This is a genomic window from Arthrobacter sp. 24S4-2 (assembly GCF_005280255.1).
Lineage (GTDB): Bacteria > Actinomycetota > Actinomycetes > Actinomycetales > Micrococcaceae > Arthrobacter.
Map to the genome: position 1 here is coordinate 4,292,937 of NZ_CP040018.1, position 56,858 is coordinate 4,349,794.

General features: G+C 64.1%; 52 protein-coding genes and 3 pseudogenes (2 of these 55 cut by a window edge). 20 read left to right on the forward strand and 35 right to left on the reverse strand.

Annotated elements, in window-relative coordinates; genetic code table 11:
- The 4 genes in view from FCN77_RS19915 to FCN77_RS19930 are tightly spaced (at most 8 nt apart) and all read right to left on the reverse strand, a layout consistent with a single transcriptional unit that may run on beyond the window.
- Nucleotides 1–595, reverse strand: partial view of an ABC transporter permease gene (locus tag FCN77_RS19915; RefSeq protein ID WP_137323655.1) — the beginning only. 647 nt of this gene lie to the left of the window's left edge; 595 of the gene's 1,242 nt are visible here — the first part of the coding sequence; the start codon lies at nucleotides 593–595; the stop codon falls past the left edge of the window.
- Entirely contained in the window at nucleotides 592–1,311 is a 720-nt protein-coding gene (locus FCN77_RS19920; RefSeq protein ID WP_137323656.1) for an ABC transporter ATP-binding protein, read from the reverse strand. The genes FCN77_RS19915 and FCN77_RS19920 overlap by 4 nt, the downstream gene beginning before the upstream one ends.
- Before the next feature lie 3 nt (nucleotides 1,312–1,314).
- Entirely contained in the window at nucleotides 1,315–2,031 is a 717-nt protein-coding gene (locus FCN77_RS19925; protein ID WP_137323657.1) for an efflux RND transporter periplasmic adaptor subunit, read from the reverse strand.
- Between the two features lie 8 nt (nucleotides 2,032–2,039).
- Nucleotides 2,040–2,825 (reverse strand): biotin/lipoyl-binding protein, encoded by a 786-nt coding sequence (locus FCN77_RS19930; RefSeq protein ID WP_175417323.1) that lies wholly within the window; start codon nucleotides 2,823–2,825, stop codon nucleotides 2,040–2,042.
- Between the two features lie 396 nt (nucleotides 2,826–3,221).
- On the opposite strand from FCN77_RS19930, the gene FCN77_RS19935 reads away from it, so the two are divergent.
- The 4 genes from FCN77_RS19935 to FCN77_RS19950 all read left to right on the forward strand — a co-directional run bounded on the left by FCN77_RS19935 (nucleotide 3,222) and on the right by FCN77_RS19950 (nucleotide 7,871).
- On the forward strand, nucleotides 3,222–4,526 hold the full coding sequence (locus FCN77_RS19935; protein WP_137323659.1) for an esterase family protein: 1,305 nt from the start codon (nucleotides 3,222–3,224) through the stop codon (nucleotides 4,524–4,526).
- 147 nt (nucleotides 4,527–4,673) lie between these two features.
- Entirely contained in the window at nucleotides 4,674–5,147 is a 474-nt protein-coding gene (locus FCN77_RS26055) for a hypothetical protein (RefSeq protein WP_175417324.1), read from the forward strand.
- Between the two features lie 101 nt (nucleotides 5,148–5,248).
- Nucleotides 5,249–6,685, forward strand: a complete 1,437-nt coding sequence (locus FCN77_RS19945; RefSeq protein ID WP_137323660.1) for a hypothetical protein — start codon at nucleotides 5,249–5,251, stop codon at nucleotides 6,683–6,685.
- 154 nt (nucleotides 6,686–6,839) lie between these two features.
- Nucleotides 6,840–7,871, forward strand: coding sequence for a YncE family protein (locus FCN77_RS19950; protein WP_137323661.1), 1,032 nt, complete (start codon nucleotides 6,840–6,842; stop codon nucleotides 7,869–7,871).
- Nucleotides 7,872–8,064: 193 nt separating this feature from the next.
- Here FCN77_RS19950 and FCN77_RS19955 read toward each other — a convergent pair whose 3' ends face one another.
- Together FCN77_RS19955 and FCN77_RS19960 are read right to left on the reverse strand one after the other, a co-directional pair.
- Entirely contained in the window at nucleotides 8,065–8,442 is a 378-nt protein-coding gene (locus FCN77_RS19955; RefSeq protein WP_137323662.1) for a helix-turn-helix transcriptional regulator, read from the reverse strand.
- Entirely contained in the window at nucleotides 8,402–9,688 is a 1,287-nt protein-coding gene (locus FCN77_RS19960) for an MFS transporter (RefSeq protein ID WP_137323663.1), read from the reverse strand. The genes FCN77_RS19955 and FCN77_RS19960 overlap by 41 nt, the downstream gene beginning before the upstream one ends.
- A 160-nt stretch (nucleotides 9,689–9,848) precedes the next feature.
- On the opposite strand from FCN77_RS19960, the gene FCN77_RS19965 reads away from it, so the two are divergent.
- The 3 genes from FCN77_RS19965 (at nucleotide 9,849) to FCN77_RS19975 (ending at nucleotide 11,863) form a co-directional block, all read left to right on the forward strand.
- Entirely contained in the window at nucleotides 9,849–10,175 is a 327-nt protein-coding gene (locus tag FCN77_RS19965; protein ID WP_137323664.1) for a helix-turn-helix transcriptional regulator, read from the forward strand.
- Nucleotides 10,172–10,900, forward strand: coding sequence for a cation diffusion facilitator family transporter (locus FCN77_RS19970; protein WP_137323665.1), 729 nt, complete (start codon nucleotides 10,172–10,174; stop codon nucleotides 10,898–10,900). The genes FCN77_RS19965 and FCN77_RS19970 overlap by 4 nt, the downstream gene beginning before the upstream one ends.
- Before the next feature lie 543 nt (nucleotides 10,901–11,443).
- Nucleotides 11,444–11,863 carry a hypothetical protein gene (locus FCN77_RS19975; RefSeq protein ID WP_217496162.1) on the forward strand — a complete coding sequence of 140 codons (420 nt, stop codon included), beginning with the start codon at nucleotides 11,444–11,446 and terminating at the stop codon, nucleotides 11,861–11,863.
- Here FCN77_RS19975 and FCN77_RS19980 read toward each other — a convergent pair.
- The 7 genes from FCN77_RS19980 to FCN77_RS19995 all read right to left on the reverse strand — a co-directional run bounded on the left by FCN77_RS19980 (nucleotide 11,822) and on the right by FCN77_RS19995 (nucleotide 18,254).
- A complete protein-coding gene (locus FCN77_RS19980; protein WP_175417325.1) occupies nucleotides 11,822–12,763 on the reverse strand; it encodes a polysaccharide deacetylase family protein in 942 nt (313 codons plus the stop codon). The genes FCN77_RS19975 and FCN77_RS19980 overlap by 42 nt on opposite strands.
- Before the next feature lie 327 nt (nucleotides 12,764–13,090).
- A complete protein-coding gene (locus FCN77_RS26060; protein ID WP_175417326.1) occupies nucleotides 13,091–13,228 on the reverse strand; it encodes a hypothetical protein in 138 nt (45 codons plus the stop codon).
- A 203-nt stretch (nucleotides 13,229–13,431) separates the two neighbouring features.
- Nucleotides 13,432–13,575, reverse strand: a complete 144-nt coding sequence (locus tag FCN77_RS26410; RefSeq protein ID WP_217496163.1) for a hypothetical protein — start codon at nucleotides 13,573–13,575, stop codon at nucleotides 13,432–13,434.
- Between the two features lie 62 nt (nucleotides 13,576–13,637).
- The gene (locus tag FCN77_RS26065; RefSeq protein ID WP_175417327.1) at nucleotides 13,638–13,802 is read right to left on the reverse strand and encodes a hypothetical protein; all 165 of its coding nucleotides are present in this window, start codon (nucleotides 13,800–13,802) and stop codon (nucleotides 13,638–13,640) included.
- 127 nt (nucleotides 13,803–13,929) lie between these two features.
- On the reverse strand, nucleotides 13,930–15,291 hold the full coding sequence (locus tag FCN77_RS19985; protein WP_137323667.1) for a phenylacetate--CoA ligase family protein: 1,362 nt from the start codon (nucleotides 15,289–15,291) through the stop codon (nucleotides 13,930–13,932).
- 10 nt (nucleotides 15,292–15,301) lie between these two features.
- The gene (locus FCN77_RS19990; protein ID WP_217496164.1) at nucleotides 15,302–17,710 is read right to left on the reverse strand and encodes a cation-translocating P-type ATPase; all 2,409 of its coding nucleotides are present in this window, start codon (nucleotides 17,708–17,710) and stop codon (nucleotides 15,302–15,304) included.
- 283 nt (nucleotides 17,711–17,993) lie between these two features.
- The gene (locus tag FCN77_RS19995; protein ID WP_175417328.1) at nucleotides 17,994–18,254 is read right to left on the reverse strand and encodes an SHOCT domain-containing protein; all 261 of its coding nucleotides are present in this window, start codon (nucleotides 18,252–18,254) and stop codon (nucleotides 17,994–17,996) included.
- Between the two features lie 199 nt (nucleotides 18,255–18,453).
- Here FCN77_RS19995 and FCN77_RS20000 point away from each other — a divergent pair, with 199 nt between their 5' ends.
- From FCN77_RS20000 to FCN77_RS20025, 6 genes and pseudogenes are all read left to right on the forward strand, one after another.
- A complete protein-coding gene (locus tag FCN77_RS20000) occupies nucleotides 18,454–18,948 on the forward strand; it encodes a hypothetical protein (protein WP_137323668.1) in 495 nt (164 codons plus the stop codon).
- Nucleotides 18,949–19,081: 133 nt separating this feature from the next.
- Nucleotides 19,082–19,714, forward strand: a complete 633-nt coding sequence (locus FCN77_RS20005; protein ID WP_137323669.1) for a DUF305 domain-containing protein — start codon at nucleotides 19,082–19,084, stop codon at nucleotides 19,712–19,714.
- A 76-nt stretch (nucleotides 19,715–19,790) separates the two neighbouring features.
- On the forward strand, nucleotides 19,791–20,666 hold the full coding sequence (locus FCN77_RS20010) for a F510_1955 family glycosylhydrolase (protein WP_137323670.1): 876 nt from the start codon (nucleotides 19,791–19,793) through the stop codon (nucleotides 20,664–20,666).
- Between the two features lie 31 nt (nucleotides 20,667–20,697).
- A pseudogene (locus FCN77_RS20015) lies at nucleotides 20,698–21,018 on the forward strand (four-helix bundle copper-binding protein); the annotation flags it as partial.
- A gap of 137 nt (nucleotides 21,019–21,155) precedes the next feature.
- A pseudogene (locus tag FCN77_RS27095) lies at nucleotides 21,156–21,413 on the forward strand (SHOCT domain-containing protein); the annotation flags it as partial.
- Nucleotides 21,414–21,417: 4 nt separating this feature from the next.
- Entirely contained in the window at nucleotides 21,418–22,884 is a 1,467-nt protein-coding gene (locus FCN77_RS20025) for a multicopper oxidase family protein (protein WP_137323671.1), read from the forward strand.
- 60 nt (nucleotides 22,885–22,944) lie between these two features.
- On the opposite strand, the gene FCN77_RS20030 is transcribed toward FCN77_RS20025, so the two are convergent.
- From FCN77_RS20030 to FCN77_RS20080, 11 genes are all read right to left on the reverse strand, one after another.
- Complete coding sequence (locus FCN77_RS20030) at nucleotides 22,945–23,514, reverse strand: hypothetical protein (RefSeq protein WP_137323672.1); 570 nt, start codon at nucleotides 23,512–23,514, stop codon at nucleotides 22,945–22,947.
- Nucleotides 23,515–23,673: 159 nt separating this feature from the next.
- The gene (locus FCN77_RS20035) at nucleotides 23,674–26,472 is read right to left on the reverse strand and encodes a S8 family serine peptidase (protein WP_137323673.1); all 2,799 of its coding nucleotides are present in this window, start codon (nucleotides 26,470–26,472) and stop codon (nucleotides 23,674–23,676) included.
- Nucleotides 26,473–26,602: 130 nt separating this feature from the next.
- Complete coding sequence (locus FCN77_RS20040) at nucleotides 26,603–27,418, reverse strand: MBL fold metallo-hydrolase (protein ID WP_175417330.1); 816 nt, start codon at nucleotides 27,416–27,418, stop codon at nucleotides 26,603–26,605.
- Between the two features lie 160 nt (nucleotides 27,419–27,578).
- Nucleotides 27,579–27,953 (reverse strand): cupin domain-containing protein, encoded by a 375-nt coding sequence (locus FCN77_RS20045; protein WP_137323675.1) that lies wholly within the window; start codon nucleotides 27,951–27,953, stop codon nucleotides 27,579–27,581.
- 453 nt (nucleotides 27,954–28,406) lie between these two features.
- The gene (locus FCN77_RS27805) at nucleotides 28,407–28,706 is read right to left on the reverse strand and encodes a TetR/AcrR family transcriptional regulator C-terminal domain-containing protein (RefSeq protein WP_137324879.1); all 300 of its coding nucleotides are present in this window, start codon (nucleotides 28,704–28,706) and stop codon (nucleotides 28,407–28,409) included.
- 99 nt (nucleotides 28,707–28,805) lie between these two features.
- The gene (locus FCN77_RS20055) at nucleotides 28,806–30,467 is read right to left on the reverse strand and encodes a S8 family serine peptidase (RefSeq protein ID WP_137323676.1); all 1,662 of its coding nucleotides are present in this window, start codon (nucleotides 30,465–30,467) and stop codon (nucleotides 28,806–28,808) included.
- Between the two features lie 711 nt (nucleotides 30,468–31,178).
- Nucleotides 31,179–33,368 (reverse strand): acyltransferase family protein, encoded by a 2,190-nt coding sequence (locus FCN77_RS20060; RefSeq protein WP_137323677.1) that lies wholly within the window; start codon nucleotides 33,366–33,368, stop codon nucleotides 31,179–31,181.
- Nucleotides 33,369–33,528: 160 nt separating this feature from the next.
- The gene (locus FCN77_RS20065) at nucleotides 33,529–33,870 is read right to left on the reverse strand and encodes a hypothetical protein (protein WP_217496165.1); all 342 of its coding nucleotides are present in this window, start codon (nucleotides 33,868–33,870) and stop codon (nucleotides 33,529–33,531) included.
- Nucleotides 33,871–34,308: 438 nt separating this feature from the next.
- Complete coding sequence (locus FCN77_RS20070) at nucleotides 34,309–35,124, reverse strand: MBL fold metallo-hydrolase (protein WP_175417331.1); 816 nt, start codon at nucleotides 35,122–35,124, stop codon at nucleotides 34,309–34,311.
- 189 nt (nucleotides 35,125–35,313) lie between these two features.
- Nucleotides 35,314–35,688 carry a cupin domain-containing protein gene (locus tag FCN77_RS20075; protein WP_137323680.1) on the reverse strand — a complete coding sequence of 125 codons (375 nt, stop codon included), beginning with the start codon at nucleotides 35,686–35,688 and terminating at the stop codon, nucleotides 35,314–35,316.
- A 472-nt stretch (nucleotides 35,689–36,160) separates the two neighbouring features.
- On the reverse strand, nucleotides 36,161–36,586 hold the full coding sequence (locus FCN77_RS20080; RefSeq protein WP_137323681.1) for a TetR/AcrR family transcriptional regulator C-terminal domain-containing protein: 426 nt from the start codon (nucleotides 36,584–36,586) through the stop codon (nucleotides 36,161–36,163).
- Nucleotides 36,587–36,999: 413 nt separating this feature from the next.
- Between FCN77_RS20080 and FCN77_RS27810 the strand changes: the two genes are divergently transcribed.
- Both FCN77_RS27810 and FCN77_RS20090 read left to right on the forward strand, forming a co-directional pair.
- Nucleotides 37,000–37,653 carry a glycosyl hydrolase family 28-related protein gene (locus FCN77_RS27810; RefSeq protein ID WP_137323682.1) on the forward strand — a complete coding sequence of 218 codons (654 nt, stop codon included), beginning with the start codon at nucleotides 37,000–37,002 and terminating at the stop codon, nucleotides 37,651–37,653.
- The gene (locus FCN77_RS20090; protein ID WP_137323683.1) at nucleotides 37,653–39,146 is read left to right on the forward strand and encodes a right-handed parallel beta-helix repeat-containing protein; all 1,494 of its coding nucleotides are present in this window, start codon (nucleotides 37,653–37,655) and stop codon (nucleotides 39,144–39,146) included. Before FCN77_RS27810 ends, FCN77_RS20090 begins: the two co-directional genes overlap by 1 nt.
- Before the next feature lie 930 nt (nucleotides 39,147–40,076).
- Here FCN77_RS20090 and FCN77_RS20095 read toward each other — a convergent pair.
- Genes FCN77_RS20095 through pdhA form a run of 3 tightly spaced genes read right to left on the reverse strand, consistent with a single transcriptional unit; the run spans nucleotide 40,077 to nucleotide 43,937 of the window.
- The gene (locus FCN77_RS20095) at nucleotides 40,077–41,573 is read right to left on the reverse strand and encodes a dihydrolipoamide acetyltransferase family protein (protein WP_137323684.1); all 1,497 of its coding nucleotides are present in this window, start codon (nucleotides 41,571–41,573) and stop codon (nucleotides 40,077–40,079) included.
- Between the two features lie 4 nt (nucleotides 41,574–41,577).
- Nucleotides 41,578–42,690, reverse strand: a complete 1,113-nt coding sequence (locus FCN77_RS20100; RefSeq protein ID WP_137323685.1) for an alpha-ketoacid dehydrogenase subunit beta — start codon at nucleotides 42,688–42,690, stop codon at nucleotides 41,578–41,580.
- A complete protein-coding gene (gene pdhA / locus FCN77_RS20105) occupies nucleotides 42,687–43,937 on the reverse strand; it encodes a pyruvate dehydrogenase (acetyl-transferring) E1 component subunit alpha (protein WP_137323686.1) in 1,251 nt (416 codons plus the stop codon). The genes FCN77_RS20100 and pdhA overlap by 4 nt, the downstream gene beginning before the upstream one ends.
- Before the next feature lie 159 nt (nucleotides 43,938–44,096).
- Between pdhA and FCN77_RS20110 the strand changes: the two genes are divergently transcribed.
- The 5 genes from FCN77_RS20110 to FCN77_RS20130 all read left to right on the forward strand — a co-directional run bounded on the left by FCN77_RS20110 (nucleotide 44,097) and on the right by FCN77_RS20130 (nucleotide 50,253).
- Nucleotides 44,097–44,561, forward strand: coding sequence for an Lrp/AsnC family transcriptional regulator (locus tag FCN77_RS20110; protein WP_137323687.1), 465 nt, complete (start codon nucleotides 44,097–44,099; stop codon nucleotides 44,559–44,561).
- Between the two features lie 240 nt (nucleotides 44,562–44,801).
- Nucleotides 44,802–46,328 carry a polysaccharide biosynthesis tyrosine autokinase gene (locus tag FCN77_RS20115; protein ID WP_137323688.1) on the forward strand — a complete coding sequence of 509 codons (1,527 nt, stop codon included), beginning with the start codon at nucleotides 44,802–44,804 and terminating at the stop codon, nucleotides 46,326–46,328.
- 80 nt (nucleotides 46,329–46,408) lie between these two features.
- Nucleotides 46,409–47,353, forward strand: coding sequence for an NAD-dependent epimerase/dehydratase family protein (locus tag FCN77_RS20120; RefSeq protein WP_137323689.1), 945 nt, complete (start codon nucleotides 46,409–46,411; stop codon nucleotides 47,351–47,353).
- 600 nt (nucleotides 47,354–47,953) lie between these two features.
- Nucleotides 47,954–49,507, forward strand: coding sequence for an IS21 family transposase (gene istA / locus FCN77_RS20125; protein WP_137320910.1), 1,554 nt, complete (start codon nucleotides 47,954–47,956; stop codon nucleotides 49,505–49,507).
- Nucleotides 49,504–50,253: an ATP-binding protein gene (locus FCN77_RS20130; RefSeq protein WP_137320909.1), complete on the forward strand. Its 750-nt coding sequence runs from the start codon at nucleotides 49,504–49,506 to the stop codon at nucleotides 50,251–50,253. Before istA ends, FCN77_RS20130 begins: the two co-directional genes overlap by 4 nt.
- 290 nt (nucleotides 50,254–50,543) lie before the next feature.
- Here FCN77_RS20130 and FCN77_RS20135 read toward each other — a convergent pair.
- The 8 genes and pseudogenes from FCN77_RS20135 to FCN77_RS20170 all read right to left on the reverse strand — a co-directional run.
- A protein-coding gene (locus tag FCN77_RS20135) for an IS3 family transposase (RefSeq protein WP_137323690.1) occupies nucleotides 50,544–51,688 on the reverse strand; the annotation gives its coding sequence in 2 pieces (ribosomal slippage) (nucleotides 50,544–51,415 and nucleotides 51,415–51,688; 1,146 coding nt in all).
- Nucleotides 51,689–51,865: 177 nt separating this feature from the next.
- Nucleotides 51,866–51,988, reverse strand: a pseudogene (locus FCN77_RS20140) (ATP-binding protein); the annotation flags it as partial.
- A 109-nt stretch (nucleotides 51,989–52,097) separates the two neighbouring features.
- Nucleotides 52,098–53,087: a tyrosine-type recombinase/integrase gene (locus FCN77_RS20145; protein WP_137323691.1), complete on the reverse strand. Its 990-nt coding sequence runs from the start codon at nucleotides 53,085–53,087 to the stop codon at nucleotides 52,098–52,100.
- A complete protein-coding gene (locus tag FCN77_RS20150; protein WP_217496167.1) occupies nucleotides 53,084–53,227 on the reverse strand; it encodes a hypothetical protein in 144 nt (47 codons plus the stop codon). Before FCN77_RS20150 ends, FCN77_RS20145 begins: the two co-directional genes overlap by 4 nt.
- 192 nt (nucleotides 53,228–53,419) lie before the next feature.
- Entirely contained in the window at nucleotides 53,420–54,463 is a 1,044-nt protein-coding gene (locus FCN77_RS20155) for a tyrosine-type recombinase/integrase (RefSeq protein ID WP_137323692.1), read from the reverse strand.
- Nucleotides 54,460–55,416 (reverse strand): tyrosine-type recombinase/integrase, encoded by a 957-nt coding sequence (locus FCN77_RS20160; RefSeq protein ID WP_175417332.1) that lies wholly within the window; start codon nucleotides 55,414–55,416, stop codon nucleotides 54,460–54,462. The genes FCN77_RS20155 and FCN77_RS20160 overlap by 4 nt, the downstream gene beginning before the upstream one ends.
- Complete coding sequence (locus FCN77_RS20165) at nucleotides 55,409–56,680, reverse strand: site-specific integrase (RefSeq protein WP_137323694.1); 1,272 nt, start codon at nucleotides 56,678–56,680, stop codon at nucleotides 55,409–55,411. Before FCN77_RS20165 ends, FCN77_RS20160 begins: the two co-directional genes overlap by 8 nt.
- 77 nt (nucleotides 56,681–56,757) lie before the next feature.
- Nucleotides 56,758–56,858, reverse strand: the end of a protein-coding gene (locus FCN77_RS20170) for a tyrosine-type recombinase/integrase (RefSeq protein WP_137323695.1). It continues 793 nt past the right edge of the window; only the last 101 of its 894 coding nucleotides appear in the window; its start codon lies off the right edge, out of view; it ends in the stop codon at nucleotides 56,758–56,760.

Below are 56,858 nucleotides of genomic sequence, written 5' to 3' on the forward strand. Positions count from 1 at the left end.
CCCCTGCCACGGTGAAGTTCTGGCCGTTCAGTTGAATGCTCTGGCCGACGGCGGACCCGGCGGCCGGCCCGAACAGGTCCGTGGCCACCGTGTTCCCGATGACCGCCACCGGGTTGGCCGCCTGCTGATCGGCATCGGTGAAGAGCGCCCCTGAGGCGACCGTGCTGTTGCTGATGTCAAAATACGACGACGTGGTCCCCAGGAAGCTCGCCACGGAGTGTGTGGCACTGGTGTACGTTGCGGTGACGCCCTGGGCCTGGACGATCGGCGCTGTCCGGGCCACATCGGGAGCGAGCACAGGATCGGTGAGCGCGTGTTCGTCGTCGACCGTGAGGTTGGTGCTCCGGGTGCGGCTCGCGCCGCTCTGGCCGCCCGTGGCGCGTCCGCTGACGCTGGTGGACCGGCTCACCGTCAGGACGTTGGTTCCAAGCTTGCCGATCTGGGCCTTTATGTTGTTGCTGGTTCCTGCCCCGACCGCGAGCAGGATGATGACAGCGGCGATGCCAATGAGGATACCCAGGGTGGTCAGGATGGAGCGCATCTTGTTGGCGGCCACCCCGGAGAGGGCGAAGCGCGCGGATTCGAGGAGATTCACGGCGCCACCGCAAGGGTCCGGCCGTGAACGGGCTGCTGCCGATCATCGGAGATGATTCTGCCGTCCTGCATCCGCACGACGCGGCCGGCACGCTCTGCGACGTCCATTTCGTGGGTGATCATCACGATGCTCCGTCCCGAGGCGTGCAGACTCTCGAACAGGTCCAGGATTTCCGACGACGACCTCGAGTCGAGCGCCCCGGTTGGCTCATCTGCCAGCAACAGGACCGGGTTGGTCACCAATGCACGCGCGATGGCCACCCGCTGCTGCTGACCGCCCGAAAGCTGCGAGGGCCTGTGGCCTGCCCGGCTGGACAGCCCCACGGTGTCGAGCATCGCGAGAGCCCTGTCGCGCCGCTCGTGCCGGCCCACCTTGGCATAGGCCAGCGGCATGGCCACGTTATCCACGGCCTTGGTACGGGAAATGAGGTTGAAGTTCTGGAACACAAAACCGATCTTGCGGTTACGGATCTGCGCCTGCTGGTATTCGTCCAGTTCCCGCGTGTTGATTCCGTCCAGCCGGTAGCTACCGGCAGTTGGCGCGTCCAGGCAGCCGATGATGTTCATCATGGTTGACTTACCGGAGCCTGAGGCCCCGATGATCGCGACGAAATCGCCACGCTCAATGGTGATGTCCACCCCGTCAAGGGCCCGCACTTCCGCCTCACCCTTGCCATAGACCTTGCTGACTCCGGAAAGTTCGATCACCGCAGCCATCTTCTACTGACCGCCGTTCCGGGCGCCGCCGCCACGGGTGGTGCCGGTATCCAGGGTGCTGGCTCCGAAGCCGCCGCCGGTGGTGGTGCCGGTATCCAGGGTGCTGGAAATTGCCGGAAGCTCTATCTGGTCGCCGTCGGAAAGACCGGTCAAGACCTGGGTGCGCCCGTTGGCGCTGATCCCGGTGGTGACCGTCGCCGGCGTCGGCGTCCCGGTTTTCATCAAATTCACGGTCTGCCTGGAACCGTTGGTGGTGATAGCCAGGCTGGGCACCACCAGTGCGTTGGCAACAGTAGCCGTGGTGACGGAAATGTTGGCGCTCTGGCCAAGCCGCAGAGTGGCAGGCGGGTTGTCGATGGACACCGTGACAGGGTAGGTCACCACACCGTTGGTGGTGCTGGAGGTCTGCGCTATGGACACCACCTTGCCCGTGACGGGCGCGGCCGCGGGGTCCTGGGGCAGCGCGGGAAAGGTGAAGCGCGCTGTCTGGTTCGGTTTCATGTTGGTGATGTCAGATTCCGAGAATCCGGCCACGACCTGCAGGTGGGCGGTATCGCTGATGGTTACCAGGCCGGCGGATGCGGACGCTGCGGAAGAGGAGGACGCCGCTGAGGAAGAGGCGGAGCCGGCATTGCCGGCGGTGGAAGCGGATCCTGATCCGGAGGAGGTCCCCGCCAGGGCACCCACCGTCGCGCTGACCGCGGTGACGGTGCCGGCCACGGGGGACGTCAGGTTGCAGCCCGCAACGTTTGTCTTTGCAGTTTCGACGGCAAGTTGGGCGCTGGTGGCGTTGGTACCGCCGCTGAGCCCGCCGTGTTCTGGGCATTGCCCAGCGCAGTGGTGGCCGAGGCGACCTGTTGTTTGTCCTTGAGTTGCGTCGACGCGGCCTGGTTCTGCGCCTGGCTGAGCGAGGACTGGTCCTTGGCCAGCTGGTTCTGGGCTGCAAGCACCGGGTCTGCCCAGTTGGCAGGCTTCGGATTGGGCACGGCCAGTGCCTGTGCCGCCGCCACGGCAGCGTTGTCGGCGTCCACGGCCTTTTGCGCTGCTGCCACGGCGGAAGCCTGTTGGGATGCATCCAGGCCGGCGGTCTGCTGGGCGTTGACCAGGTTTTGGTTAGCCGAGGACACCTGCCCCGCGGCAGACACCTGTTGCTGGTTTGCCTGCGCCGTTACCGCGTCCAGCTGCGCCTGAGCGACATTGAGGGCGTTTTGGGCATTGGTGGGATCGATGGAGAGCAGCAGCTGGCCGGCCGTGACCTGCTGTCCCAGCACCGCCCCCACGGACAGGATTGCGCCTGTGCAGTTCTGGGCGTTCACCACAGTGGTGGACTGCGGGGCGACGTTGCCCGAAGCTGTGGCCACTGAGGAGACATCAGCTTTTCCCACCGTAACCGTCCGCGCGGCCGCCGCCGGGGTGTTGGAACCCGCGGCTGTGGCCGTCAGGTAGGTGCCCGCGCCGAGCGCCAAAATAGCGGCGCCCAGGCCCAGGTTGATAACAAGGGTTTTGGAGGTCATGGCTGCACCGTAAGAGGTGGACCTGAATGAATCCATTAAATGGTTGGGAGGGGGCCGATACCGTAGTTGGGCAGCAAAGCAGCGAGACATACGGAGCCCCCAGAGTCAGGCCGTCCCGGGGCTCTCCTGATTCGCATCAGTCGCCATGGGACGAGTGTTTCGCTCACCTGGGCACCACAGCACACCACCATGTGAGCCCCGCACCAGGACCCCATTCGCCGGGGCTTCCTGCCGTCCGGAACCGTTTGGTCATCCCGAGCAAGTATCATGTGCACGTAGCCGGACAGCCAGGCCGGACCATTCAGCAGCTGCCACATCAGATCCGCGGAAGCTACGGCTGTATCCGAGCCGGCCCGAACCGCGGCCGGTGCACGCACGACGCATTCACAAGGTGCCATGGACTCATCAATTCTGGCCCTCAACATCGTTGACGGGCCTCTGCTCTTCACGGTGTACGCGCTGAGTGCTGTCAGCGGCGTCCTCCTCCTGCTGCGCCGCCCGAGACGGCTGCTGTCGGCGTCGGTCCTCACGGCTGCCACCGGGGCACTGGTGGGAACCGCGACTTTGCTGGTCACGGAGATTTTGATGCACGCCTTTGGCGGCCCGCTGGGATGGCACGTGCGGGCCTGGGTGATCGCGTTCTTCGCAGGCCTAGGGCTCTGTGCCGTGGCCTTTCGGAAATCCGGACGACGTCGGAAGGCACTTGCGTGCGCTGCGGCCCTCAGTTTCGCGGCCACCGCTACACTCGGGATCAACGCCTATTACGGGCTGCACCCCACCGTCGCATCATTCCTGGGCATCTCCCTGGCCCCGAAAATTAATCTGGATCCCGTCCAGCCCCACACCCCGTCCCCGCATCAGGTGCCTCTGTGGCAAAGCTGGACGCCGCCGGATCAGCTGCCCGAAAAGGGGACCACCGCCCAGGTTGACATTCCACCCACCAGGTCCGGGTTTAGTTCGCGGCCGGCAGGGCTGTACCTCCCGCCGGCGGCGCAGGCTCCCAACCCGCCGGCGCTTCCCCTCGTGGTCATGATGATGGGACAACCCGGCGATCCGGACCCGCAGTACGTCGGATCCGTGCTGAACAACTACGCCGCACAACACCAGGGACTGGCTCCGATCGTCATCGTTGCAGACCAGCTCGGGGACCCCTACACGGACAACCTGTGCCTCGATTCCCCCGTCCACGGCAAGCCTGAGACCTTCATCAACCGCGACGTCGTGGACTGGGCCCGCAGCCACCTGAACATCATTGACGACAGGAAATCCTGGACCATCGCAGGCTATTCGCACGGCGGCCAGTGCGCCATTTCCTTCGCCGCCAAGTACCCGTCCATCTGGGGCAATGTCCTGGACATATCCGGGGAGGAATACCCGGGAGCGGAGGAGCCTGAAACCAACCTCCGCGAAATCTTCGGCGGCAACCAGGCGGCCTATGACGCCCAAAAACCGGTTAACATCATGAAACGGCAGCGGTATCGCGATATGGATGCCATCTTCACGGCAGCCACCGACGATCCCGCCTACCGTGACGCCGCCGGACGCGTCGCGGCCGCCGCCTCCGCCGCAGGCATGACCGTCACCTACTACGAGGTTCCCAACGGGGGCCACGTCATTGGTGCCCTGAACGGCGGCCTTAACAAGGGGTTCGCGGTGCTCTACCCGCGGCTCGGGCTGTCGCAACCGGATGGGACTGGATAGCTCTGGATGGCCCCGAAGTAACCTTGAGTGAATCTTGACCGTACCTTGGCAGCGACTTGAGGGTGCTCCGCGAGACTTTTTCCAACGGAGCCGGACAAGGCCCCGAAGGTCAGCGGCTACCGCCGCACTAGTCAAGGGGAAGTTCAAATGAGCAAAGTCACCGGACGCAAGAAGCGCATCATCATCACCACCGCCGCACTGCTGGCCGTCGGCGGCGGCGCAGCCTTCGCCTACTGGACCGCCACCGGCACCGGCAACACCACCACCACCGCCGGCAGCTCCACCAACTTCACCATCACCAGCACCGTCGCCGGCGATCCGCTCTCTCCCGGCGGCCCCACCCAAACGGTCACCTTCACGGTCACCAACCCGGGCACCGGCGTCCAGAAGCTCTCCACCGTTGCCGCCACCGTGGCCACCACCACCGGCGCGGCCTGGACCGCCGTCGCCGGCTGCTCCGCTGCTGACTTCGCCGTCGGCGACCCGACGTTCACCGTGACGGAGATCCCCGCCAACGGCACTGTCGTCGGCACCGTCACCCTCCAGATGATCGACCGCCCCGGCGTCAGCCAGGACGGCTGCAAGAACGCCACGGTTCCCCTGCACTTCGTCGCAAGCTGAAGGGGTAACGCGCTGACGTTCCTCCTCAGTACCGTCACCTTCATCCCCCAATGGTGAACGTGGCACCCCCAACCGCCCCCTGAGCCAACGAGAAGGTCCGTATGTCCGGCAGGCGCAACACCAGCTCCCCCGAAGCCCCCCGCGGCTTTCGGCGGGAGCTGGTGTTGTTTCGCCGCTCGTTCGGCCGCGGAACCGTCGCCGCTTTGGCACTGTTTGTGGTCGCCACCCTTTTCGGCGCCACGGCTGCTTCGGCCTACTGGCCGGCCATCGGAACGGGAAGCACGACGGCGGCAGTCGCCACTCTGGCCCCGCCCACCAACGTGACGGTCCCCGCAACCAGCGCCTCGAACGTCTCGGTCGCCTGGACGGCGTCCGCCGGAACGCCTGCACCGACGGGCTACTACGTCACCCGGGTCACCGGCGCCACCTCCATGCTGGCCTGTGGCAGCAGCCCCGCTGCGCCCATCACCGGCACTGCCTGCACGGATACGTCAGTCCCCGAGGGCACCCACAGTTACGTCGTCACCGCCGTCCACCGCTCCTGGACCGCCGTCAGTGCGGCCAGCGGAAACGTCACCGTGGACAACAGGGACACCATCAACTTCATCGTCCAGCCCGCGGCCATTGTCACCGCCGGCTCATCCCTGCAGTCCGTCACGGTGGAGCTGAGGACAGCCCTCGGGCTCAAGCTTCTGATGCCCGGAGTCCAGGTGACCATCAGCATCGGCAACAACCCCGCCGGGGGCACCCTCGCCGGGACACTCACGGCCACCACCAACATCTTCGGCGAGGCCACGTTCACCGGCCTGTCCATCACCAAAGCCGGCACCGGCTACACCCTGTTGGCATCCAGCCCCGGCTACTCCGGCGCTGTCAGCACTCCCTTCACGGTCACGGCTGCCGCCGCGAGCAAACTGGCCATCACCACCCCCACGAGCATTGCCGGCACCGCGTCAGCCACCGCCAACATCGGAGCCATCACGGTGGAACGCCAGGACACCTACGGAAACCCCGTCATCACGGGCAGCACCACCGTCACCCTGGCATCGAACTCTGCCGGTACCAAGGTCTTCGCCGCAACAGCTGGCGGCGCAACCATCACCACGGTGACCATCGCGGCAGGGTCCTCCTCGGCGTCGTTCTTCTACGGCGACACCAAAGCCGGAACACCGAACATAACCGCCACCACCGCGGGACTGACCGCCGTTTCGAAGCCTGCCACGATCACCGCGGCGGCAGCCTCCCAGCTCGTTTACGGCCAACAGCCCACCAGCACCACCAAGGGGACCATCATCGCCCCGCCGGTCACGGTTCTTATCCTCGATCAGTTCGGCAATCAGACGCTCAGCGCTGCGAGCGTCTCCATCGCCAAGACTGACCACGGCAACAACATGACCGGCTTGCTGACCAAGACAGCCGTCAACGGTGTAGCGACGTTCAGCGATCTCGCGATAACCGGCAAGAACCCGGGCATCACCCTGACGGCGAGCAGCACAGGACTTTCGTCAGTCGTCAGCACCCCGTTCGACATCAGCTGAACCGGCCACCTGGCCCCGGCGTGACAGGTATATACGGCACCACCTCGCACCGTTCCTGAACGAGGACTTTATGCCCGCCATCAGCGTGGGACGCGGAGTGCCTGGTCGCATTCATCGTCAACGTCGTCATCCTGTGGTCGAATTGGAGACAGCCATGGAACCGACACCATCACGCAGGCGGCCAGGGGCCGCGCGCATCGCCGCAGGGTTGCTGACGCTCCTGTCGGCGGCCGTGACCGCCTGCTCAGAGCCGGCCCCGGCGTCCTCGCTGCCGTTGACCCAGATCCAGGACATCACCCTGCCCGGGGCAGCGAGCAGGCTGGACTACCAGGCCATCGACTCGGGAGCGAAGCGGCTTTACATCGCCCACCTCGGCGACGGCACCATCCATGTGGTCGACCTGGACAACGGCACGGTAGCAGGGACCGTGCCCGGAACACCTTCGGTCCACGGGGTCACCCTCGTGGCCGACCGGCACATTCTCCTGGCCGCTGTCTCGGGAACGAACCAAGTCGCGGTCATCGACACCAATACCCTCACGGTGAGCGCCCGGGTGCCGGCTGGCACGACCCCGGACGGGATCGCCTACGACCCGGTCCACGGAAAGGCCTACGTCTCAAACGAACACGACCACGCCGAAACGGTGATCGACCTCTCCACGACCACGGCGAAGGCCCCGGTCGAGATCGGCGGGGAGGCCGGCAACAGCGTCTACGACCCAGCCAGCAGGACCATCCTGGTCAATGTCCAGGACCGCAATGAACTGGTCACCATCGATCCGGCCAACGACACGGTCACCGGCAGGATCCCGGTCCCGGACTGCGCCAGTAACCACGGCCTCTACGTCGACGGGGAAAGCAAGCTCGCCTTCATTGCCTGCGAGGACAGCGCGAAGCTCCTGGTCCTGGATCTGCAAACCAAACAGGTCACCGCACGGTTCGACACCGGCGAGGGCCCGGACGTGCTGGCCTTCGATCAGGGCTTGCACCGACTCTACGTCGCCTCGGAGTCAGGCGTCGTCAGTGTGTTCGACGAACAGAACCGCACCCTGACGCCCAAGGCATCCGGCAAACTCGCCGACAACGCCCACACGGTAGCCGTAGACCAAGCCACCCACCGGGTCTACTTCCCCCTGGAAGACATCGACGGGCACCCGGTACTTCGCATCATGGACGCCAAGCAATGACCTCCGGGGACGAACCAGCTCGGGACGACGCCTCCGTCGCCGGGCCGTTCCGTCGAAGCTTCGAGTGATTGCGAGCGCAGCCGGGTATGGAGCGGGACGGTTGGCCCCATACCCGGCGGCCCGCTAAGGGCTATCCCGTCATGTCAGGGGGCGCCGCGCCCCCTGGCAGAACGTCAGAAGGCATGCCCGGGTCTCAGCCGTGCGTGGGTTCGCCGGTGATGCGGTGGTCGGCGTGGTTGATGGTTTCGCGGATAAGCCGGACGAGGTGTCCGTCATGGAGGGAATAGATGACGTGGCGGCCGTCTTTGCGGGTGTCAACCAGCCCGCTGAGCCGGAGCTTCGCCAGATGCTGGCTCGCCACGGTCCGCGGCACACCGGCCGCGGCCGTGAGCTCCGTGACGGTCTTGGGGCCTTCGGCGAGCTGCCAGAGCAGGTGCAGACGCGTCGGTTCGGCGAGCATCCGCAACGTGCCGGCGGCGGTTTCCAGCAGCCGTGGTCCCGGGGTGACCGGGTGAACCAGGGACGGGTGCTCAGGGGCGCGATCCGGTGCGCTGCCGGGCTGACTGCTCAACGCTCTGCTCCCTCTCCGCCGGTTCCGTGGCAGCTGCGGCATCGTGCCGCGGCCAGGACAGGAATGCACCTGCACTACCTATCATCGCAATAATTGTCAGCGCCAGCGCAGCCCAGCCCAAACCGGCCACCGAACCGACCCACCCGGCCAACGGATAGGTCAGGATGTAGCAGGCGTGGGAGAAGGAGAACTGAGCCGTGAACACGTACGGGCGGGTCTCCTCCGTGGACGCATCCCGCAGCAGCCGCGAGGACGGTGTGAGGATTGTGGAGTTCGCGGCCCCGAGCAGGAACCACAGGCCCAGCAGCAGCCACCACCCCGTCCCGGGGACACCCAGCAACGTCAGCGCTGTCGCGCCGGCCAGGACCAGCGGAATGCTGGCGGCGCCCGTGAGCATCACTGCCCGGTCCCCGAACCGGTCCAGAATCCGGGGCGCGGAAAGCGCAACGATCACGGACCCGACCCCGAAGCAGGCCAGCGCCAGCGCCAGGTCGGTGTCCGGCCGGTGCAGGACGTCACGGACATAAACAACAGTGTTGACCAGCACCAGAGCCGTGGGGGCCGCGACCACCAAGTTCAGGGCCAGCAGCGACCGCAGCCGGCCGTTCCGCCAGAAAATCCTGGCACCCAGGGTGGTCCGGTGCCACAGCGAAGTCTGCGGGGCAGCGGAGGCTGTGACCCGCGGCAGGACGGTCATCGCGACCATGAAGGCCGAGAAGAGGAACCCGGCGACGGTGCCGAGAAAGAGGTTGTTGTAGCTGACTACGGTCAGCAGCAGCGCAGCGATGGCCGGGCTGACCAGTGCCTCCATGTCATAGGCCAGCCGCGACAGGGACAGGGCGCGGGTGTAGTCCCGCTCATCTTTGAGGATGGTCGGGATCAGGGACTGGAACGCCGGGGTGAACGTTGCCGACGCACTCTGCAGCAGGAATATCACGACATAGATCTGCCACACATCGGTGATGAACGGCAGACATAGCGCCATCGCGGCCCGGATGAGGTCCGCTCCGATCAGGACCCGCTTCCGCGGCCACCTCGCGACCAAGGCATTGATCACCGGGGCCAGACCCACATAGGCCAGCATCTTGATCGTCAATGCGGTGCCGAGCACCGCGCCGGCATTGCTGCCGGCCAGATCGTAGGCCAGTAGTCCCAGGGCAACGGTCAGCAGTCCGGTGCCGATCAGCGCCACGATCTGGGCGGCGAACAACCGCCGGTAGGTCACATTCAGCAGAACCGACAACATCAAGACCCCTTAAGTGCATATGTGCATGGCTATGCACTCATCATAGACCAGCGGATCGGGTCGGAGGTATTGGCAGTCCTCGCAGGGGTTGCAGTTTGGGCGCTGCCTTGTTCCTGAGTACACGTTTGTGTGAATACATCACCGGCTGTATTTTTGTGCCATGGAAACGCTCACTCAGGCGCCCGTGCTGGCCCGGTTCGGCTATGCGGTCTCGGACCCTACCCGCGCCCGGATTCTCCTGGCTCTCTCAGAGGCACCGTCTTATCCCTCAGATCTGGCAGATTCCCTTCAGGTGTCCCGGCAGAGCATGTCCAACCATCTGACATGCCTGCGGGGCTGTGGCCTCGTCGTTGCCGTTCCGGACGGACGGCGGAGCCGGTATGAACTCGCGGACGCCCGGCTGGGGCATGCGATCAAGGACCTGATCGGCGTGGTCCTCGCGGTGGATGCGGCCTGCTGCGCCCCGGATGGGGAGTGCTTCGCATGACGGCTCTGCTGCACGTACCAAGCCCGGAACGCCGGGCCGTGCTGAGCCTCAGGATCAGGATGTTTGCGGCCGCGACCATCACCTACAACCTCATTGAAGCCGTTGTGGCGCTCTGGGCTGGAGGGGTCGCTGATTCCTCGGCGCTGATCGGCTTCGGCCTGGACTCGGTCATTGAGGTGACTTCCGCGCTGGCCTTGTCCTGGCAGTTTTCCGCCAGAGACCCGGAACGGCGTGAGCAGCTGACCCTCCGGATCATTGCCGTCTCCTTCTTCGCCCTCGCCGCGTTTGTCACGGTTGATTCTGTCCGGTCTCTCACAGGAGGCGGAGAGGCGCAGCATTCGACGCCGGGCATCGTGATCGCGGGCCTCAGCCTGGCGATCATGCCCGTGCTGTCCTGGGCGCAACGCCGTGCCGGACGGGAACTCGGTTCCCGGACAGCTGTGGCCGATTCCAGGCAGACACTGCTGTGCACCTACCTTTCCGCCGTCCTGCTGGTGGGCCTGGTCCTGAACAGCACCCTGGGCTGGTGGTGGGCCGATGCCGGAGCCGCCTTGGTCATCGCCGGTATCGCCGTCCGGGAGGGCATCAATGCCTGGCGCGGCGAAGCCTGCTGCGCCATCCCGCACTCCGGCGACGGCCGTGCCGAAGAGGACGACGACTGCTGCGCCGGGTGCGAATCAGGGAGCAAAACCTTGCCTGTCGAGAAACTACACGGTGATACGTAAGAGGCCCCTGATACAAGTGGTGGCCGCTGAGCATGCGGGTAGCGGCCACTCGTGACGCTGCTGGCCGGCCTTCCTACAGTGGTGCCATGGGACCCGGCAGCAGCCACGGCGGCTGGCTGCCGGCCCCGCAAGGCACCGGGCTTCCGGCGGCAGAGGCTGAGCACCCTGCCTGCCGGAAGCCCGCGGCGCGCGGGCCCCGCGCAGGCACTTGTGAGTAGCCAGGCAGCCAACCAACCGCCAGAACAGCAAACCACCATGTAAGCCCCGGGCGAGGACCACCTTGCCCGGGGCTGCTGCTGTGTGGCCGGCTCCCCAGCCACACATCTGGCAGGGGCGACGGGTAGTGGCACGGACCCCGAGAGACGAGAACAGGTAGTTGACACTCAAGACGGGGGCTGGTTGGCGGCATATGGTCGTGTCGAGGGCTCGTCCTTCAGAGACTGCTCTCGGCGGTAGCTGCGCCAATGCCCGGCACATCGGTGACACCGGGCATTGGCGCGCGGCCAGTCACGGAAATCGCAGGCGGGAAGTAAGGAAAGAGACATGACCCTCACCGCAAATGGCCCCAGGCTAGCGGCATCTGCGGACAGGCACACGCGGCCAACGCGGGCACCGTACGTCCACCAGGCGACGCTCGCCATGAGCACAGAGGCCGACGTCGACGCACCGGGCGCCGCCGTCACCCTTGAGTTGTGCGGGAGCTGGGATCACAGGCCCCCGTGTCCCCTCCCCCACTACGCGCACGCCGAGAGGACAGGCACGGGCGTCACCCTCCGGGTGCTCTTCGCCGCGGAGCCGGAAGACGAAGAAGACGTGCGCCGCCGGATCGACGAGGCGCTCAGCACGGGCTCGGTCACCCGCCCGGACGGCTCGTCAACGCAATGGGAGTTCCGTGGCAGCACATCCGGCGTCGTTGTTCCCTCAGAGGCCGCGCGCGCCCGGCGCCTGGCGGAGGCTGGCTAGACCCGGGCCTTCGTGGACGAAGTGTATTGGTGCCCGTCCGGAGGATTGCAGCGCGGGCAGGGCACGGGCGATGCCTGCCGCCGTCCCGCTCCCGGGGTGGTTGGCATGGGAAATGATGATGTCGCCGGACTTCGACGCATTGATTTCACGGAACACCGTGGCCGGAGGATAAGTGGCGCCCCCGTCGCCGTTGATGCTGAAGGAGACCGGCGTCAGTCCCAGCCTGTGGACTATCGCAATTGCGGTCTCGTCCAGGAAGGCTGTGCCCGGGCGGAAGAACCGGGCGGGTTTGCCCGTGAGGCTGTGAAGGACCTCTTGGTTGGCCATGACTTCGTCGTAAACCTCGGCCGCGCTGGCCGTCCCCGGCACACCGTACGCGCTGCGGCCAGTGACGGACAGCGGAATGTGCCGGGTGCCGTGGTTGCCGAGTTCAAATAGCGGGTTCTCTGCCAGAGCCTTTGCCGTTCCGGGGTTGGCCCGGATCCACCGTGCATTCAGGAAAAACGTTGCAGGCGCACCCGCTCGGCTAAGGGTGTCGATCAGCGCCTGATCCACGCCGTTTCCCCCTCGGCCGCCACAGCAGTCAAACGTCAGAATGGTGCCTGAGGCTCCTTCCGGGAGGCGGACGACGGTCCCCGGCAGCTGAGTCCCCCACAAGGCAGGCGTCCGGCCGGCAAATTCCGCAACAATGTCTTGCCGCCCAGGAATTGGTGCTGACGTTGGTTCAGCAGCCTGCGGCTCCGGGACAGGCGCCGCAGCAAGAGCCACGGCCGGGACGTCCTCCCCAAGCCGGGAATCGCCGCCGGCGACGGTGCATGCGGACAGCGACGTCATGGCCGATCCGAAGAGGAACAGCCGTCGGGGGAATTCCCCCGCGCCCGGCCGGCGGTAATGCCGCATGCCCCGTCCCTTCCGCTCGGCCCTGCTCGGGCGATCCGGAAAATCCCCCCGGAAAAGGTATCGGCCCTCACGCAGAGTTGCATGAGGCGTCATGCCTCTTGAGGGCAAGCTCATCATGCCAAAAACCGGGCGGCCTCGCCATTTGGCGACGCAAGAAGTCGGCATCACGGTGCGGCTCTCCGCCGTTGCAGCGCGTGACGGGTTGTGGCTAGACCCGGAAGAGCGCGGCTGCCACAACGGCGGCGGTGAGGCCCAGGAGAATGCCGAGCAGCACATATCCCTTCCACTTTGGGCCGGAACGGTGCGGGTTGATATCTACGTAGGGCATTACGGGCGGACCTTTACGGGGGCGGGCTTCTTTGCGGCACCGCGCTTGAGGCGGAGCAGCAGGTACAGGGCGGTGAACGGAATGAACAGGGTTCCCATCAGTACGCACAGCGCAAAGGCGTAGTCACTCAGTGCCACGGAATTCCCTCCAGGATGCGTCATTGCATTCGAGGCGGGCCCGCGAGCGCAGCTCTTCGGGCTTGTGGCCGGCAACGAATTGTGGGACCTTATATCGGATCGATCATCACCCTACGCAGGGCAGGCCGAATTTGTCCAACGCAGTATATCTGCGCGGTAAATCCTGTCAACCGGATGCCGGTTTATTTCACGGGGTACCGCACTCAACGTCCCAGTGCCAGAATCACGACGACGGCGGTTGCGGCGGCCAGCGCCGCCAGCCCCGCGTAGGCCAACAGTCGCAGACGCTGCCTCCGTAGCTCGCGTTTTGAATCCCGGGCGGTCAGTCCCCTGGTGTAGTTCCCCATGCCGGTGATGGTACCTGCACAATGTTTCAGGAAAACCAAGTCAAGCGGTTTGTGACGGTGGGCTAGTGGGACCAGCCGTTGGCGTCCTTGATGGGCGGGATAAACGTCGCCCGGGTTTCCGGCGGCATGTTCTGCTGGTCCAGCCAGGATCGGACGGGGTACGGATCATCGGCCACGATGTTCCTCGCCACGAAGCGGCGGATCGCTTCCTTAATGTCCTTAATCATGCACCTACGCTACGGCCCGGTAACTCCTCTAGACAGAGTGGTCTGTACTCGATTTTTCGGGTCCGGAACACTCGTTTTCGGGCAAGCCGGGTACTTGTTTTGCTGGCATCGGGCGTTTCCGGGCGTGTCATCGCCGGCCCGTCAACCCGCGCACGAACGGTGCCTTGCCAAGGGATGTCCGTTCAACGTGTTCAACAACGTGTACGTCCACCCGGGTCGCTACAACGCCGGCCTTGGTGAGCGCGCCGGCTACGGCAGCCCGGACCCCGTCAGTGGAGGCTCCGGGAGCGAGGCCTGCGAGGAGCACGCGAAGCCCGGAAGGCTCCTGAATGACCTGCCAGCCCGCACTCCCGGCTTCATCGAGAACGTGGTGGAACACGTTCGGATGGACACTTACAGTGCCTGCCTTGCCTGGTAGCTGCAGGACGTCCTCGATCCGGCCTTCGATGTCCTCCAGGAGCGTGAAGGCGCGCCCGCAAGGACAGCCTCGTGCGCCCAACCTCACAGTGTCGGACATTTCGTAGCGGATCAGCGGCAGGGTCCGCGAAAACAGGACTGTGACCAGGAGTTTGGCCCCGGTGGTCCCCGGCGGCACGGGCTTCCCGGCCTGGTCCACAGGTTCGATGATCAGCAGGTCCTCGTAGACATGGCGGTTCCGGTACGTGCAGGGGGAGGCGATCCCGGCCGTTTCGGTGGCGGCGTAGACATCGACGGGGGCGCTTCCCCATGCGGCCTCCAGTTCCGAGGCGGTGTGCGGGCTGAGCACTTCGGAGGCGGACATCACGCCCTGCGGCGAGATGCGCAGGCGTCCGGCGCGTTGCTCCGCGGCCAGGGGTTTCAGTGCTGAGGCGTAGCCCACCAGGATCCTGGGCTGGAACCGGTTCAGCGCGGCCACCGTCTCATCCATGGGTGCGGTGACGTCCAGGCGGAGGGTGGGGACGAGTCCGGAGCGCACGGATGCTCCGAGGACGGCGGACTGGTGTGTGGGGATGCGGGAGCTGACCAGGGCCATTTTCAGCGGCCGGGTGGGTCCGGCGGAGATCCCGGCCCAGTCGTTCGCCCGGGCATAGGAGGCCAGGACGGTCGCCCATTCGGTGCGGTTCCAGACGAAGGTTCCGCGCCGGCCAGTGGTCCCGGCCGTCGCTGCAACCCACCACCGGCCCTTCCACGGCCTTCCCGGGTCTCCACCGCGCTCTGTCAGGGACCGCAGATGGTTCTCCAGATCCGCCAGCCTCAGGTCCGGGGTGGTGACGGCCTCGTCGAAGTGGTCCATCAGATCCGCTTTCGTCACGGACGGCAGCTGGTCCAGGGGAGCGTCGTGCAGGCCGGCGTGATGGCGCCGGTAGAACTCCGAGCCGGCGTAGGTTGCGCGGCGCAGTTCCTGCAGGGCGTGTTCCTGGTGGGCGGTGATCCGCGCGGCGTCCCAGTGGTCCCTTCTCCGCCATGCGGCCCGCAGGAACAGCACCCGGGAGATGAGGCGGAGGTCCATGGCGGGTGGCCTAGCGTGTCCCGGCCGGGGCCAGCGGCCGGGTGGCGCGCGCGGCGGTGGCTTCGGGTGCTTCCGGGCGGGGCAGCCTGAGCCTCTTGAGCAGCAGGGCGTTGACCGCGACGAGGAAGCTGGAACCGGACATCGACAGGGCCGCGATCTCCGGGCTGAGCACGATCCCGGCGAAGGCGAAGACTCCTGCCGCGATGGGGAGCGCTATCGCGTTGTACCCCACGGCCCAGCCCAGGTTCTGGCGCATTTTGCGCAGGGTGCCTTTGCCGATCCGCAGGGCGATCGGCACATCCAGCGGGTCCGAGCGCATGAGTACGACGTCGGCCGTTTCGATGGCAACGTCGGTGCCGGCGCCGATCGCGATGCCGAGGTCGGCCTGGGCCAGGGCCGGGGCGTCGTTGACGCCGTCGCCCACCATGGCCACCCGTCCGCGCTGCTGCAGCTCGGCGATCTTCGCCGACTTGTCTCCGGGGAGCACCTCGGCGATGACGGTGTCGATGCCCAGCTGCCCGGCGATCCGCTGGGCGGTGGCTTGGTTGTCCCCCGTGAGCATGACCACTTCGATCCCTGCCTCGTGCAGGGCTGCGACGGCGGCGGCTGCGGTTTCCCTCGCGGCGTCCGCCAACGCGATCACCGCCGCTGCCCGGCCGTCCACGGCGACCAGCACGGCGGTCCTTCCGGTGGCCGCAAGCTCGTCGCGGACCGCGGCCAGCGGGCCGAGGTCGATGCCTTCGTTGGCCATCAGTTTGCGGTTGCCCACCAGCACCCGGTGTCCGTCCACGGTGGCGCCTGCCCCGTGGCCGGGGACATTCAGGAAGTCCGAGGCAGCCAGCACGGGTGCGCCGTGCTCGCGGGCGTGCCGGACCACGGCCGCAGCGAGCGGGTGTTCGGATTCCTGCTCCACCGCGGCAGCCAGCGCCAGGAGTTCGCTTTCGCTCATTCCGTCAACGACGACGTCGGTCACTTCCGGTTCGCCCTTGGTCAGGGTGCCGGTCTTGTCCATCACCACGGTGTCAATCCGGGCGGACACCTCCAGGGCGGTGGCGTTCTTGAACAGGACGCCCCGTTTGGCGCCGAGGCCAGTGCCCACCATGATGGCTGTCGGTGTGGCGAGGCCCAGCGCGTCGGGGCAGGTGATAACAACAACGGTGATGGCGAACAGCAGGGCCGCCTGGACGCCGACGCCGAGGGCGAGCCAGGCGGCGAACGTCACCGTCCCGCCGATCAGGGCCACCAGGACCAGCCAGAACGCGGCCCTGTCGGCCAGCCGCTGGCCTGGCGCCTTGGAGTTCTGGGCTTCCTGGACGAGGGCCACGATCTGCGCCAGGGCGGTGTCGGCTCCGACTTTGGTGGCCCGGACCCGCATCGTGCCGGTGGTGTTGATGGATGCACCGATCACTTCGGAGCCGATGGTCTTGGTTACCGGGAGGCTCTCGCCGGTGACCATGGACTCATCGACCTCGGACTGGCCGTCCTCCACTTCCCCGTCAACAGGGATTTTTGACCCCGGCCGGATCAGCAGCAGGTCACCGGTCTGCACTTCGGAGGTGGGGATCTCGGCTGTCTCGCCGTCGCGGATCACGACGGCGACCGGCGGGGCAAGCTCGAGCAGGGTGCGGATGGCCTCGTTCGCGCCGCCGCGTGCGCGCATCTCGAACCAGTGGCCCAGCAGCACGAAGGAGGTCAGGACGGTGGCGGCTTCGTAGAACACTTCACCGCCGCCGGTGAGGGTCACCCCGGCGCTGTAAAGCCAGCCGGTGCCCACGGCGATCGCGACCAGGACCATCATGTCCAGCGTGCGTGCCTTCAGCGCCCGGTAGGCGCCGTCGAAGAAGATCCACGCCGAGTAGAAGATGACCGGCAGGGACAGGATCAGGGCCATCACGTCGTCACGGAGCCCGAACGGCGCTGGTGCGGTGAAGCCGAACATGTCCCGGCCCATCGGGGACCACAGGGTCACGCCGATTGAGAGGACCGCGGCGACCAGGAACCGGTTGCGCATGTCCTTGACCATGTCATCCATGGACATTCCGGCGTGGTGTCCGCCGTGGCCCATCATGTCCTGGGGGGTCCGGGGCATCCCGCCGTGCTGGTCAGGGCCGGGCCCTGCCTTCGTGGCGGTGTCATGCTTCATCCCGGCAGTGTGCATGGTTTCGTCCATCGGGTAGCAGACGTGGTTGGGCACCGATTCGCCCCGGCAGTGGTATCCGCAGTCCCGCACCCACCCGGAGATCTGTTCCACGGAGGTCACGGAAGGGTCGAAGCTCACGGTCGCGGTCTGGGCCACCGGGTTCGCGTCGACGGAGGCGACTCCGGGCCGCTGAAGCAGCACCCGTTCCACGGCCGCCTTGGAGGTGGCCCAGTGCAGGCCGCGGACTTCCACGACGGTGCGTTTCAGAGTTGTGGTCACTGCTCCTCCTTCGGCACCGCTGCTGCCGGAGCGTTCCGGAAAGCAGGCAGGCTTCGGTGATTGGCCTGTGCCGGTGGTTGAGCGGGCTTGGGCTCAGCAGGCATGGCGCGTCCTTTTGCGATTGACGGATTCGGGCGGGGCAGCGGGCTCAATCAACCCCGTTGCCGGACCTTCACTGCGTATGAGCTTTCGCCCGGGACGTCGTTTTCCGGTTAAACCGAACGTATACCCCTAGGGGTATACGTCAAGGTCTCGGGCCTGACCTGGCGGACAGTCCGGTGTGTCACCCTCCACGGCCCCGGCGGAGCACAGTGAGCCGGGCGGTGTACTCGGTCTCGTCGATTTCACCGCGAGCAAACCTTTCTGCGAGCAGGTTCTCCGCGACGCCGGCGCCCGGTGCGCCTCCCGCGTACCGCCGACCGCCCGCTCCCATGGAACGGGCGAAAAGGATGATGGCGGTGATGATGGCGGCCCAGAACAGGACAAAGCCCACCCCCATCAGGATGTAACCCCAGACGCCCATGTTCCCGTCCCAATACATCATCGTTGTTTCCTCCCTGCGCTCGGATGCACCAGTGCCCTGGGGCTCACTATCGTCCCGGGCGGCCTGCGGCGTCAGAGTCTTTGGTCCCCTCGCCCCGGCCGGCCGTTGTTTGTGCAGGGCCGTTCCACCTGTGAGTCAATGCCCGGCCGGCGGGCCGGTATTCTTTGAACAGAAGCCTGGATCGGTAAGGAGGACCGTCATGACCGCACCGGCACCCGCCTGCGTGATGGCGTTCCTTCGCCGTGCGGGCCTTTTCGCCGCAGTTCTGGCCCTGATTGCCGGGATTTTCGGTATGCATGTCATGACCGCCACCCACGCCCTGCACTCCCCGGCCACGGCGGCGGCAGCCCTTGGCGCACATCACGAATCGTCCGCTGCCGGCCGCACGCCAGAACATGCTTCCGGATCACTTTTCGCCCCCGACACTCCCGACGCCCCGGCCACTTCCGGGCCGGATGATCAGTCAGCTACCGGGAAGGTGCAGTGCACGGGCTCGGGAAACTGCAGCAGCATGCAGGCCATGTCCGCGTCCTGCACGCCGTCAGTAAAGACCGGCTCCCTGACCGCACCGCTGCCAGCGACAGGAGTCAGCTTCCGCAAACCGAACACAGGGGCCCCCGCCGCGATCAGCACGCGGTGGTCCTATCTTCCCGGCAGTCCTTCACCGGGCGATCTCTGCATCAGCAGAACGTAAAACAGGGCCGCGCGCTGTGACCCTGACCGGCGCCGCTCCCTGCCCGGCTCTCCCCTGAGCCGGAAGCATCACAGATGCACACAACCCCCGGGCGCCCACGCGCCCGCTGATGCCTTGAAGGACTTGAATACCAATGATGACCAAGAAATTTCTGACCCTTTCCGCCACTGCCGTCGCCGCGGCACTCGCCCTCGCCGGATGCTCAACCGGGCCGTCCGGATCCTCCGCCACCTCCAGCTCCGCTTCCTCCGGCAGCTCCATGCCGGGCATGGGCTCGGGGATGATGTCCGGCAGTGCACCGGCTGCCGCGGCCGAACACAACGCGGCCGACACCATGTTCGCCCAGGGAATGATTCCGCACCACGAACAGGCCGTGGAAATGAGCGAGATGATGCTCGGGAAGAAGGACATCCCCGCTGCCGTGACTGACCTGGCCACCAGGATCAAGGCGGCCCAGGCGCCGGAGATCGAAACGATGACCGGCTGGCTCAAGGGCTGGAACGAATCCGCGACCATGGGCGCCGGCCACACCATGGACGGCATGATGGGCGAGGATGACCTGAAGCAGCTCGAAGCGGCCCAAGGCACCGAAGCGGCCAAGCTCTTCCTGAAGCAGATGATTGCCCACCATGAAGGCGCCGTGATGGTGGCCAAGACCGAAACTTCCCAGGGAAAGAACGGCGACGCGATGCAACTCAGCAAAGACATCGTGACCGCCCAGGAAGCTGAAATCAAGGAAATGCAGGACCTGCTGGCCGCCCTCTGACCGGTGTCCTCCGGCGCCGGCCCTCACGGGCCGGCGCCATCCCCGCCATCTCACAATCTGAATCCCTGGAGCCCCCATGCCCGATCCCTCCCGTCCCCGGGTCCGCGCCACGGCTGGCCTCGCAGCCGGCGCCGGCCTCATTCTTGCCCTGTCAGCATGCAGCCCGTCCTCCGTCCCGGCAGGACCCGCCCCGGCCAGCAGCACCGGCAGCCCCATGCCTGACGCCCACATTCACGGCCTGAGCGTCAGCAGCCAAACCGGCCAGGTACTCCTTGCCACCCACGACGGCCTGTTCGACATGACGAAACAGCCCGCCGCCAAAGTCGGCGCCACCAACGACCTGATGGGCTTCACCGGTGGCACCGACCACGGCGTCCTCTACGCTTCCGGACACCCTGGCGAAGGCTCCGGCCTTCCCAACCCGCTCGGGCTGATCAGATCCACCGACGCCGGTAAAACCTGGGAACAGCTCTCCCGGCAAGGCGAATCCGACTTCCACGCACTCACCGCCACCAAATCCGGAATCATCGGCTTTGACGGCACACTGCGCACCAGCCCGGACGGGAAAACCTGGAACACGGTGGCCGTGGATTTCGTCCCGGCCGCCCTCGCCGGAAGCCCGACCGGCAACACTGTCCTGGCCACCACCCCGCAAGGGATCCGCCGCTCCACCGACGGCGGTCAAACCTGGAGCGCCGTGAACTCCGGACCTGTGATCCAGTTCGCCGCCTTCGCCAGCCCCGCAGAGGCCGTCGGCGTCGAACACGACGGGACTGTCCACTACTCCGCGGACGCCGGCGCGACCTGGACCCGAAAGGGCCGGATCAAGGGCGCGGTCCAGGCTGTGGCGGCGGTCAAGGGCGATCGCCCCTCGATCTGGGCCGCCACCGCCGACGGGCTTGTCGTCTCCACCGACGGCGGAGTCACGTTCGTGCCCGCAGACGCCTCCTAAGCGCTGTTCTTCCCCCGATCTCCTCATCGTGTGCTTCCAGTGCGCCCAGACCTGCACAGCCTGCGCGGACGCATGTCTGGCCGAGGACATGGTCGCCGACCTCGCCGCATGCATCCGCACGGACTTGGACTGCGCTGACATCTGCGCAGCCACCGGCACCATCCTGACCCGCCAAACAGCGTCCAACCCGGGCGTTCACCGCGCAGTCCTGGAGGCCTGCCGCACCGCCTGTGCCGCGTGCGCCAATGAGTGTGAACGGCACGCCGGCATGCACGAACACTGCAGGATCTGCGCCGAGGCCTGCCGTCGCTGTGAAGCGGCCTGCGCTTCCCTCCTGGCCGCGTCGGCCTGAACACGCACCGTCCTTCCGTTGGCCGGGTCGGACGCGCCGAACACCAGCCCCGGGGGCCGGGACCTCGGACTCTAGCCCTCAGCGGACGCCCCGCGAAGAATCAGAGTACCAATTACGCGAAGCGGAAGGTGCCGGTCATGATGTGGGGTTACGGACAGGGCATGGGGTGGATGTGGCTCTGGGGCCCTCTCCTGCTCATCGGGATTGCGCTTCTGGTGCTGCTGGCCGTGCGGGTCGCTGGCGGCGGCCTCCGCGGCGGTTACGGGCCGGGAGGGCCCGGCGGTCCGCCGCCCATGGGAGGAAGCAGGGCCCGGCAGATCCTCGATGAACGCTTCGCGAGAGGTGAGCTGACCGCGGACCAGTACCGCGAACAGCTCAAAGTGCTCGGTGAGGGCGGTAGTGCGGCCCATCAGCCGCCGCCAGGCCTTGCTTCTGGGCGGCGTGGGCATCGCGGTGACGGCGGCTGGCGGGGCCGGGCTGATCTGGACACTGGCATCCCCTCCAGACCCCGTCGCCGGAGGCGAGCTGGCCCAGCCGCCGGAGGAACGGAGCATTGACGGGCAGCTGCAGGTCCGGCTCGAAGCCAAGCCGGGACAGATTCTGCTGGCCGGGCGGCAGGCCGCGGCTCTCGGCTACAACGGGGGCATCCCCGGCCCCACACTGCGCGTACGCGCAGGTGACGTCCTGAAGATCAAGCTCGTCAACAATCTGGCCCAGGCCACCAACCTGCACGTGCATGGCCTTCACGTTTCCCCCGAGGGCAACGGGGACAATATCTTCATCTCCGTGCAACCCGGCGACACCTTCGACTATGAATACAAGCTTCCCGGGGACCATCCCCCGGGCGTGTACTGGTACCACCCACACCATCACGGCATGGTCGCAGACCAGATCTTCGGCGGCCTCTTCGGAGCGATCATCGTCGAGGACCCGAACTCCATCGAGACGAGCGCCGAGCGGGTGCTGGTGGTTTCCGACATCACCCTGGACAGTCTGGGAAACATCCCGGCGGTCCCGGCGATGGAACGGATGATGGGCCGCGAGGGTGAACTGATCCTGGTCAACGGCCAAAGCAACCCGCAGTTCACGGCCCGCCCCGGAGAACGGGAACGGTGGCGCATCGTCAACGCGTGCGTGGCCCGCTACCTCCGGCTCCGGCTCGACGGACAGCAGCTGCAGCTCCTGGGCGTGGACTCCGGCCGCTTCCACACCCCGGAGACTGTGGACGAATTGCTGCTCACGCCCGGAAACCGCGCAGACCTCCTCGTGACCACAGCAGCCGGCGGCTCCGTCCTGCGTGCGTTCTACCAAAACCGGGGAAGCATGCCGGGAATGATGGGCCAGGGATCCGAACCACGGACCCCTGGAGCCCAGCCGGACGGCACAGCACTGGCCACTCTCCGCGTATCCGGCGAACCGGCCGCGCCCCTGACCGCTGTACCTGCCTATCAGGGGCCCGGAGATCTGCGGACATCCGTAGTCTCCGCACGCCGGCAGATCATCCTGGCCGCCGGAATGGGCATGGGTATGGGCAGCGGCATGATGCGGTTCACCATCAACGGGAGGGAATTCAATGAGACCAGAACGGACACAATTGTGGCCGCCGGTAACGTCGAAGAATGGACACTGACCAACACCAGTCCCATGGACCACCCCTTCCACCTGCACGTCTGGCCGATGCAAATCATCGAGGAAAGCGGCAAAGAAACGAGCACCGCCGTCTGGCAGGATGTGGTCAACGTACCGGCAAACGGGCGGGTGAAGGTCAGGGTGGCTTTCAAGGACTTCCGCGGACGCTCCGCCTATCACTGCCACATCCTGGATCACGAAGACCTTGGAATGATGGGCGTCGTCGAGGTGCGGTGAGACTTCCCCTCGACGCGCGCCGGGTGCTGCCGGGTACCGCCAACGGTCACAACAATGGCGTCAGCTCTTCGCCGTGATCAGCGCCTTCTGCAGCAGCGGAATCAGCTTGGCGTTCCTGCCCCAGACCGGATCAAAGATCTGGAGTTCCCAGCACTCCTTCAGCGCCTTCGCGAGGGTTTCGTTGGTCCAGTCTGTGTAGGTCTCGTGGGCGTAGGAGGGCCCTCCTGAACCGCCCAGCCAGGTGAACTCCCTCTCTCCGTCGAGGGTAACGCAGATCTGTCCGCTGCCGCCTTCGCCCGGAGGGAAGACCAGCACCACCAGGTCCGTTTCCACCAGGACGGCGGAGATAACGGCAGCTGCCTGTTCCGTGCAGCGGCCGGTCACAAAGGCGCGCTGCCCGTTGCCGCCTGAGACGTCCTTGCCGGGCTGCGAGTCATCCGTGAGGAAGCCGAGCCGGTTGATCGCGGCCAGGGCCTCACTCAGCGGGCCGTTCTCGCCGGCGTACTGTGGCGCCGTATAGCCGGGCACGTAGCTGAGGCTCCCCTCGAGCCAGCGTGCCGTCAGTTCACATGCGCCTTCGAGCGTGGTGCAGTTGCGCCACGCGTCCTCGTCGGGGACACCTTCAAACATGGGCAGTCTCCTTATTGTTCCCCCAGTTGTCACAAGCAGAATGTATCACTGCTCACATACGTTGCACCCTGCCACTTTCGTAACAAACTTGTGAACGCGGATCAGCCCGGAATAAAGGGGCACAACGGCCCTATCGATGCTCTTTTCCGTCGTAATAATTCAGTGGATGAGGTTGTCCAGGCGGAAGAGGAAGGCCGCCATCGCATCGCGGGCGGCCGGCTGCAGCGGCCGGTAGGACCGTGCTCCCCCGGCCTCCGTCCAACCGGTGGAGATCCCGTTCTGTGCCAGCCAGGCCATCTCCTTGTAGAACTGCTGTCCGGTGGACACGTCGATAAAGGGGGATGCCGCTGGCGGGGTGTACGGCGGCGATCCCGCCATCCGGTACAGGAACGCAGCCATCGCGTCGCGGCTGATCGTCTGCAGTGGCCGGTAGCTGCGGTTCCCGTCCGGCTCGGTCCAGCCGGTGGAGATCTTCCGGTCGGCCAGCCAGGCCATCTCCTTGTAGAACTGCTGCCCGGTGGACACGTCCGCGAACGGTGACACAGCTGGCGGGGTGTACGACGGCGATCCCGCCATCCGGTACAGGAACGCGGCCATCGCGTCGCGGCTGATGGGCTGCAGCGCCCGGTAGGTGCGCCTGCCGTCGGGTTCCGTCCACCCCTCCGAGATCCCGGCCAGGGCCAGCCAGGTGATCTCCTTGGAAAAGGCTGAGGCTTCGGTAACGTCGTTGAACACCACCGGGTCGAAGGTGAAACCCCATACGGTAACGCTCCCGTCCACCAGGGCGTAGCCGGCGGTGGCCCGGGAAGAAACGGTGACACTGCCGGCGCCCGGGTAAGTCCCTGCCGGCACCACATTCCCCGCCACCAGGTACTCCACGCCCGCCGTCGAGGGCACCGTGTACGTGTCATTGGACGTGCCGATCCTGTCCGTGAACTGCACCGGCGCCGGAACTGCGCCCGTTGCCACCGGCGCAGTCTCGGCACTGGTCCGCTGGGCCGAAATATAGGCGTCCTTGGTGCCGGTGACACGGACGGAGAGGGCCTGTCCCATGTCCTCAGCGGCAACCTGGTAAGTGCTGGCGACGGCGCCCGCGATCGCCTGCCCGGACCGGAGCCACTGGTAGGCCAGGGTGACCGGCTCCGGCCGCCATGGTCCTGGGACGGCGGTCAGCAGGCCACCCACAATGGCCTGTCCCGAGATCCAGGGGTCATACGGCGGGACCACCGGGGCCGCCGCAACCGCGGACGTTGGCGCCGAAGTGAGGGACAAGCTGTTCCCGAAGAAACGGCTCCCGGTGACGGTGGCCGTCAGGTGAGTCCCGACGTCGGCCGCTTGAATGTCGTAGCCCGACGCCTGCGCTCCCTGGATGGGAGTGCCGTCCCGGTACCACTGATAGGAAAAGGTGATATCGCTGGGGGTCCAGTTGCGGGCATCGGCCCAGAGGGAATTTCCGACGACGGCCTCACCGCCGATGGTCGGCGCGGTACCGGTGATTTCCCGGTCGGTCTGGAAGTTGAGTGCCGCGGGACCGTCCAGCACGCCGCTTCCGCACGTCTTGGTGGCGCAGGCCCAGGCGTACTTCCTGGCGGTGGCTTTGAGCCTCGTTTCCACATTTGCCGGGGTTGCCAGGTCCCCCAGCCGGGACATCAGCAGCGCTGCCAGTCCGGATGCGTGCGGGGCGGCCATGGAGGTCCCTGCGGAGTAGGCGTACCCTTCGGCGGCCGCAGCCTGGGTGCCCTGGTTGTACGCCACCAGGATTCCATCCGAAGCGGCGTTGGTCATGTCCCCTCCCGGGGCCGCGACGTCAACAGCGGTCCCGTAGTTGGAGTACGGCGTCAGCAGGCCCGTGCGGGCAACGGCGGCAACGGAGATGACGTTCTGGCAGTTGGCGGGGCTTGAGTCGGCAGCCGGTCGGTCCTCGTTGCCGGCCGCCGCCACCACGGCCGCCCCGGAGTTGTAGGCGAAGTCCACTGCATTCTGGAAGGTGGGCGAACAGGGCTGGGTGGCGCCCAGGCTCAGGTTGATGACGCGGGCCGGGGTGGGGTTGAGGGGCGCGCCTGCGACCGTTCCGCCGGCGGCCCAGATGATTCCGTCCGTGACGTCCGACAGGTAGCCGCCGCACGGACCCAGCGCACGGACCGGCAGGATCTTCGCCTCCGGTGCCACTCCGGTGATGCCCGTCCCGTTGTTGGCCGTGGCGGCGATGATGCTTGCAACCTGGGTGCCGTGCCAGGACGAGGGGCTGGCCGCGGCGCCGTCCCCGCACATGCCCGCGGCGGTCCAGTCACCTTCGTCGTGCGGGTTGGCGTCCCGGCCGTCGGAGTCGCGGGAGTCTGCGGGATCGGACATCATGTCGTAGCCGGGGAGCACATTCGCGTTCAGGTCCGAGTGGCTGGTGATCCCGGTGTCCACCGCCGCCACCACCACGCCCGCACCCTTGTTGGCGGCCCAGGCATCGGGCATGTTCAGCGCACCGGGCAGGTTCCAGAGTCCCCACTGCTGGCCGTAGAGCGGATCGTTCGGAACGGCCGTGGGGTACATCCGGGAGTCGGGCTCGGCGTACTCGACGGCGGGGTCCGTCCGCAGGGCTGCGAGCGCCGATTCCGTTTCGGCCGCGGCGAGCGAGCGCTCGGCACGCAGGACGCGGGCTCCCCCGGACGTGCCGCGGACGTCGCTCACGGGAACACCGAGGTTCCTGGCCACCTTGCCGTAGGACTCTGTGCGCAGACCCGAAGCGGCAGTGGCCGGTTCCTTGAACTTCACAATGAACTGGTCGGTGGCTGTGTGAGAGCCGGCGGCACCCGGGCCGGCATGCTGCCCCGGGGCAGGTGCAACCGGAAGCACCGGCGAATCGTCGGCTGCGGCCGGGAGCGAAACCACGGATCCGCAAACCAGTGCAACAACACAGGGAATCAGGAGCCGGGCGGACAGAGGTGTGCGCAGTGCATCAAACATCGCGAAATCCTAGGGGCCGGGCGTCGACCCCCAAGAGCCGGACCGCGGGAAACAGAGACCGCGAAATCCGCGTCAAGCATGAGTGTAACAACGGCTTTATTTATTTGGACCCCTGAGGCCACCAGTTCTTTTAGTGGTGCGCTTGGGTCTCCTGCAGGCGCTTGATGAACCAGCGGGACTGTTCCGGACCGTACGGCAGTACCGGGATCGCCTTGGTGGCATCGCTGGGGGTGTCGCGGATGGACTGGAAGGCCTGCCGGACGGCGGTGCTCATGGTGTTGGCCATGGTCTTCACGAACTGGTCGCTGCAGGGTTCCCCGTGGCCCGGGATCAGGAACTCGTACCGGTGCCGCAGCGCGGACAGGTGCCGGAGCGCGTCGGCCCATTCCTCCGGGAACGAATCCTCAAACGACGGATGCGCGCCCTGCTCCACCAGGTCGCCGGCGTACAGGGTGGTGGACGTTCCCACCAGGAGGTCACCGTCGGTGTGCCCCCGGCCCAGGTAGAACAGCGTGACAGTCTGGCCGCCGAGGTCCACCAGGACGGGCTGGTCCTTCACGATCGCGTTGGGAACCACCAGCTCGGCGTCGACTCCTTCGCCTGCAGCCATTTCCGGTTCCAGGGTGGCGACCATGCGGCGCTGCCGGTCCCCGTTTTCCTCAATCTCGCTCGCACAGTTCTGGTGGGCATAGAACTCCGTCACGCCGTCGTCCGCGAAGATCGCGTTGCCGAAGAAGTGGTCGTAGTGGGCGTGGGTGTTCACCACCACCAGCGGCAGCTGGGTCTTTTCCCGCACGGCGTCCAGGATTTCCCGGCCCTGCCGGGGTCCCCCGCCGGTGTCGATCACCATGGCGCGTTCAGCGCCGACTATGAGTCCGGTATTGAGCTTCGAGCCTTCGGTGGTCAGCACATAGTTGCCTTGGCCGGCCTCCATCCATCGCGACATTCTGTTCTCCGTATTCATGCGTTCCGGCGATCTTAAGCCTCGATTCTACCCACGTCTTGCTGGCAGGAGCCTGAGCAACTGCCCGCGGCGACGGACCAAAAAGCGACGTGAGCACCGGCCAACACAGTCGGCCGGTGCTCACGTTTTCGTTGTTCGGGGACTAGGCAGGCTTGGCGTAGGTGGCCGCACTCATGATTTCGTAGCCCACAAACGTCTCATCACCTTCCACCCAGGCATCATGGCCGGGGGGAATTGTATAGGCGTCGCCTGCGTGAATTGTGGTGCGCGTTCCGTCGTCCATCTGCACCGTTATGGTTCCTGCGGTGCAGAACCCCAGGTGGTTGTTCTGGCAGCTTTCGGTGTTGACCACGGTCTTGACAGTTTCGGACCACCGCCAGCCAGGTTCAAAAGTGAACCTGCCCAAGGTGGTATCACCGAGGGTGACCACGTCAACCTCAGTCTTCGGCGGTCGGCGCTTTTCGTCGGGTTCGTTAAATGACTTCGACTCAAGGGCCTTGACAGTCACTGCGGGCATTTTTGCCCTCCTCAATGCGGAGTGATTACAACTGTTCATCCGGAGGCTCGATCAGATGCTCCGAGAAAGAGAGTTCGGCAGGCACGGGCCGATGTCCGTTCAGCGCCTGCCAAGCACGCGTCTAGCGCTATCAGCGTGCTCTCAGGGGTAGGCCATGTCAATATGCAAGGCCGCTGGGCATTCAAGCGTCAGCAGTGCCCCCGGTGCTCCCAACGTCGCGACCCCGGATGGTGTGATCGGGAGGCATCCGCAGCGCCCCGAGTGGTACTACCGGCCAGATCGGAACCGCGTCAGGACGGCGGCTGCACCGAGGGCTGCCACCATCGGGACAAGCATGATGGACAGTCCCATGAGATAGCTGGTAAGGGTCATTTCAGCACCTTTCGTCCGGAGTGTGCACTGAGCCTATGCACCCAAACTCAGGTTTGGCTGAAGATCCCCCGGGCGTTTCGCTCAAGATTCCGGGCCGCCGCCGGTCAGAGCCGGCTCCCGGCCTCGAGTCCGGCCAACAACCAAGTCAGCGCCCGCTCGTAGTGCTCTTCGCTCCCGTAGCGGTTCATCGGACCGGAGGACGAACGTCGCCCAGCCGTAGTTCAGTGCCACTATTCCGCTGAAGGCGGCGACGGCGGGATCCCCCGTAATTCCCGCACGCCGCAGGATGCGCAGCGCGGCTTCACCGATGGGCAGCGCGTTGGGTCCCGGATACGGGTGCCCGATCAGCGGCGTGATGGCCCACGGATGGTCGCGGAGCAGCTGGCGATGGTTCCGTGGCCCGGTAGGTGACGGCGGTGGCGCCCGGGATCGCCTGCCCGGACCGGAGCCACTGGTAGGTCAGGGTGACCGGCCCGGCCGTCATGGCCCTGGGACGGCGGTCAGCAGGCCACCAACAATAGCCTGTCCCGAAATCCAGGGGTCGTATGGCGGGACCACTGGAGCCGCCGCAACCGCGGACGTTGGCGCCGACGTAAGGGACACGCTGTTCCCGAAGGACCGGCTCCCGGTGACGGTGGCCGTCAGGTGAGTTCCGACGACGGCCTCGCCGGCGATGGTCGGCGCGGTACCGGTGATTTCCCGGTCGGTCTGGAAGTTCAGTGCCGCGGGACCGTCCAGCACGCCGCTTCCGCACGTCTTGGTGGCGCAGGCCCAGGCATACTTCCTGGCGGTCGCCTTGAGCCTCGCTTCCACATTTGCCGGGGTTGCCAGGTCCCCCAGCCGGGACATCAGCAGCGCTGCCAGTCCGGATGCGTGCGGGGCGGCCATGGAGGTCCCTGCGGAGTAGGCGTACCCTTCGGCGGCCGCAGCCTGGGTGCCCTGGTTGTACGCCACCAGGATTCCATCCGAAGCGGCGTTGGTCATGTCCCCTCCCGGGGCCGCGACGTCAACAGCGGTCCCGTAGTTGGAGTACGGCGTCAGCAGGCCCGTGCGGGCAACGGCGGCAACGGAGATGACGTTCTGGCAGTTGGCGGGGCTTGAGTCGGCAGCCGGTCGGTCCTCGTTGCCGGCCGCCGCCACCACGGCCGCCCCGGAGTTGTAGGCGAAGTCCACTGCATTCTGGAAGGTGGGCGAACAGGGCTGGGTGGCGCCCAGGCTCAGGTTGATGACGCGGGCCGGGGTGGGGTTGAGGGGCGCGCCTGCGACCGTTCCGCCGGCGGCCCAGATGATTCCGTCCGTGACGTCCGACAGGTAGCCGCCGCACGGACCCAGCGCACGGACCGGCAGGACCTTCGCCTCCGGTGCCACTCCGGTGATGCCCGTCCCGTTGTTGGCCGTGGCAGCGATGATGCTGGCAACCTGGGTGCCGTGCCAGGACGAGGGGCTGGCCGCGGCCCCGTCCCCGCACATGCCCGCGGCGGTCCAGTCACCTTCATCGCGCGGGTTGGCGTCGCGGCCGTCGGAGTCGCGGGAGTCGGCAGGATCGGCCATCATGTCGTAGCCGGGGAGCACATTCGCGTTCAGGTCCGGGTGGTTGGTGATCCCGGTGTCCACCACCGCCACCACCACGCCCGCACCCTTGTTGGCGGCCCAGGCATCGGGCATGTTCATCGAGCCGGAAAAGTCCCACAGGCCCCACTGCTGCCTGTAGTACGGATCGTTCGGGATGGCCGTGGGGTACATCCGGGTGTCAGGCTCGGCGTACTCGACGGCGGGGTCGGTCCTTAATGCCGCCAGCGCCGTTTCGATTTCGGCCGCGGCGAGCGCGCGCCCGGCACGCAGGACGCGGGCTCCCCCGGACGTGCCGCGGACGTCGCCCACGGGAACACCAAGGTTCCTGGCGACCTTGCCGTAGGACTCTTTGCGCAGGCCCGAGGCGGCGGTGGCCGGTGGCTTGAACTGCACGATGAACTGGTCGGTGGCCACACCCGGGCTGGCATGCTGCCCCGCGGAAGGTGCAGGCGGAAGCACCGGCGCATCGTCGGCTGCGGCCGGGAGCGCAACCACGGAGCCGCATACCAGTGCCATAACACCGGGAATCAGGAGACGGGCGGAGAGACGTGTGCGCAGGGCATCAAACATCGCGAAATCCTAGGGGCCGGGCGTCGACCCCCAGGAGCCGAACCGCGGGAAACAGAGACCGCGAAATCCGCGTCAAGCATGAGTGTAACAACGACTTTAGTAATAGCGAGAGAGTTGGGGCCAATCAGGCTGAGACGTTGCGTTGCCAATCCTCAGCATGGCAAGAACCGCGTTGGCTAGCGAATACGCGGGTGGCCTCAGCATCGCAAACTCGATCCTGATTTGTGCCCCGCCGCCTAACCCATCGACGAGCAATCAACATTCCAATCCGCGTCAACGAGCTGCAACATGCGCCTCAACCGCCTGTCGGGGTACAAAATGCCACTTATGGCGCGCTCCGAGGTTTGGTTACTTGTCTGTCGATCATCGGCAATCATGTCACCACGATCATCGATCAGACCGGAAACGAAATCGTTGACGTCGTCGTGGACGCAATCCGATGGCCTACATGAAGGCTACACCGCCGCCGATTCGAGACGCTCGCGCCCCAGCGGCTCGAGACAGTCCGCTACCATCCCGGCACGACTCGGCTGGGAAACGACGAACCCTCCGCCGAGTACACTGGCAGATCTCCCCGGAACGTCCCGCAGCTACGGCGCGGTGGACAAGACCCCTGCCCAGCGTTACAACGCCGCCTCGACAGCTCACCGCGCCGAGCGCTAAATGTACGTCTACCAGCGTAAGTTCATCAACCTCTACCGGCGCTGGACACTAACTCGCCGGTTCTAGTTGGAGGGCTTCTACAAATACCGGGCTCAGGGTCTTCGACATCGTCGCGGTCAGGTGGCCAGTGTCGGCATAGACAGGCACGGTTCCGATGAAGGACGGGCACACGTTTTCTGGCGAGCAAAACCAGGATTTCGTGTTCACAATCTCAACAGCTGGTTTCGCCGGTGAGGCCAGAGCAGCTTCACTTGTAGCCTTCGCAATGTCGTTGTACCGCTCATCCGCGACAGTAGCGCAGTCGGCCGGCTTGCTTACAAGAGTCCTACACTCCTGAAGGTTCTTCCCGCCGGGAGGAGGGTCAAGGACAACGACGCGCTTCGCTGCATCGGACAATTCCGTAAAGGTCCTCAGGGCGCCATCCTTCCACTCGTCGATCGCCGCCCTGCCCTTTGCTCCACTTGCCAGTGTTCCGCTGGCACCGGCCGAGCTCGTCATGATGACTAGGTCGGGCTGCAGTTTTTTCACTTCACCGAGTGCCCACTCGCGGAAGGGGTCGCACTCCGGGTGCGGCGAGCGATCATCATTGAGCATTGTGACCGTGACCGCGGGGCACTGTTGAACCGTGTAGACAAGAACCTTGTAGCCCCGGGGTTCGAGAGCCTCCCGGATGCCGGGCACGTAACTGATGGCCATCGAGTCACCGACCACAACTGCCGTCTTCGCAGCGTCCGCCGGGCCGTAGACGCACCGTTGGGCATTGGCAATGGGGTTCGAAATCGATTTCCCCTGGAGGCCTAGGCATCCGTCATCCACCCATTCCGGAGCCTTTGCAGCTGGCCCAAGTTCCTCGATCTTGGGCTTCAGGTCCGGCCAGTCCGCAGCGGTGGCAGCGGCCAGAACCTTGGCGGCATGGGCGGCCACAGCGCTTGGCACGCCATTCGTCAATGCCGGAGGCGCGACTGGGACACGCGCCGCGGCCGGTAGAGGCTGGCTTCTGGCGTGGTCGTTCCACAGTGCCCCTCCGACCACGGCGAGTGTGATGACCATGAGAACGCAAAGGTAAGGGAGTGCACTGAGTTTGAGCGGCTCAAGCTGCTTCCTGACGCTCTTCGGTTCCAGCCACGATGAACGCCTGATCGGATCTTCAAGAAGGTGATAGGACACCGACGAGATGGTTAGGACGGCAACCAACGCAGCCAGGTCAAACCACAGCCCCGCCGGCACCAGAGCCGAACCGATGACGATCAAAGGAAAATGCCACATGTAGAGCGAGTACGAGATGTCGCCAACGTAGTTCGACACTCGGTTCGTGATCGGCGTCAGGAAGCGCTGGCCACCGCCGCAACCCGCTGCGATAACCAGGCCCGAAGAGACTACGGGCAGGAAAGCCCAAGGCCCGGGAAACGGCGTCGATGGATTGATCCAAAAGAGCGAGTACACGATGCCAGCCAGACCGATGTACGCCAGGATGGGACGGACGAACGCCGGGATCTTCCCCAGCGTGCTGGCTGTCAGCGCTATCAGAGCGCCGACTCCCAACTCCCAGGCTCGCGAGAACGTTGAAAAGTATGCAACGGTCGGGGACGTGTTTGTCTCCCATATGGCGAAAACGAAGGACAAAGCTGTGACGACAAGCAGGGCAAAGCCAAGGATGCGCATGGCAGTCATCCTGCTCCACGCGGCACGGCTTGCAACGATTCCCAGCACCAGCACTATTAGCCACGGCCAGACGAAGTAGAACTGCTCCTCAACCGCCAAAGACCAGAAGTGTTGCACGGGCGAGAGAGCCGCGCCGGCGTTCATGTAGTCAGTGCCGATGGCGGCGAAATGCCAGTTGGCTCCGAAGAGCAACGACCACAGGGCGTCGTCGGCGATGATCTTGGTGCGCCCGATGTTGAACAAGAGATATGAGGCGACGACCGTGGCGAGCAAAACGAGCACCGCCAGTGGGAGGATGCGCCGGGCTCTGCGGCGGTAGAAGTCCGGGAAAGAGATTCGTCCGGTCCGGTCGTGCTCTCGGAGGAGGACGCCCGTGATGATGAAGCCCGAGATCACGAAGAATACGTCCACACCCACGAAACCGCCGGTGGGCCAATGGAACAGATGATCGGCAATGACGGCCAATACAGCTATGGCACGCAAACCCTGTATGTCCCGCCGGACCCCCCGCTTCTTTTGAGGCGGGTTCGCGCTTGCCGTCGAGGCGCGACGGTTCCCCATCAATATGCTTGTCATGTTTTCCCCCGTTAGAGACCTGCGTCAATGGTAACTGTCGCGGTTTTACACACCGAACGGGCCGTGTCACATAAATCTGGTTTGTCGGCTCCGCATCTGGCGGCTCAACCGCGGGCAGGGACTAGGGCGGATAGGCTTTCTTAGTTTTCGCCGCTTCGCTTCAATCGGCGTAATAGGACAGCCAAGTCCCATCTCCTTGCTGTTCCTGCAGGTCGTACCGTTGGATCAGCTTCTCGGCCATGCGCTTGGACGCGGTCCAGGGCGCAACTTCGTAATCCATGGTGAAGCGGTCGAGCTCTGCACCGCTATCGAGGTCGAAAATTCGATAGTTCCGCACGAAGTGTTTGCTCCTCGTGGCATGCTCGTTCAGCGCCGATCTGGCGGCCACCACAGCTTCCTGGGCGGCCGAAACTGCTCCCCATTCCGTGGGCGTCAACCCCGCCAGCTCGCGTTCCTTCTGTTCAAGTACGCGCATGAGCCGACGCGTCTCGTCATCGTGCAAGTTGTGTTCCTCGGATGCTCTCATGCCGACATCGTACCGAGACCGTACATTAACGTCGCTCTTCGACCATCGGAAACTGACTTGGAGGATAGTAAACGGCGGCTAAGACCGATAAGCTCCAAAAACTGAAGCGATGCCCCGAGCCCTCTGAAAGGAGCGAAGTCTCTGAAACTTTCGGCCGCCGATTGCGGAACATGCCGAATCAGGCGCATTTGGAATTCCGAGACTACATCGGATGCCGCGAAAGCTAAGGATTACTGGACTACGAGGTCGAAACCCTCATCAGGTCATCTGCAGCACCGACGAGGTGGAACCCATGCGAGCCAGCAATCGAATCGCGCCGTGCCGAAGGTACGACTTACCCCACCGAGCCCGAAGCTTGAAATTACCTCTGCCTCACGGTCCGAGCACTGGACGCGCTGGCAGCGGAATTGAAACCTAGTGGTGCGCCCGGGTCTCCTGCAGGCGCTTGATGAACCAGCGGGACTGTTCCGGACCGTACGGCAGTACCGGGATCGCCTTGGTGGCATCGCTGGGGGTGTCGCGGATGGACTGGAAGGCTTGGCGCACGGCCGTGGACATGGTGTTGGCCATGGTCTTCACGAACTGGTCGCTGCAGGGTTCCCCGTGGCCCGGGATCAGGAACTCGTACCGGTGCCGCAGCGCGGACAGGTGCCGGAGCGCGTCCGCCCATTCCTCCGGGAACGAATCCTCAAACGACGGATGCGCGCCCTGCTCCACCAGGTCCCCGGCGTACAGGGTGGTGGACGTTCCCACCAGCAGGTCACCGTCGGTGTGCCCCCGGCCCAGGTAGAACAGCGTGACAGTCTGGCCGCCCAGGTCCACCAGGACGGGCTGGTCCTTCACGATCGCGTTGGGAACCACCAGCTCGGCGTCGACTCCTTCGCCTGCAGCCATTTCCGGTTCCAGGGTGGCGACCATGCGGCGCTGCCGGTCCCCGTTTTCCTCAATCTCGCTCGCACAGTTCTGGTGGGCATAGAACTCCGTCACGCCGTCGTCCGCGAAGATCGCGTTGCCGAAGAAGTGGTCGTAGTGGGCGTGGGTGTTCACCACCACCAGCGGCAGCTGGGTCTTTTCCCGCACGGCGTCCAGGATTTCCCGGCCCTGCCGGGGTCCCCCGCCGGTGTCGATCACCATGGCGCGTTCAGCGCCGACTATGAGTCCGGTATTGAGCTTCGAGCCTTCGGTGGTCAGCACATAGTTGCCTTGGCCGGCCTCCATCCATCGCGACATTCTGTTCTCCGTATTCATGCGTTCCGGCGATCTTAAGCCTCGATTCTACCCACGCCTTGCTGGCAGGAGCCTGAACAACTGACCGCGCCGAAGGACCAAACCGGACCAAAAGGGTGGCCGGTACGGAGGAAAACGAGAGAGCATCGGCCAACACAGTCGGCCGGTGCTCACGTTTTCGTTGTTCGGGGACTAGGCAGGCTTGGCGAAGGTGGCCGCACTCATGATTTCGTAGCCCACAAACGTCTCATCACCTTCCACCCAGGCATCATGGCCGGCCGGAATGGTATAGGCGTCGCCTGCGTGAATTGTGGTGCGCGTTCCGTCGTCCATCTGCACCGTTATCGTTCCGGCGGTGCAGAACCCCAGGTGGTTGTTCTGGCAGCTTTCGGTGTTGACCACAGTCTTGACGGTCTCGGACCACCGCCAGCCTGGCTCAAAAGTGAACCTGCCCAAGGTGGTATCACCCACGGTGACCACGTCAACCTCAGTCTTCGGCGGTCGGCGCTTTTCGTCGGGTTCGTTAAATGACTTCGACTCAAGGGCCTTGACAGTCACTGCGGGCATTTTTGCCCTCCTCAATGCGGAGTGATTACAACTGTTCATCCGGAGGCTCGATCAGATGCTCCGAGAAAGAGAGTTCGGCAGGCACGGGCCGATGTCCGTTCAGCTCCCGCCAAGGACGCGCGTTGCGCTCTCAGCGTGCTCTCAGCGGCAGGCCGTGTCAATATGCGAGGCCGCTGATCATTCACTTGTCAGCAGCGTCCTTCGCGCGCGAAACGTCGCGAGCGCGGATGGCGTGATCGGCCGGATCCGTAACCCCGCGGAATCCTAACGGCCGGAACGGAACCGAATCAGGACGGCGGCCGCACCGAGGGCCGCGACCGTAGGGACGAGCATGATCGACAGTCCCATGAGATAGCTGGTAATGGTCATTTCAGCACCTTTCGCCTGGAGTGTGCACTGAGCCTATGCACCCAAACTCAGCTTTGGCTGAAGATCACCCGGCGATTCGCTCAAGATTCCGGGGCCACAGAGCTCAGCGGGTGAGATGCCGGCTGTCCGCTTCGATTCCGGCAAGCAGTTGCTTGAGCGTCAGCTCGTTGTGCCCCTCGCTCCCGTAGCGGTTCATGGGACCCGACACGGCCGCCGTGAGGGGAAACTCCGGTGGCGCCGGCGCCGGCGGCAGTCGCACGCCGCCCCCGTCAGTTGCCGCTTCGGCGACCTCGCGGGCCAGGACGAAGGAGGACCAGCCATAGTTCAGTACCACAATGCCGCTAAACGCGGCGACGGCGGGATCCCCCGTATTACCCGCACGCTGCAGGATGCGCAGCGCAGCTTCCCCGATGGACAGCGCGTCGGGCCCCGGATACGGGCGCCCGATCAGCGGCGTGATGGCCCACGGATGGTCCCGGAGCAGCCGGCGGTGGTTCCGCGCAAACGCAGCAGGTCCTCCGGCGAGCATGCGGTTTCGGGCGGCGGGGCGAACCGGCCCAGGACCCTGTTTAGCAGCGCGTCCACCAGTTCGTCCTTGGTGGCGAAGTAGCGGTTGAGGGACACGGGCGCCGCTTCAAGTGTCCACTGCCTGCGCCCGTTCCAGCTAAGGCCGAGCTTGTAAGCAGCCCTGGCGATGCTCCCAGTCCCGTCCGTGATAACGAATAACTTGTTCCTGTGTTGCCGAGGTAGCCCCTGGGGGATCTTGTTTATCTCAAGCACTCGCTGCCCATCCGCCCTTTTGACTACGCGCAAGTTGACAATCAACACTCTGAGCGACTTCACGCTAACTGAGTAACATTGGCATAAACCAAGTACTCGCTGTCAATTAAACGCGTAATCTCCACGGTGGTTTATGCAATTTTGGGGACATAGCTTCTACACATGGCTAGCGAAAGTGGCAAGAAGGATCAGCCGGCGTCCCAAAACGACACCGGTGTAAAGCGCCGGGGACTTCTCAGATTCGGAACCCTAGTAACTGCGCTCACTGGCGCTTCCGCATTTTCAGTTATTAGTGCCAATAGCGCCCAAGCCGCTTCAGGGGATAAGAGCCCGCCCAACTCATACGTTCCGGTTTCGGAAAAGGGCGCCCCCTCGGGTGTGGCAACCTTGGACGCAGCTTCGAAGATCCCGCCTTCCCAGCTTCCTGACCTTTCTGCCACTTATGGACGCAAGGCGGTTTTCGACGTCAGAGATTATGGGGCCAAAGGGGATGGCGTAACCGACGACCAGCCAGCGATCCAGGCAGCGATCACCGCAGCCGGAATTGCGGGCCGAGGAACGGTGTTCGTCCCCGAAGGCCGATTCGTCTGCTTCACCCCAATATCAATCCCCTCAAACGTGACCATCGAAGGGGCAAGCCTCCGGTCAGTCCTCTACTTCTCTTGGACAACCTCGGCAGGCGGCTCCGTTTTCATCAAGAACAATTCCCAGACAACGGGTAACTCTGACATCTCGCTCCGACGCTTTAGCATCGAAAGCGCCTACACGGGAGGACCGTTCGGGCAAGGCCCCCAAGGCCCGCGGCGGGTGTTTTGATGCGCAGGGTAGACGACTTCCTCTGCGAAGGCTTGCGCTTTTACCACGTGCCCGGAATCGCGATGGCCTACCAAGGCATGCGGCGTGGACGGTTCATCAACAATTTCATCCTTGATTGCGGGCGTGACGGTATCACTGGAGGCCCGTACCTTGAATGGCCGCTAGAAGATATTCATGTCAGCGGGAACTTGATCAACGGAGTTGGTGACGACGCGATTGCTGTCCACGCCTACGCGGACAGCGCGACCCGCAACACGCAAGGCCGCCCGCACAGGATCGCTATAGTGGGAAACACGATTTTCGGGCAGGGCAGCTACATCGGAGCAGCCACCACTGCGTCAATGACGGCAGGTTCCGCCGCCGTGACAGGTAGCGGCTTCACATCATCGGATGTAAACAAGTTCATGGCTGTCCCCGGGGCGGGTGCCTCGGGTATAACCCATATATCTAAGATCGCGTCTTTCCAGGTCGATACCCAAGTTACGTTGGCGGATGCAGCCAGTGTGACGGTGACGAACGTTACCGTGAACTACAGCAACGGGGCAGGACGTGGCATTTTCCTTCACGGGCTCGAAGACTCCACCTGCACAGGGAACGTCGTGGATTCGACCTTCTCGCACGGCATTTCCGTTGCCGCCGACACTACGTCAGGTAACGGGCCTGGCGGCGTAGGCGGATGGCGGAACAGGAACGTAGCTATAACCGGGAACGTTGTGCGCAGGGGCGGGGCCGTTGGTGACGCCACGCAGCCAAGGTGGGGTATCCGCTTCACTGGTTCCGACAACTGCACCGTGAGTGGCAACACGGTTTCCGATTCCCCCGCTGTAGGCGTTTACTGTAGTGACATCAGTGGGTGCCATGTCGACGGAAACCACGTTCACGATAACGGGACACTCATCACCGACTACGGCATTGACCTTGACGGCGTTTCGGAAGTCCGGAACGTGATCGCCTGCACAGTGAATGGGAATATTCTGACCGGCAACAAGGGCGGCGGTATCCGCAGCTACTACACTGTGCGCGCACAGGTGAATAACAATTTGTCCTACAACAATGGAACAGCTGGCGCGGGAACCAACCCGAACGGCGCCGGGATCCTGATCCGTACCGACAACTCTGCCACGGTCAGCGGAAACAACTGCTACGACTCGAGGAACAGCGGCAGCAAAACCCAGACGCACGGCATACATGTCGGTGTTGGCGGTGACCTCACGTTTGTTGGCAACGACTTGCTGGGCAACAATGGCAGCGGCATCGACCTAGCCACTACGCCGACCGTGTTTATCAAACGGGGGAACAAGGAATCCGGCACGACGCGCAGCAACTATGACCAGGATTATGCAGGTGTACGCCGCATGTCCGGTGCGGGGACACCTGAAGGAGTGGTTGCGGCGCCTGTCGGATCGGTCTACTTCCGCTCGGACGGAGGCGCGGCAACTACGTTGTATGTAAAGGAATCCGGAACCGGCAACACGGGTTGGAGCGCGAAGTAGGGGTCCCCGCCAGCCCTCCCGACCAGACCACATAGATCCGGTTTTCTCCCCTAACTGAACACCAACCCGACTGGTCTGCCATCGAGGTGCCAACTCCTGGTGGCAGAGGGCTCGACTACCACTCCACCCAACATCGCGCTTCCCTCACTCACGACGGACATTTTTTGCACGGTACCCCTACAATGTCCCGCCCAGCAAAAACACCGACAGCGAGAGGTTGACCAGAGCGAAAAAGCCAAGCGAAATAGCATGCATACGGACATTCTGATCCGCCCCAAAAAGCGGAACGAAAGAAAAGATCTGACAAGATTCACCAGCGTTAATGTCTGGATCTGGGCTCTTGGCGCGTTACTTGATTATCGTGGTCGATGGCGCTGGTCGGCATTCCCATCAGGCGTTCTATGGAAATCATCGTGACTTGATCGTTCCACATGAACAGCCGGTGCTTCAGCGTGAGCCGAATTGACGAATACGCTGCACAATCCCAAAAGCCCAGCCAATAATTGTACTATGGCGCGGGACTCATGCCCGAGTGCAGTCGTCAGGAGAAATGCCTGCTCCGTCATGTACCAGCGTAGGCGACTGCACAGCGGGGCATGCCGGTGACGCACGCGAGCAGTCAATGCATAGTAGAGAACTACCAATTCCTGATTCTTGTAAGCCCACCGAGGTGCGGCAGCATCCACAATGTCGTTGGCATTCGAGGACACCTGAGCAAAGCACATTTGAATAACCCTGTTTAGCTCACCCGGCTTCGATTTTATCTCTTGTGTTGCACACGGTCACGACCCAGGACTCGAGTGCCATACGACCGGTTGGGTGCGCTTCCACATTCCGGCAGTCGACGCCAACGGCTTCCCGTAGCCGTCAGCGAGTCCTCTGAGAATGCCTGCAACATCCAATGAAGCAGGCCACAAGCAAAACGGGGTCCTACATATCAGCCAGCACGGACCCCGGGGTCTCAATCGCATCAGCAACGTAGCGGAGGAATCCCCCCGCCGTTCCGCCGTCGCAGACGCGGTGGTCGAATGTGAGCGTCAGCTCGGTGACTCTACGGACGGCAAGGTCTCCGTTGAGGACCCAGGGCTTGTCTATGATCCGTCCAACGCCCAGAATGCCTACTTCCGGGTGGTTGATGATTGCAGCAGAGCCGTCCACACCAAACACGCCGTAGTTGTTCAGCGTGAAGGTGCCGCTGCCCAGCTCCGACGGCGTTGCTTTGCCCTTCCGGACGACCTCGGTGAGGCGGCGAATTTCGGCATCCAGTTCACGGGCGCTCATCTTGTCTGCATGGCGAATGGACGGCACCATCAGTCCGCGGTCTGTCTGGGCTGCGAAGCCCAGGTTGACTCCGTCGAATGCGACGATCTCCTGGCTGTCCCCGCCGGCAGCGTCCTCCGTGGTGACAATTCGGGTGTTCAGTTCCGGGTACTTCTTCAGTCCAGCGGTGACGAACCGCGCGATGAATGCCAGCAGGCCTGGGGTGTTGTGCGGGTCCGAATTTTTCAAGGCGGCACGCATCTCCACGAGGGCGGTGGCATCCACGTCGACCCAAACCGTGGCCTCTGGAATCTCCGAGCGGCTGCGGGTCATGTTCGCGGCCACTGCCTTGCGAATGCCCCGGACGGGGGTTCTGGCTGTGATGCCGAGTCCCGTGCGGGAGTCAGTTTCCGCACCAACCTCCACGGGCTCGACCAGCGAGCGCGGCGCAACGATCGGACGTCGGGTTTCGGCAGGCTCAGCCACTCGGTGTGGCTCAACGGTCGGACTGGGAGCAATTGCCGCTTCGACATCCTTGCGCATGATCAGCCCGCTAGCTCCCGAACCTTGGAGTCCCCCCAAGTCAACTCCATGGTCGCGGGCCATCCTGCGGACCAGCGGTGAAATCACGGCTCCGAGTTTGCCCGGCACGCGGGTGCGCATGAGCAGGAGATCGTCGGCGGCTTTCTCTGCGTCGCTGATCTTGGTTGCAACAGTGCCCGTCCCAGCGGCCCCGCCGGCCGGCTGCTTGCGGACGCGCGTGCGGCGGGCGACGCCGTGTCCGCCTGGCGTCCCATAGCCGATGAGGACGTTGCCGGAGCCGGCCTTTTCCTCATCCCGGTACGCCTCGGCTGCGGCGGTTTCAGCGTCCTGAGTTTCGACGGGCTGGGCCGCCGAAGACTTAGATTCAGCAACCGCAGTACCGATGGGCGTGACCGAGATCAGCGGCTTGCCCACGTCAAGGGTCTGGCCCGGCACGCCGTGGAGCACTGCGACGGTGCCGGCGTACGGCGAAGGGACCTCCACCATGGACTTGGCCGTCTCCACCTCGGCGATTGGCTGGTCGACTCGGATTTCGTCGCCCACGGCCACAAGCCAGTTCACGAGCTCGGCTTCGGTGAGGCCCTCACCCAGGTCCGGCAGCAGGAACACTTTCGTTTCGCTCATCTGATCAGTCTTCCCACTGGAGGTCGTCAACGGCGTCGAGGATGCGGTCCACGCCGGGCAGGTAGTAGTGCTCAAGTTTCGGCGCCGGGTAGGGCACATCGAAACCGGTGACGCGCCTAATCGGTGCGGCCAGGTAATGGAAGCAACGCTCCTGGACCCGGGCGACGATCTCCGAAGACACCGACGCGAAGCCATGCGCCTCGGCGATGACCACGGCACGGCCGGTCTTACGGACAGACGCGCACACTGTCTCGTCATCGAACGGCACAATGGAGCGGACGTCGATCACTTCCAGTGAGCGACCTTCCTCTGCCGCCGCGGCTGCCGCGGCCAGCGCTGCGGGAACGGACGGACCGTAGGCGATCAGGGTCGCATCGGTGCCGGGGCGGGCGACGGCGGCGCGGCCTTCCGAGGAGGTCCCCCGCTCCGTGTTGGAGGTGTGCTCGGCGCGCAGCCCTTCAAGGTCGACCAGGTCCTTGGACCAGTAGAGCTTCTTGGGCTCCATGAACATCACAGGGTCATCGGAGTCGATGGCTTCGCGGAGCATGCGGTAGCCGTCGGCCACGGTGGCCGGGGTGAAGACCTTCAGGCCCGCGGTGTGGGCGTAGTAGGACTCGGAGGAATCGCAGTGGTGCTCCACTCCCCCGATTCCGCCCGCGTATGGGACGCGGATGACGATGGGCAGCTTGACGGCGCCCTTTGTCCGGTTGTGCATCTTGGCAACGTGGCTGACGATCTGCTCGAAGGCCGGGTAGGCGAAGGCATCGAACTGCATTTCGATCACCGGGCGCATGCCGTTCATGGCCATCCCCACGGCCATCCCGACAATCCCGGACTCGGCCAGCGGGGTGTCGAAGCAGCGGGACTCGCCGAAGGTCTTGGTGAGCCCGTCCGTGATCCGGAAGACACCCCCTAGCATCCCGACATCCTCGCCGAACACCAAAACGGAGGAGTCGGCGTGCATGGCATCCGCCATGGCAGTATTTAGCGCCTTGGCCATGGTGACCATCTGCGGCCCGGTTGCTTCAGCCGTGGCAGCTGCTTTGGCGGCGGCGCGGGCAGTCGCCGCGCTCACGTTGCCGTTGAACTCGGAGGAGGTGGTTACTGTGGGGCTCATTTTGCGGCCTCCGTATCTGAAGAGGAGCCAGTGCCGGCGTCTCGGGCGAGTTCGTCAGCGAGCATGGCGGACTGCTCCTTGAGCTGCGGCGTGGGCGTTGAGAACACGTACCGGAAAAGGTCCTGCGGGTCGACCGGGACGTCCTCGCCCAGCCCTTCGCGAAGTTGGCTTGCGATTGCCTCCGCCTTCTCGGAAATCCGGGCGGCGCCGTCGTCATCCAGCAGGCCGCGGTCCGTAAGGTAGGTCTGCATCCGCTTCAGCGGATCCTTGGCCACCCACTGGGCCACTTCGCTGTCCTGGCGGTAACGGGTGGAGTCGTCGGCGTTGGTGTGGGCCTGCATGCGGTAGGTGTGGGCCTCCACCAGGAGCGGGCCCGAGCCCTCGCGGGCCAGCTTCACAGCGCGGCCCAGCACGGCGAGAAGGGCGACGACGTCGTTGCCGTCCACGCGTTCGCCGGCCATGCCGTAGCCCACGGCCTTGTGGGCCAGCGACGGGGCCACGGACTGGTGGGCCAGCGGCACCGAGATGGCGTATTGGTTGTTCTGCACGAAGAACACGACAGGCAGGTGGAAAACGGCCGCGAAGTTCAGGGCTTCGTGGAAGTCACCTTCGCTGGTGGCGCCGTCGCCGCACATGGCCAGGACCACGGTGTCCTCGCCGCGCAGTTTGGCGGCGTGGGCAACGCCAACGGCGTGGAGCAGTTGGGTGGTGAGCGGGGTGCACTGTATGCCGACCTTGTGCTTGGCGGGGTCGTAGCCGCTGTGCCAGTCGCCACGGAAGAGGGTCATGGTCTGAACGGGATCCACGCCGCGTGCCATCACGGCCACGGAGTCGCGGTAGGTGGGGAAGATCCAGTCGCCGTCGGCGAGGCAGAGGGCGGCAGCCACCTGGCAGGCCTCCTGGCCGTGGCTTGAGGGGTAGACCGCCATGCGGCCCTGGCGGACCAGGGCGGAGTTCTGGTCATTGACGCGGCGGCCCACAACCAGTTGTTCGTAGGCGGCCAGCAGTTCGGCGTCACCCGGCAGCGAGTATTCGTGTCCCGGCTGCGCGCCCTGCTCGGTGTGGGGATTCAGTGCGCCGTCCTGATCCACCATCTGGATCTGGTGGCGGGCCGGCAGCATGTAGTCCTCCACCGTGATGCCGAACTTGCGTACAACCTCGGCTGCTGCGCCTTCGGTCACGTGGTTCCCGGCCGGCTGTTCCGGCGAGTCCTGCTCGAGGGCCGTATGGTCCGCGGAGATCGTCATTGGTCCGTCCTTCTGTAGCCACTATTCGCTTCCAGTATGGTCCTGAAGGAACTTTCGTATCCAGCCCCATGCAGAATCGTGGAGAAGTATGGAATTCTGACCTAGTCTGAGAGACGAAACGTAAGTGTGAGCTGGGTTACCGGCGGGAGTTGTGGACAAATGGCAGAGACCGAGACAGACCAGGTGGCGGTGCCGCTGGATTACGTGGACCGGAACATCATCGCGGAACTCACCCGGGACGGGCGGATGTCCGTGACCCAAGTGGCCGAGAACGTCCACATCTCAAGGGCGCACGCCTATACGCGGATCGCAAGGCTGACCGGCGAGGGTGTGCTGACCAAGTTCACGGCGCTGGTTGACCCTATTAAGGCGGGACTCAAGTCCTCCGCCTACGTGACGCTTAAAGTGCGGCAACATTCCTGGCGCGAGCTGCGGGAGCTCCTCCGGACCATCCCGGAGGTGCACCACATCGCTCTGGTCGGCGGGGATTTTGACGTCATCTTGCTAGTGCGGGCAGTGGACAACGTGGACCTGCGGAGGGTGATTTTCGACCAGCTGCAGTCCATGCCCGGAGTGCTGGATACGCAGACGTTTCTGGTGTTTGAGGATGTTGATACGCGCTAATCCTTCCCGTCGTGGATTTCCCACCACTCCATGCAGGATTCACGCATCGTCCGCTTGATCCATAGTCGCCCACGTAATTACAGAAGGAAGTCCTGATAAGCGGAGCCTGATGTCGTCATCGTTCGGCGCAAAGAAAGTTCGAAGCACCTGCCGGGTACAATTGGCTGGACCGCACGAATATTGCCGTTCTGGTGGCGTCCCGTGTGACTGCCCCAGTTTTCGACACAGGGGGACCCCGGTTTGGATTTACGCGACTACTTGCGCATCCTGCGCCGCAATTGGATTTTGATAACCGCCATAACTCTTGTTGGGCTTCTCGTTGGTGGTGCTGCGGCCGTACTAACCAAACCCACGTATACAGCCGAGACACAGTTGTTCGTGGCCATACAAAGCTCAGGGTCGGTACAGGAACTTCAACAGGGAAACACCTTCAGTCAGGCGCGAGTTCAGTCGTACGTAAAGACGGTCGATTCCCCAGTTGTCTTGCAGCCCGCCATTGATACTTTAGGGCTACAGGTCAACGCCGAGGATCTTTCCCAGCGTGTCACTGCAACAACTGACTTGAATACCGTCCTGATCAACATCTCAGTTGCAGATCAGTCTCCCGTTCAGGCCGCCGCCATCGCGCAAGCCGTTGCCAACAGCCTTATCAAGGCCGTGGACACTCTTGAGAAACCAAAGAACGGAGGCACTAGCCCCGTAGCTCTGTCAGTCATAAAACCCGCGATAGCACCTAATGCACCGTCTGCTCCGAACACGCGGCTGTACCTGATACTAGGACTGCTCATCGGCCTTGCATTGGGTGTGGGAATCAGTGTCTTGCGGTCCACTCTTGATAATCGCATCCGGGGCGAAGTGGATCTCCGTCGGATAACAGACGCACCTTTGTTGGGCGGCATTACGTTTGACCCTGACGCAGTCCGCAAACCGCTGCTGACGCAAGCAGCGCCCCAAAGCCCTCGTGCCGAATCGTTTCGACAACTCCGCACTAACCTCCAATTCGCCAATATATCTGGTCGCGCGAAGACTGTCCTCGTAACATCCTCACTTCCGGGCGAAGGGAAGAGCACGTCAGCTACAAATCTAGCCATTGCGTTGGCCCAGGCAGGGCAGACCGTTTGTCTGATCGATGCAGACCTCCGACGGCCAATGGTCAACGAGTATCTCGGACTTGAGCGCAATGCAGGCTTGACGACCGCTTTGGTCGGAGCAGCAGATGTCAATGACCTTCTGCAACCCTGGGGTGAAGACAATATGTTTGTATTAACCTCGGGTCAGATTCCTCCCAACCCCAGTGAACTGCTTGGCTCGGAGGAGATGGGCAACCTCATTAGGCGTCTCGAAGAGGCCTTTGACAGCATCGTTGTAGATGCCCCACCTCTTCTCCCCGTTACGGACGCGGCAGTCCTCTCTCAGCACGTGGGAGGAGTCGTCGTAGTGGTGGGATCACAAAAGCTGAGGCATCAGGATCTCGAAAAATCCTTGAACGCACTCAAAATGGTCGGTTCAAACCTTCTTGGAATTGTCCTCAACCGACTGCCAACAAAAGGTCCGGACGCCTACTCCTACAGCTACTACAGCCACGATTCGAAACCTGACAGCCGAGCTTCAGTCTCCAGCGGTACTTCGTCTGGTCGAGCCTTGGATCAGGCCCCAAGACGACCTCGCCCAATCGACGAGCGAGGCGGAACCTTCGATGAGACGCTTCAGGACCCTAACCAACACCCTCCGCGTGTGTATCCTGCCAGCCGGTTCGGTTCCAGATAGCCCGTCTCGGGATCGGATCGCTCGGTTCCGGTGACAGCATTACTCCAAAAACAACGGATAACTAAGATCAAGGATTGTCTATGAAGGCACTAGTTACGGGCGCCGCCGGGTTTATTGGCAGCTCCATTGTTAAGAGGCTACTGGCCGACGGCTATCAGGTAGTAGGGGTAGATTCCATAACTGACTACTACGACCGCGACCTCAAGGTTGCCAACATTAAGCGAAATGAGAACAGCGGATTCGAGTTTCTGGAACGTGATCTCAACGACATCGACCTTTCGGCGGCTCTCGATGATGTTCAGTATGTGTTCCACCAAGCAGGGCAGCCCGGTGTGCGGAAGTCCTGGGGCACTGACTTTGATATCTACACGAGGGAAAACGTTCAAGCTACACAACGGCTGCTGGAAGCGGCGAAGGGATCCTCTACGCTGAAGCGTCTTGTCTACGCGTCTTCGTCGTCTGTTTATGGAAACGCCGAACGATACCCCACTACTGAAATCGATCGTCCTCAGCCTGTCAGCCCGTATGGAGTGACCAAGCTCGCGGCTGAGCACCTCTGCTCTCTGTACGCAAGCAACTTTGGCGTTCCGACGACCTCCCTTCGTTACTTTACTGTGTATGGTCCACGGCAACGGCCCGACATGGCCTTCACCCGGTTCTTGAAAGCGGCCGAACTAGGTGAAGAGCTGCCCCTATATGGCACCGGCGGACAAATTCGGGACTTCACGTTTATCGACGATGTCGTCACAGCCAATGTCCTCGCCGCAACGACCGAAACTGTGCCGGGCGCTGTCTACAACGTCGCTGGGGGCAGCAACGTATCTATGAATGATGTTCTGGACATTATCGAAGGACTAGTTGAATCACCGCTTCGAGTAAATAGAACGTCTGCCGTCGCAGGAGATGTCTGGCGAACCGGAGGTTCGACCGAACGAATTGCAAGTGATTTATCATGGTCGCCAACCGTCTCCATTGAGGATGGCATCGCTGCACAGTTGGAGTGGGTCAAGAGCACCCTTCGCTAATTCGCATAGATCCGGCGCGTTGCAACACCTATTTCGCACCTCAACGTAATCCGATGCAATTGCTCGGCTGGAAATCCGGCCGAGCTTTTGCATCGACGAGTGCACTAATCATTAACCAAGCCTTTTCGCGGTGATGAGACGACCTGCACTATGCAGGCTCTTCGGGTATGGGTGAATGATCTGCTCCTGTGAAGGTTCAGAATGCTCTTTCGGCGGCGCAGGGTGTCGATGAAGGCGGAAAAGTGAGCCATTGTGACGGCTTGGCGTCCAGCGGTCGTTGCAACACCTGAGCGAATTAGGAGTTGCAATTGGCAGAGATGAAAAGACCGAGGAAGTCCCGGGGCGCCCGTCCGAAGAACGCAGCTCGGGCTCAGTATGATCAGCTTGTGAAACAGGGAATGGGCAATTCTGAGGCCTGACGGATCGTGGCAATCAGCCGTAGTGAATATTCGCTCTTGAGGGGTCCATGTGTGGTGCGGGTTAGCGCCGGGGTCCGAGCCCACGATTTGCGCTGGTCAGCGCCAGTGTTGGTGCGGTTGAACGCCACCTGAAAAGCTCCTTCCACCGCGTGACGGCCACGTGGTGGAAGGAGTACCGGTAATGGTACGGAAGATCAAGGCGAAGCTCGTCTTGCAGTTGCGTAACCAGGGCCTGTCCGGCAGAGCGATCTCGCTCGCTCAGGGCATGTCCAGGCACAGCGTTCAGGCGGTGATCGATGCCGCGAATCAGCTCGGGCTCGGTTGGGACGACGTTGCGGAGAAGTCTGAGGGCGAGGTGTATCTGGCGCTGTTTCCCGGTCGCGGGGTGCGGGAGAGCGTGTTCGCGCAGCCGGACTGGGTCCAGGTGCACCGCGAGCTGGCCAGGGTTGGCGTGACGTTGAAGCTGCTGCACCAGGAGTATCTCGACGGGTGCAGTCGGGCCGGGCAAGCGGCGATGAGTTATGACCGGTTCTGCAGGCTTTACGGCGATTACGCCAACGTCACTGGCGCGTCGTCTCGGGTCGGCCATAAGGCCGGCCGCAGCGTCGAGGTCGACTGGTCCGGGCCGACGATGCAGCTCGTTGACCCGGCAACGGGAGAGATCTCGAAGGTGTATTTGTTCGTCGCATGCCTGCCGTTCAGCAGATATGCGTTCGTGGAGGCGACGTTGGATATGCGGCAGGAGTCGTGGCTGCGCGCGCATGCGGCGATGTTCGCATTCTTCAGCGGCACGGTCCCGCGGATCGTCCCCGACAACCTCAAGACCGGGGTGATCTCTCACCCGCGCGAGGGCGAAGTCGTCCTCAACGACGCCTATCGCGAGATGGCGGCGCATTATTCGGCGGCGGTACTTCCGGGCCGGGTGCGGCACCCGAAAGACAAAGCCAGCGTCGAAAACACTGTCTCCCACGTCGCCACCTGGGTGATTGCGGGTCTGAGGCAGGAGCAGTTCACCAGCCTGGTGCAGCTGCGGGCCCGGATTCGGGAGCAGATCGATGCCTACAACCGACAGCCGTTCCAGAAGCGGGAAGGCTCCCGGCTGAGCGTGTTCACGGCCGAGGAGAAGCCGCTGCTGCAACCGTTGCCGGCGGTGACTTTCGAGATCAGCACCTGGACATATGGGCGCAAAGTAGGCCGGAACGGACACGTGGTCTGGGCAAAAAACTTCTACTCCGTCCCGTTCACCCACATCGGCGCGCATGTTGATCTTCGCGTCACGGACACCATGCTCGAGATCTATCGGGGTGATGAGCGCCTGACCAGCCACCTGCTGCTGCCCGTGACGACGACAAACCAGTATCGGACGAACGAAGCCGACCTTCCCGAGGGGCACAGCTGGCAAGCCTGGGACCGAGCCCGGATCGACGCCTGGGCGTTACGGATGGGACCGGCGACCGGGACCGTGATCGAGAAGATCTTCGAGTCAGTCCGCATCGAGGAAGCCGGCTACGACCCAGCACTGGCGGTCCTGCGCCTGTCTCGTAGGTTCTCACCAGCCCGGGTGGAAGCCGCATGCCGGCTCGCGCTGCGCGGTCCGATACGATCGCCCCGTTACGCCCACCTGCGGCCGATCCTGGACACCGGGCAGGACAAAACCGGGCACGTCGAGGAGCCTGATGACGAAGATGGCGGATACGTGCGCGGCAGCTCCTACTACGCAGGAGGGACCCGATGAGCCGCCTGGACACGGAAACCAAACGCAAGCTGCGGGAGATGAACGCGGGCGAGCTGCTGGAGGCCATAGATACTCAAGACGAGACGCTGAGCATCAGCCTGCCGTTCGAAGATCGTCTCCGGCTGGTCGTCGATGACGCCTACGCGTCGTTCACCCATGCCAAAGTCACCGGCCTGATCCGGCGGGCGGGGCTGCGCTACCCGAACGCTGACCTGCGCCGCATCGACCTCCTCGATGAGCGAGGTCTTGACCGGCCGCTGCTGAGCCAGCTCGGCACCTGCTCGTTCGTGGCGCGGCAGCAGAACGTTGTCTTCCAAGGGTTCACCGGGTCGGGGAAGTCCTACCTGGGATGCGCGATCGCTAAACGCGCATGCGAACACCGTATCCGCGCGCATTACGTCCGCATGCCCGACCTCGAGGAAGCCTGGGTCGCCGCCCAAGACACCCTTGGCGGATCCGGCAAGTTCCTGCGCAAGTATGCGGCATTCACCCTGCTGGTCATTGATGAGTGGTTGCTGGATCGGCCCACGGAATCGATGCGCACCATGCTGCTGGAACTGATGGAACGCCGCTACGGGGAGACGTCAACAGTGTTCTGCACCCAGTACTCGCAGAAGGACTGGCACCAGCGGCTCGGCTCCGGCGTTCACGCCGACGCGATCATGGACCGGATCATCCACAACACGATCTGGATCGAGACAGGCAATTACAACATGCGCGAACACACAGCACTCGCAACCGCCTAGCAACCATCACGGAGGGCGTCAGCGGCGCCAAGGCCACGCGACCGCTGGCGCTCTCTCGTACGAACCCCGGCGCTGAACCGCACGAACAGGTGGCGCTCAAAGCTTCAAATACTCAGTAGGTCCGGCACTCGATGGCGGCACTTCCACACAGTCTTCCTAAAGTCCGGAGACGTCAAGAAGTACGCTCTGACTTCTCGACACCGGCCTGCAGTGATCGCCGCCCGGTTTCTCTCCGAGACGGAACGAATGGGACTGCCCCGGATTTCGTTGACTCTCGGGGTTGAGTGTTGTTAGGCGGCTTTGAGGCCGGTATTTATTGTCTCAAACTCGACCGGCGTTAGCCGGCCGAGGCGCCGCTGACGGCGTTTCCGGTGGTAGGTCTTCTCGATCCAGGTCACGATGGCCAGGCGCAGATTGGCCCTTGTGGACCATCGTTGACGGTCCAGCACGTCCTTCTGCAGGAGCGAGAAGAACGACTCCATGGCGGCGTTGTCGGCGCACGCGCCGACTCGTCCCATCGAGCCTTTGAGCCCGTTGCCTTTCAGAGTCCTGACGAAGGCATGGGAGCGGAATTGGGAACCGCGGTCACTATGCACCACAGTTCCTTCCGGATCCCGAAGCGCTATCGCGTTGTGAAGGGCGGAGACGGCCAGGGATGCTTTCATCCGGGAATCGATGGAGTAGCCCACGATCCGGTTGGAATAGACGTCCTTGATGGCGCACAGGTAGAGCTTGCCCTCATCGGTCCGGTGCTCGGTGATGTCCGTGAGCCACAGCTGATCCGATGCGGTCGCGGTGAAATCCCGCCTGACGTGGTCATCGTGCACGGGCGGGCCGGCTTTGCGCGTCGGGCCGCGTTTCTTGGCGAACACGGACCAGATCCGCTGGCTGCTGCACAGGCGCGCCACCCGGTTCTCTCCGGCGCGGAAGCCATGGTCTTGGAGTTCGTCGGCGATGAACCGGTACCCGAACGCCGGATCGTCCCGGTGGACATCCAGGGCCGTGTTGATCAGGTGCGCGTCAGACCAGTCACGCTCCGTGACCGGTGCGGCTTTCCATGCGTAGAAGGCCTGTTTGGAGAAACCCAGCACCCGGCAGGCCACCGCGACGGGAATACCGACCGCGGCAAGGTCAAGGACCAGCGGGAACTTCATTTTGGGGGCAGCTCCCGGGCGAAAAACGCCGCTGCCCGGCGCAGGATCTCGTTCTCCTGCTCAAGCAGCCGGATCCTCTTCCTGGCATCCCTGAGCTCTGCGGCTTCCTTCTCCGTCGAACCGGGACGGGTACCGTCCTCGATGTCGGCTTTCTTCAGCCAGTTGTGCAGGTTTGCTTCGGAAATCCCGAAGTCTTTGGCGATCTGCGAGATCGGGGCTTCGTGCTTCCGCGCAACCGCGACCACGTCACGTCGGAACTCAGCAGGGAAAGGCTTGGGCATGTGAACATCCTTGCTGCAAGGAGTAAATCCTCACAAGTCAGGAGTCAAGCAAACCCGGGGCAGTCCCAATTGCGATCGCGGATCTGTTGCATGCTCGGCGGAGCATCCGTGTGAATGCAATGGAACTCGGGCGGAGCCCACCGACGGCGAGCAGGTCAGGTCTCCGAAGACGTCGCCCCAGCGGGCGAACGGGAGATTGGACGTCAGGATCATGGAGGCGTGTTCGTAGCGGCTGGAGACGAGCTGGAAGAACAGGTTCGCGGCGTCCTGGTCAAACGGGATGTAGCCTACTTCGTCGACCTATGCGGATATCCGCATAGATCGACCTATGCCGAGCCCGCGACTATGCCGAGGCTGCTGCCAGTTTGGTCTGGTGTGCAGCATCTGGATCAGTAGCGGCTCGGCATAGTTACAGGCTCTCGAGGAACGCGAGGACCTTGTCTGGTGGATGGTAGCGGCCGGGGCTTACGGATGCTGGTGTGGTGAGAGCGAGTGCTTTCTCCTTGATGGTGATGTCGGCATGGACGTAGGCGTCGGTGGACCGGACGCCGGCGTGGCCGAGCCAGAGTGCGATCACGGACGTGTCGACGCCGGCCTGGAGTAGCGACATGGCGCAGCTGTGGCGGAACACGTGCGGGTGGATTTGCTTGCCCACGAGGGAGGGAAAGTTTTGCGCTGCGGTCCTCGTGTGGGTGCTGACCCGCAGCGCGACAGCGTCGCGGCTTAGTCGCCGGCCCGTGCGGGTCGGGAACAATGGGTCGTCCGGGAGGCCGGCTCGTTCGGCCAGCCAGACCCGCAGTAAAGCCTCGACGGGGCTCGTGAGAGGAACGGCGCGCTGTTTGCGTCCTTTACCTTCGCAGCGGACGTTAGCGCCGGCGCCCAGTGTGAGGTCGCGGCAGTTCAGGCCCGTGAGTTCGGAAACCCGCAGGCCGGTCTGGATGGCCAGGAGCATCAGTGCCCTGTCGCGCCGGCCTTCCCATCTGGACTGGTCCGGGGCGGCCAGGAGAGCATCGATCTCGGGTGCCGTCAGGAACGTCACGATGCGCTTGTCGAACCGCTTCGGAGGGATGGCCAGCACGCGCTGGATCAGCAGCGCATGCTCGGGGTGACGCAGCGCGGCGTAAGAGAACAGGGAGCGGATCGCGGTGAGGCGGACGTTGCGGGTCCTGACGCTGTTGTGCCGTTCATTCTCCAGATGGGTGAGGAACCCTGCGATGGTGGTCGCGTCCAGATCATCCCAGTCCAGTTGTGCAGGCAACTTGCCGGTCTGCCCGTGGACGAACACCAGGAGCAGCTTCAAGGCGTCGCGGTAGGCCTCGATGGTCCGCGGGCTCGCCTGGCGCTGTTGGGCGAGTCGGTCGGTGAAGAACATCTGCAGTGTCGGTGCGATCAGCGTCATGATCGCGCCGCCGTCCAGCCGGTGTGTTGACGTGCCGCGGCCAGGGCGAGCAGTTCCGGTGCGGCCGAGAGGTACCAGTAGGTCGATGCGGGTTCGCGGTGGCCGAGGTAGGTCGACAGCGCTGGAATCTTCGCCTGCACGTCCTCATCGCTGCGGTACCAGCTGAGCAGGGTGCGGACCGCGAAGGTATGCCGCTTATGCGGAATTCCGCATAAGCGGCATTAGGCGGACGGCGGGGTTATGTTCCCTGTCGTTGTGTTGTGGCTGGTGGGCGCCATGCGGGCGGTGTTTTGGGGCGCATAATCCCAGCGTCCGGCGTCCGGCGTCCGGCGTCAGCGGGCTAGCGATTCGAGCCAGTTGAGCAAGGAAGTGTCCAAGGTCCAGTCGGGCAGGACGTGTGGGGAGAGTGACTCGTAGGCATTTTCAATCGCTTTGCGTTTGGTCTCGGCGTCTGCGCGGGCGTAGATCTCGGTGGTGGAGACGTCGGCGTGGCCGAGCAGGTCGCGGATGTAGATCAGGTTGACGCCGGCGTTGATTAGGTGCATTGCTCGGCTGCGCCGGAGGGTGTGGGGTGTCACTGGCACCCCGGGAGCCCAGCCGGGGTCGTGCGTTCGGACGGCTCGGACGTGGCGGGCGAGGATTTTGGCTATTCCGGACCGGGTCAACCTGGTGTGGTTTGGTCCGTAGAAGAGTGGGTCCGCGTCGGTGCCGATGCCAGGGTGCCGGTCGCGGTGTTCGAGGTAGTCGTCGATGAGTCGGGTGGTTTGGGCCATCACGGGCACGTATCGGATTTTGGCTCCCTTTCCACGGATTGTCACGGTCATTGGTGTCGAGCGGCGAATATCGGCAACGTCGAGGTCGCAGAGTTCTTGCACTCGGGCTGCGGTGTCGTAGGCGAGGGCGAGCAGGGCGGTGTCCCTGATGGCGCGTGGGCTGGCCGGGCCGGGTTCGGCCAGCAGTGTCTTGATCTCGTCCCCGGTCAAGTGCCCCGGGTCCGGGTGCGGGGCATTCTTCTCCCGGATGGCTAGGATTTGGGTGACCTGGTCGAGTCTTTCGGGCTGTTCGGCGGCGGTGTAACGGGAAAATGACTTGATCACCGCCAGGCGCTGGTTGCGGGTGGCCGCCGAGCAGCACCGTTCCTGCTGGAGCCAGTCCAGGAACCGCAGTACCCGGGGCCGGTCGATGTCGGCCAGGCGCAGCTTCTCGGGAGGGATGCGCTCTGAGTCTTTGAACCAGATGAGCAGCAGCTTCATCGCGTCCCGGTAAGCGGCTACTGTCCTTGGTGAGGCTGCTCGCTCTCCTGCAAGGTGGTCGGTGAAGAACTTCGTCAGCCAGCGCCCGGCCAGATCCGCAGGCGGTGCAGGCCGGGCATTCACGGCTGGTCCTCGGGTGGGATGGGGATGGTGTAGCCGAACCGGATTTGCGCTTTGGCGATCACATCGGGGTACGCGTCCGCGGTCAATCTCAGGTAGTACTGGGTGCCGCGAAGGTCAGCATGGCCCATATAGCAGGCCAGGTAGGGCAACTTCACGGCCAGGTCCGCGTTCGCTGCAGCCCAGCGTCGAAGGTTCGTGACGGCGAAGCCGTGGCGCAGCGAGTGAGGGTGAGGCCCGCCGGTGAAATGAGGGATACCGGCATCCGCCAGGTAGCCGCGGAACCGCGTGTAGACGGTCGCCTGATTGATTGGCCTGCCCGCAGCGGCGGCATAGAACACGTAATCGCTGACATCCGGAGCGGGGTGCGCGGCCGCGATGTAGGCGTGCAAGGTCGCGGTAAGCCTGCCGGTGATCGGGACCGTCCGGCCCTCGCCGTTCTTCGAATCCCGGATCCGCAGCGTCCCGGCGTTGGCATCCACGTCTGGCAGCGTCAGGTTCAGTGCCTCCGAGACCCGCAGCCCGGCCCCATACAACACCCGGAAAAGAACCGGGTCGACCAGTGCCTTGTTCGAGTACGAGGACATAGCCTGAGAGTCGATCGCTGCGAACAGGCGGCGCACCTCGTCGTCGGTGAACACATACGGCGGCTGATGGCGGACACGGACCCGCGTTGCCACCACCGGTGTGTAGGCGTCCCAGCCGAAGCCTTGGGCGTGTTCGGTCAGCTGGTGCAGTGCTACCTCGTTGCGCCTGAGAGTGGAAGAGCGCAGGTGGCGGCCGTAAAGGAACCCCTCGATCGCTTCCTTGGTGATCGACCCGTCCGCATAGCCCTGCAACCGGCAGTGGTCGGCGAACTGGTGCAGAACCCGTTCCGGGACTTTGAACTTGTATCCGCTCGCGCGGCGTAAGGCGACCAAATCGGCGACCAGGACCGGCAGCGTCGTCTCAGACATCGTGCCCACCATCGGCCCCGCCCTGGTCGATGACGTCTTCGACGTCCACCGCGCAACACCGCAGCCTTTCGGTGTCGAACCGCAGGTAGTAGGCCTGGGTCGTGTCGCTGGAGCCGTGCCCCAAAACGTCCGAGACCACCGATATCGGTGTGCCGTTGCCGATCATGGCCACCGCCAGCGAGCCGCGCAGAGAATGCATTCCGCAGACCTTCTCCGGCGGGAACTCGATCCCGGCACGGGCCGCATGCCGGGACAACCGGGTGGCGACCGACGCAGCAGACCCGAACGTGTCGAACGGGTGGCGGTGCTTCACGAACACCTTCGGACAGGCCGTTTCGGGACGGCCGTGTTGGACGTAGTCGATAACCGCCCAGCCGACATCATCGAGCAGCGGCAGGCTCAACGGCCGGCCGGTCTTGCGCTGGATGATCGTGATGGTCTTCGCACGCCAATCCAGATCTCCCAGCTCGAGGTGACGCAGATCCGAGATCCGCAGGCCCAGCCGGGCAGTCGCCAGGATCATCGCGTAATCCCGCTTGCCGATCGCGGACTGACGATCGATCCCGGCCAGCAACCGGCGGACCTGAACGGCGCTCCACAAGTGCGGTTCGGACTCGTGACGGACGTACTTTTGCGGCGGCAACAGGCCCGCCAAGCTCCCCAGCATCCGGCCGGACACGGCCAAAAAGTCCAGGAAGTCCGCCAGAGACGACCTCAGCGACGCGATCGTTTTGCGCCGCAGCCCATGTTGGCGCAGAAGGAAACCGGACAAGTCCCGCACGCCCAGCACGGCCAGATCCGTCGCGCCCACGTCCTCCAAGTACGCCAAGAACCGGCTGACCGCCCTGTCTTTCGCGACCACCGTCGCCGCCACGTTGCCACGCCGCCGGCAGGCAATGAGGTAGTCGTCCCTAAGCAGACGAAACATCCTCGGACAACCATCCTTCGCAGACACCACCGGCCGGTCGACTTCCACCGGTCGGCCAGCCAGTACGTCCGCCACCAACACCACCGGCCGGCGAACCGCTTGGACGGCCCTGTCCCTGACCGGTTCACGCAACGACCCCAACCTGACCCCAGTCTGTTTCGCAATGAAATCGACGCACACCTGATCACTCACCGAGTCCACACCCCGCCCGCCCACAAACAAGGCAAATCGATCCAACACGACCTGATGGCGCCGGACCGTGGCCTCGGCCCTCCCGGCCTCAAGCAACACCGCCGCCACACGACCAACAGCGGATCTGACATCTGCTTCTCCCATGAGAATCACCCACTCTTCGCTAATGCAATGAACTGACAAAGCGATTCTCCATCGGTGCCCGCAGCGACCAACACCTTCTAAGGACCCCCACACAGGGCCCTGCAGGCAAGGCTCGAATCGTCAGCCCGCTGACGCCGGACGCTGGGATTATGCGCCCCAAAACACCGCCCGCATGGCG

Coding starts and splice junctions, on each gene's coding strand:
- FCN77_RS20005 (WP_137323669.1), top strand. CDS start 19,082: ATGATGACCAAGAAATTTCTGACCCTTTCCGCCACTGCCGTCGCCGCG.
- FCN77_RS20070 (WP_175417331.1), bottom strand. CDS start 35,124: ATGTCGCGATGGATGGAGGCCGGCCAAGGCAACTATGTGCTGACCACC.
- FCN77_RS19960 (WP_137323663.1), bottom strand. CDS start 9,688: ATGTTGTCGGTTCTGCTGAATGTGACCTACCGGCGGTTGTTCGCCGCC.
- FCN77_RS20040 (WP_175417330.1), bottom strand. CDS start 27,418: ATGTCGCGATGGATGGAGGCCGGCCAAGGCAACTATGTGCTGACCACC.
- FCN77_RS20130 (WP_137320909.1), top strand. CDS start 49,504: ATGAGCCGCCTGGACACGGAAACCAAACGCAAGCTGCGGGAGATGAAC.
- FCN77_RS19970 (WP_137323665.1), top strand. CDS start 10,172: ATGACGGCTCTGCTGCACGTACCAAGCCCGGAACGCCGGGCCGTGCTG.
- FCN77_RS27810 (WP_137323682.1), top strand. CDS start 37,000: ATGGCTAGCGAAAGTGGCAAGAAGGATCAGCCGGCGTCCCAAAACGAC.
- FCN77_RS20045 (WP_137323675.1), bottom strand. CDS start 27,953: ATGCCCGCAGTGACTGTCAAGGCCCTTGAGTCGAAGTCATTTAACGAA.
- FCN77_RS19930 (WP_175417323.1), bottom strand. CDS start 2,825: ATGACCTCCAAAACCCTTGTTATCAACCTGGGCCTGGGCGCCGCTATT.
- FCN77_RS20080 (WP_137323681.1), bottom strand. CDS start 36,586: ATGCTCGCCGGAGGACCTGCTGCGTTTGCGCGGAACCACCGCCGGCTG.
- FCN77_RS20165 (WP_137323694.1), bottom strand. CDS start 56,680: ATGGGAGAAGCAGATGTCAGATCCGCTGTTGGTCGTGTGGCGGCGGTG.
- FCN77_RS19980 (WP_175417325.1), bottom strand. CDS start 12,763: ATGCGGCATTACCGCCGGCCGGGCGCGGGGGAATTCCCCCGACGGCTG.
- FCN77_RS20100 (WP_137323685.1), bottom strand. CDS start 42,690: ATGAGCCCCACAGTAACCACCTCCTCCGAGTTCAACGGCAACGTGAGC.
- FCN77_RS19985 (WP_137323667.1), bottom strand. CDS start 15,291: ATGGACCTCCGCCTCATCTCCCGGGTGCTGTTCCTGCGGGCCGCATGG.
- pdhA (WP_137323686.1), bottom strand. CDS start 43,937: ATGACGATCTCCGCGGACCATACGGCCCTCGAGCAGGACTCGCCGGAA.
- FCN77_RS19935 (WP_137323659.1), top strand. CDS start 3,222: ATGGACTCATCAATTCTGGCCCTCAACATCGTTGACGGGCCTCTGCTC.
- FCN77_RS20055 (WP_137323676.1), bottom strand. CDS start 30,467: ATGTTTGATGCCCTGCGCACACGTCTCTCCGCCCGTCTCCTGATTCCC.
- FCN77_RS19920 (WP_137323656.1), bottom strand. CDS start 1,311: ATGGCTGCGGTGATCGAACTTTCCGGAGTCAGCAAGGTCTATGGCAAG.
- FCN77_RS20120 (WP_137323689.1), top strand. CDS start 46,409: ATGAAGGCACTAGTTACGGGCGCCGCCGGGTTTATTGGCAGCTCCATT.
- FCN77_RS19965 (WP_137323664.1), top strand. CDS start 9,849: ATGGAAACGCTCACTCAGGCGCCCGTGCTGGCCCGGTTCGGCTATGCG.
- FCN77_RS20010 (WP_137323670.1), top strand. CDS start 19,791: ATGCCCGATCCCTCCCGTCCCCGGGTCCGCGCCACGGCTGGCCTCGCA.
- FCN77_RS19950 (WP_137323661.1), top strand. CDS start 6,840: ATGGAACCGACACCATCACGCAGGCGGCCAGGGGCCGCGCGCATCGCC.
- FCN77_RS20000 (WP_137323668.1), top strand. CDS start 18,454: ATGACCGCACCGGCACCCGCCTGCGTGATGGCGTTCCTTCGCCGTGCG.
- FCN77_RS20095 (WP_137323684.1), bottom strand. CDS start 41,573: ATGAGCGAAACGAAAGTGTTCCTGCTGCCGGACCTGGGTGAGGGCCTC.
- istA (WP_137320910.1), top strand. CDS start 47,954: ATGGTACGGAAGATCAAGGCGAAGCTCGTCTTGCAGTTGCGTAACCAG.
- FCN77_RS19995 (WP_175417328.1), bottom strand. CDS start 18,254: ATGATGTATTGGGACGGGAACATGGGCGTCTGGGGTTACATCCTGATG.
- FCN77_RS20145 (WP_137323691.1), bottom strand. CDS start 53,087: ATGACGCTGATCGCACCGACACTGCAGATGTTCTTCACCGACCGACTC.
- FCN77_RS20060 (WP_137323677.1), bottom strand. CDS start 33,368: ATGACAAGCATATTGATGGGGAACCGTCGCGCCTCGACGGCAAGCGCG.
- FCN77_RS26065 (WP_175417327.1), bottom strand. CDS start 13,802: ATGATTAAGGACATTAAGGAAGCGATCCGCCGCTTCGTGGCGAGGAAC.
- FCN77_RS19975 (WP_217496162.1), top strand. CDS start 11,444: ATGACCCTCACCGCAAATGGCCCCAGGCTAGCGGCATCTGCGGACAGG.
- FCN77_RS20030 (WP_137323672.1), bottom strand. CDS start 23,514: ATGTTTGAAGGTGTCCCCGACGAGGACGCGTGGCGCAACTGCACCACG.
- FCN77_RS26410 (WP_217496163.1), bottom strand. CDS start 13,575: ATGGGGAACTACACCAGGGGACTGACCGCCCGGGATTCAAAACGCGAG.
- FCN77_RS19945 (WP_137323660.1), top strand. CDS start 5,249: ATGTCCGGCAGGCGCAACACCAGCTCCCCCGAAGCCCCCCGCGGCTTT.
- FCN77_RS20110 (WP_137323687.1), top strand. CDS start 44,097: ATGGCAGAGACCGAGACAGACCAGGTGGCGGTGCCGCTGGATTACGTG.
- FCN77_RS20160 (WP_175417332.1), bottom strand. CDS start 55,416: ATGTCTGAGACGACGCTGCCGGTCCTGGTCGCCGATTTGGTCGCCTTA.
- FCN77_RS20075 (WP_137323680.1), bottom strand. CDS start 35,688: ATGCCCGCAGTGACTGTCAAGGCCCTTGAGTCGAAGTCATTTAACGAA.
- FCN77_RS26055 (WP_175417324.1), top strand. CDS start 4,674: ATGAGCAAAGTCACCGGACGCAAGAAGCGCATCATCATCACCACCGCC.
- FCN77_RS20090 (WP_137323683.1), top strand. CDS start 37,653: ATGCGCAGGGTAGACGACTTCCTCTGCGAAGGCTTGCGCTTTTACCAC.
- FCN77_RS20035 (WP_137323673.1), bottom strand. CDS start 26,472: ATGTTTGATGCACTGCGCACACCTCTGTCCGCCCGGCTCCTGATTCCC.